This is a genomic window from Vibrio nereis NBRC 15637, from assembly GCF_001591105.1.
Lineage (GTDB): Bacteria > Pseudomonadota > Gammaproteobacteria > Enterobacterales > Vibrionaceae > Vibrio > Vibrio nereis.
The window spans coordinates 1-57,671 of sequence record NZ_BCUD01000012.1 but is presented as its reverse complement, the minus strand read 5'-3'; the positions used below and the strand labels follow the sequence as shown (position 1 = coordinate 57,671).

The following is a 57,671-nucleotide window of genomic DNA, read 5'->3' as shown; positions in this document are numbered from 1 at the left end:
GAACGGCGCACGACCGAAGCTTTACGACAAAAAGCAGAGCTCCACGCGATTCAAGATGTCGCTTTTTATGCCATGGTATCGCTGGCTGAAACTCGCGATAACGAAACCGGTAACCATATTCGACGCACTCAAGCTTACATCAAACGTTTAGCAGAGCAGTTACGCGAAAATCCGCGTTACACATCAGCACTCAATAATGACTTCATCGATCTGTTATACAAGTCGGCCCCTTTGCATGACATAGGGAAAATCGGTATTCCAGATACAATCTTGCTGAAGAAAGGGCCGCTGACAAGTGATGAATTTGAAGTGATGAAAACCCACACCACCATCGGTTACGAGGCGATTAAAAACGCAGAACAAGTAAGCGACCAATCGATGAACTTCCTCGATGTCGCCAAAGAAATTGCCTACTCGCACCATGAACGTTGGGATGGTAATGGTTATCCATTAGGGCTTACTGGCGAAGAGATTCCGTTGTCAGCCAGACTCATGGCGATAGCGGATGTTTATGATGCACTCATCAGTAAACGAGTTTACAAGCCTGCATTTACTCATCTAGACGCGGTACAAATCATTACTTCTGGTAAAGGTACCCAATTTGACCCAGATGTCACGAATGCTTTTTCGGATATCGCCGATGACCTATATGCCATCGCACAAGAATACACCAATTAATAACAAGACTGCTTTTAGAAGCCGCTGGTACAAGCATGAAAGATAAGAAAATCACCACACAGTCGTGGGTGTGGCGTTCAATGGTCAAAACCGGAATCATTCCCCTCATTCTGGTGGAATCGGTTCTGATTGCCGTTTACTTGTTAAGTAACCATTTTATCAGTACCGATAACATGGAATATATTTACACACAGGTTAACGATGAGCTAAGAATATCCTCTGATAGAGAAGCCGCTATCATTCGAGAAAAACTGCTCTCCATAGAAAATTTAACCACACTATACCGAAACGAAACTGCGCGTGTGTTATCAGAGCCAGACATTATTGACCGTTCTGAAAAACCTAACCTCGCGGTCAGTGAAGATGGTGTCTTGTATTCCAAACAAGATTTAGGTGGCTCGGCTTCTTTCTACTCTGGCCTGACTGCCGAAAAGGATTGGGAGAAAGTCTATAAGCTAGCTCACCTCGATCCGCTCATGAAACAAATCGAAAAAAACAACGATTTAGTCGCCTCTATCTACTTTAATACCTGGGACTCATACAACCGGATCTACCCTTGGTTTTATACCATCGATCAGTACCCGACCAAAATGGACATCCCGGAATACAATTTTTACTACCTAGCCAATGAGACAAACAACCCAAGCCAAAAAACGGTTTGGACTGATGTTTATATTGATCCCGCAGGTCATGGTTGGATGGCATCAGCCATTGCTCCGGTGTATAACAAAGAGTTTCTCGAAGGCGTTGTTGGGCTGGATATCAAAGTCAGCGCCATCATTGACAGCATTCAGAACCTAACCATTCCTTGGAATGGATATGCCGTTTTAGCAAGCAGCAACGGGACAATTATGGCCCTGCCCCCACAAGGCGAGCACGACTTTGGCTTAAAAGAACTCACGGAACATAGTTACCAACAAGCCATCACACAAGAAGTGTTTAAGCCTGACGCTTTTAACTTGTACAAGCGTGACGATACCGCTGATCTCAGCATGCATTTGCTAAAGGAAAGCAATGGACTCATGCAGTTGACGCTTAACGGTGAAAATAAACTGCTCTCTTGGTCGACCATACCGGAAACCCAGTGGCGTTTACTGATGATTGTTGATGAGAATGAAATGTATGCAACTTCTCATGCGCTAGAGGAAAAGTATCAAAACATCGGCTACATTCTTATCTTCGGTTTAGTGGCGTTTTATACCCTGTTCTTGATCTTTATCTGGCGGTCCTCAAAGCAGATGAGTGAATTTATTGCCGAGCCACTAACGCAAATCCAAAGCATGGTGAACAGAGCGGGTTCGGGTGACTTTGATCTGGCTCATGATGGTTTCCGTTTAAAAGAGCTCAACGAAACAGCGAACGCCATCATCAGCATGGGTGGAAAGTTAGATAGGCTGACCAGCGAGCTTACAGACGCAAAACTTTCTGCTGAAGATGCAAACATCGCTAAAAGCCAGTTTATATCTAATGTCAGCCATGAGATCAGAACACCCATGAACTCGATTCTAGGGCTATCTCATATTCTCTTACAGTCAGACCTGACTACAGAGCAGAAAAGTAACCTAGTAAAAATTGATAAGTCAGGCAAGCACTTGCTAACACTGATTAACGACATTCTGGATCTCTCTAAGCTTGAAGCCAATAAGATAGATATTGAGAAGGCCCCATTCAACGTTCGAGCGACTATCCAAGATGTTCAAGATATTTTTGAGCATAAAGCCGAACAGAACGATATTCATCTTGTTACCAAAGTCGATAACTCCATTCCTCAGCTAATAGGCGATCAGTTCCGTATTAAGCAAATCCTCTTTAATTATGTCAGTAACGCCATCAAGTTTACTGAAGGAGGTGAAGTGACGATTGTAGTCGGTGTCGTGCAGAGAACTGAAAATAGTGTTCATTTACATTTTAGTGTCATGGACAATGGCATTGGATTATCACAACTCGACCAAGCTGCGGTGTTTGACAGCTACCAACAGGCAGATGCATCAACAACCAGAAAGTACGGGGGTACTGGCCTTGGCTTAACTATTTCTAAGCGGATTGCAGAGTTAATGGGCGGTAGTGTTGGTGTTGAAAGCGAGCTAGATAAAGGAAGCAACTTCTGGTTTACCATTGAGCTCGACATCGATCACTCAGGTGTTTCTGTGATACCTAAGCATAAAGAGATCCCACAAGCAGATATGGTTGAAGCGGCTCCAACGCCATTAGAGTGTGATATTAAGTCTGTTGAAGAATTTGAGGCTAAAGTGAATCACCTGGTCTCTTTACTTGAAGAGTGCGACTTAGAATCTGAGTTTTATTACTCGAAGCACCAGTCCTGTTTTGAAAAGCTCGACCCCGAACTCAGCTACGCCCTTGCTGAAGCCGTGTCAGCCTACAATTTTGATACTGCTCTAGATGTAATGGCTAAAATAAAAGCGGAGTTGAACCAATATAAAGAGACCATGGCTCCAAGCGAGTAAGAAATGTTTACGAGCAAATGAAAAAAAACAGGCACTACGTTAAATGTAGTGCCTGTTTTTATAGATAGACGTCTAACTATGACATGCCGTTCTAATTGCTATAAGTCTACATCGAGCACGTCAACCGATTTTCTGGCTCATTGACAGGTATGCTCAAAGTAAATCGGCTCCCTTCACCGACCTTGCTCTCAACATAAATGTCGCCCTGATGTTCCTGTGCGATTCCATAGGCTATCGCTAACCCCAGTCCCGCACCTTTGCCGACGGCCTTGGTGGTAAAGAATGGATCAAACAGTTTTCCTTTATCTTCTTCAGTGATCCCTTTTCCTGTATCAGTTACGCTGAGCTCTAACCTGTCGCCATTCTGTTTGGAACAAATAGTAATCGTGCCCTGATCTTCAATCGCGTGGCCCGCGTTTAGCAGAAGATTAAGCAGCACTTGATTGATTTGTCCGGCACAGCAATAAGTGAGCGGCAACTCACCTAATTCTAATTTGATATCACAGTGATATTTAAGCTCGTTGCTGGCCATTTTAAGCGTAGATTTGATGCACTCATTGAGATCACACAGCGAGTAATTTTCGCTGGTATCAACGTGTGAAAACTCTTTTAACCCTTTGACGATATCCCTCATTCGTTCTGTGCCTTCAATGGTGTCTTGGAGCAGAGGTTCAAGGTCTTCATTCATAAAGTCTACATCGTATTCTTCATACAGATGTGCAATTTTCTGTTGCTGCTTGAGTATGTCTTCAGGCTCTGTCAGTTGAGATAGCACCTTATATTCATCCAGCATTTGTCGGTAGTTTCTTCCGTAAACATCTAGCGAATGTAAGTTGCTCATAATAAAGGCAAGTGGGTTGTTAATCTCATGGGCGACACCCGCAGAAAGCACCCCGATAGAGGCCATTTTTTCGGAATGAAGAAGTTTCGCCTGGGTGGCTTTGAGTTCTTGGTTTGCATGCTCAAGCTGTCTGTTTTTATTCTCGATTTGGAGGGTTCGCTGTTCCACGCGATTTTCTAAAAACCGGTTCAGCTCTTTAAGTTCAAGCTCGAATTGATCACGCCGCTCACTCGCTTCTCTCAGGTGGTTAGCCATCGAGTTAAACGCTTTTGCTACGTACGCGATGTCATCTTTACCTTTCACTTGAAGTTCAACATCCAGTTTCCCATCCGAGATAGATTGAGCTGCGGAGCTAAGAACTCGCAACTGACTCGTCAAATAGGTCCCTAATAAAAATGAAAAGAAGGCCACCAGCCCCATCTCTAAAATGGCAACCCCGGTACTAAGGCGTTTTGCTTCCGCGATAGTGGATTGAATACTGCTGATATCAAGCCCTATCTCCACTCGACCATATACCTCGCCGCCCTCGGCTATTTCAGCAAAGGTATCAAACACACCATCTGCAGCATTTTCTACGCTGCTATCCGCCACAAACTTTTTCTGCAAGAATTCGCTGCTACCGCCTTGTGCAAACACTTTATCGCCTTGTCCTACCACACGGGCGTAGACAAGATCTTGGTTTTCTAGAACTTCCTTAACGAATGCGTCAAGCGAGGCTAAATCATAAGAGAGAACCGCATCTTTGGTTGTGGTCGCAAACAGCGAAGCAGTCGTAGATGCGCGTGTCTTCAGAGCATCGTAGTTCGTCGTACGAAGGTAGTTCAGCGTCATTGAAACCAAGATCAACAACAGCACGGCTTCAATCAAAGCAGTGCCTATAATAGTTTTGAGCCTAAACGACACGAATGCCCTCCCCTGGATTTTCGAACATGGACTGACTACTTAATGACCTCGTCGAGTAGTTTGATATTCAATGCTCTGACATCATCCCAATCCGCGTTCTCTGCCAATTCAATGCCTTTAAAATTGATATCTTTTAGCAGCGCCTTCCCCTTCGGATCTTGGTTCATCTCAAGCAATGCGGCTTTGATTTTTGCAACCGTGTCTGCGTTGACTCTAGGGTGAATCGCAATCGCATGTGGCGTATAAGTTGGCGTGGTCCAAAGTACCTTAAGCTGATCACGGATCTCTGGTGCAGAATTATTAAATGTACGCATAACACCACCACCAGCAGGAAAGAAACCGCGGGCAACGTTCATGTATACAGAATCGTGTGAAGAAACATAACTTGGGATTATTTCAATCCCTTGCTGCTCCATTTTTGCTCGCGGAATAATACTTGCGGCAAATGCAGCTGGAGATGGAAAGGCCATTTTCTGCTTATCTAACTCGGCGATATCTTGAATAGGGCTATCTTTATGGACAACAACAATACCTTTAATACGTTTGTCTTTTTGTCGCGCTATTGCCTGATATCCAGGTACTTGGTGGAAAACCGTGTAGTGATAGGGATTCATGTACGCAATGTCGTACTCGCCTCTCGCTAGACGCTTTTCAAACGTTGGAATATCACGCGCGGTACTAAATCGGATATCTTCACCTGTTTTTTCACTAAGGTATTGAAAAATAGGTGTCCAGAGTTTTGCCATTTTATTGGCTGATTGCTGCGGGACCACACCAAAATAAAGACTGCTCGCATTCGCCGACGATACCGCCAGCAGCGACATTAATATACCCAGATAAATTGTTCGCAAAGTTCTTTTCCTTCTTATTTTTAGCAAATTACACACTCAGTAAAGCCTATGAAGTGGCACTTCGGCACTATATGGCGTGCTGCTGCCCATTAACCCAGGCTGACTATTTTTATGACAAGTTAAATATTCTCAGCTTGCAGCTCTAAAGACGTTTCGTTTTCTTGGTTCTGGTCGTCACGCATAAACTGCCTTATTGGCAAATAAACATAGAACGATGTCCCTTCCCCAACCTTACTGACCACGTCGATTCTGCCACCATGTTTTTCTATAATGCCGTAAGAAATCGACAGCCCTAAACCAGTGCCTTCGCCCAAAGGCTTGGTGGTAAAAAATGGATCAAATAGATTAGGTATGTTCTCTGGCGCGATTCCGCAGCCTGTATCTTTCACCTGAATCCAAACTTCGTTCTGCGTAAAGCCTGTACGAATGGTAATGGTCCCGTAACCCTTTATCGCATGTGACGCATTCACCAATAAGTTCAAAAACACTTGTCCTAATTGCGAAGGGATACATTCGATTTCAGGAAGTTCACTGAATTCTTTTATTAAGTCGGCTTTGTATTTGAGCTCATTAGTCACGACCTTTATGGTACTTTCCAACACATGACTTAAATCACTAAGATGCCACTCGTCAGAACTGTCGCGAGAAAACTCTTTAAGCGCAGCGATGATTTGTTTCACTCTATCTACACCTTCAGTCGTCTCATGTAGCAGCTCTTGGATATCCTTTTTTAAGAATTCGTAATCAACCTGGGACTTATATGCGCGAATTTCTTCCGTATCGCTTGAGTTATTCTCAACATATTGTTCATACAATTCGAGCAGACGCATCAGGTTTTCCGTGTATTGGCTTAAGGAATTAATGTTTGAATTGATATAGCCAACGGGATTGTTGATCTCATGCGCGACCCCAGCCGCAAGTTGCCCAATAGACGCCATTTTTTCAGATTGCAGCAACTTTTTGTGCGCAACGCTAAGCTCATGGATTATTTTTTTCTGCTCAATGCTAGTAAAACGCAATGACTGTTCGAGTTCTTTTTGAGCAGTAATATCAGTAGCAATAAACAGACTGCTAGATATATTTCCCGTTGCGTCTTTGATGGGGGTCAGTTGAACAGATAACCAAGAGTTAGCACCATTTGGGCTAGTGAGTTGGAACTCCTTTCGCCATCCACGCCCGACACTTTCCGCTAAAATAATCTTCTCGACTTCTTCCATTATCAGCTGATTGTCATACAGTGGGCTGTCTATCTCATTTGTACTGTCGGCTGAAATCGATAAACAGGAGTTGTGGTACACGATCTCACATTGCGCGTTAAATATGATCACCGCTGCCGGACTTTGCTCTATGGCTTGCTGCAAAATACTATTGTTTTCACTCAAATTCTGGTTATCCGCGCGCAAACTGCCCAATGTATTGTTGAGTTTCTTCGTTAACTCTTCGAGTGCCAACTCTACGAGCTCAATTTCATTCTTTTTCACTAATGATGGCTTCAACGCGTCAGAACAGAGTGACAGAGGTAGTGAATTGATATCATTGACCAGCTTATTTAACGGACGGCTAAGCAGTTTTTTACCAAAATAGAGAAACAGCACCCAAAGCGAAAACGTTTTGATGAACGCAACCAGTAGAATGACGATGAAGGTATGGCCTGTTTCTGCAATCACCATGTCACGGCTGGTGTAGAAACGAGCATAACCGATAGGTAGATTCTGCGTTCCACTAGGAGCAAATAAAGGCGCTTTGTGCTCAAACATACTCAATGCAAAGGTTGGCTTGGCGATACTCAATGAGGCTGATTCTAGCGTGGCTTGAGGCCAGGCACGTTCGCTATCAGCAACTATGCCCTTTTGTAGGACAACCTCTCCCGAAGCGGTTGTAATACTGACCCCTGTAATCACATGATTAGCCATGACATCTGTTAGTATTTTGTCCAGATATGCGATGTCATAGCGCCATAGCGCATTTTCTAAACGATGGGAAAAAATATTCTCAGATGTTTCTATTTCATAGTGAACGTGTTCTTTTGAATCTTTATATTCCATCACTACTTGTAAAACTGTCGCAATAAGCGCGACAAGACAATAAGCGCCAAACACATTTTTGAGCAGTTTTGCACTGATGGATTCAAAAACATTAAACGTCAATGATTCCTTTAGAGACTGGCTTGCGAGAGAGCGGCTGGTGGCTACTTGCTTGGTCTGTTTAAAAGTAATTTTAGGAATTCTTATACTCATACTTTCGAACCTTGTTGCATTAAAGCAAACATTCATTATGCGCACGCATGAAATGCGTAAGTTACTCGCTTAGTTTCGACGTTTCGTCGTCTAACACATGGATCTCAAAGTACGTTTCGTTATTTTTTTCAAAGGCAAGTAATCGATTGATCAGCCCTTCTGTAAGCTGTCGACCTTTTGGTAACAGCAAACGTTCATGACTGTGTAAATCACGCGCTAAGGTCATCCCAGATAACAAATGACGAGCACTAAGAACAATTTCTGTCGGTTCTTCACTGTCGCTTAGTTGCGGGGTCACAATATCACTCAGTACTTTTGTCAACGTGGGATCGTATAAGTTGCCGCTCTGAGCTTGTATACGCTTCAAAGAGGCTTTCGCACTTTGTGGAATACTTAAGTGTTTTGTCCCTTGGTACGCATAGAAGTCCTTGGCAACCGATAAGATACGAGCCCCAAGCGGAATATCGTGTGTACTAAGCCCGATGGGAAACCCAGAACCGTTGTAATACTCCTCATGGGATCGAATAATAATGGCTGCTTTTTTTAACCCATCAACACAAGCCAGTACGTCATGCCCAACGGTTGGATGACCATGATATTGCGCTTGTTCACTCAGCTCATACGTGCTGGTTGGGCGATTAAGTAAGTGGCAAGGTAAGCTCACTTTACCCAATTCGTGAAGCATACTGGCAGCAAAAATATCTTGAATATCACTCTCATTCAGTTTGAGAACCTGAGCCATTTTCTTGCTCAATTCAGCCACTTTACTCGCGTAACGATATGACAAGCCGTCACGCGTATTGATCAGGCTCATAAACGCTTTAATGGTATCTAAATACGTTTTATTCAGCTTGCGGTTAGCTAAACGAAACTTGCCAACAGCCATCTCTATGTCTTTTGTTCTTGCGTCGATCGTTTTTTCTAGATGGTCGTTGAGTTCTTCAAGCTGAAGGTTTTTCTGCTGGGCTAAGAACGCGTTTTGCTGTTTTTCTTGCTCAAGTTGACGGCTGCGCAACGCTTCTTCTACCAACTCAACAATCGCGTCATCATCCCATGGCTTGCTTATGTAACGGTAAATACTGCCTTCATTGATCGCATTTACTGTCGAGCCAAGATCGGCATGACCCGTCAAAAGAATACGTATTGCATCTTTATTTATCTTGACGGCTTCAGCAAGAAACTGGTCGCCTTTCATTCCTGGCATCTGCATGTCAGAAATAACAACGTCAATAGAGTTTTCACGTAAAACCTCTATACCTGTTTCACCATCACTCGCCATAAAGGTAGTAAAGCCGTGTCGTTTAAATAGCCGATGTAGTGCCGACAATATATTGCGCTCATCATCAACAAACAGGATATTTTTCACTCCTGCTAATCTATCTTCTGACAATTGGTCACCTAGCTCTAACCGATCATTATTGTTACTTTTCATCGTTATTATCTTCTAGATTAAAGAGAACGTTTGTCGCAGATCTTTCTCTAGAGCCCTCGTAAATAAAGAGGCACTCCGCCCTACAAACAAACCATCGCTTTCTCTATCTATTGGTCACAATATTATGTACCACTTTATCAATAGCAATAAAAACATGACATTGGTTCCAAAAATGACGCACTTATGTGATGCAAATCTTAATTATTTGCAAGGAAAAACCTCAATCACTTTAAATACGTGTAAAAATCACACAAATAACTCCTAACTGATTCAGCTTACATTCGTGCAAATTTCGCTCAGAACGTTGCAATATCACTTGTATTTGTGATGTAAGAATAGAGAAAAGAACCTTCTCTTCAAGGAACGAGAATTATCAAAAATTCCGTAAATGCCACCAGAATTTTTTGCTTGTTAAGCTCACCATCAGCAACGCCAAAGGTGAATTAATGATTTGCTTGACCATTTTATGAAAAGCTTGAGTGTCTCGTGGATTTTTGATTGCTGTAGTAATAAGCGGCGCAGGAAATCATCAAGTTGGATTATCGCATTAAAGTAATACTGGTAAGTAAAATTACTTATGGAAATACCCCACTCAGAGATACGGCTAAATAACAAAATAGCAGCGACTTATCTTCCGTAACGCTGCTTTACCATCTTAATCTATGGTAGAGGATAGATTGAACAATTACCTTTTGACCAAAAACACAACATAATCAATTGAAATCAATTGGTATTATCATTTTTAGGCCATAATTCTTTGGAATTTTCTTCGAATGCTCGGCACTAAAGACTACGTTTTAGGCCAGTGTGACGATGATGATGTTGCTTAAACATTGGTTGATGTCGCTGACTTCGGATTATATTAGGTTGTTAATGTGAGCCTTGCGGGTACAGAAGCAGATACATCTATGGCAGCACCACATATTGCAGGGTTAGCGGCTTAACTGCGCGCTAACCCTATTGCTTTGCCTTACATCCGCATTCCGCCATCGACTTCCAACACTCTTCCGGTGACGAATTCATTAGTTAATACATATTTGATCGTTGAAGAGATTTCGTCCGCCAATCCTAAACGACCGACAGGAATCATCTTGACCAAACGTTCCATCGCGTCTGGTTTAATTTGATCTGTCATTGCCGTTTTGATCACTCCAGGAGCAATCGCGACTGAGCGAATGCCAAAGCGCCCCAACTCTTTAGCCCACACAGCCGACATTGTTGCAACCGCCGCTTTGGATGCGGAGTAATTGGTTTGGCCGATGTTGCCAGCACGCGCCACACTAGAAATGTTGATCAACACGCCTTTACTGTCGGTGTTGAGCATCACTTTGCTCGCTTCACGTCCACAAAGGAAAGTCCCTGTTACATTCACATCCATAACCGACTGGAACTGCTCCAGTGACATTGTATTGACTTGCCCATCTTTCACTTTAATGAACATACCGTCACGCATAATGCCCGCGTTATTGACCACACCATTAAGCTGCTTGAAGTCACTTTCAATCTGTTCAAATGCGGAACACACCTGTTCTTCGTCCGTGACATTGGCGACATAACAGCGTGCAGTGACTCCTCGCGCTTCACACTCAGCTTTCGTTTCAGCCAGTTGATCTGGGGTTAAGTCAATCAGTGCCAGATTAACGTGACTTTCCGCCAGCGATACTGCCATCTGTTTCCCCAATCCTTGCCCTGCGCCTGTAATGGCAATGACTTTATTTGCTAATTCCATAGTCTTTCCTTATGCCTGTTGCTGTTTTTGGTAGAACTCAAACAAGCTAGAAAAGTCTTTCTGTCCGTTGCCCTGACCATTATGAAAATTGAAAAGATTTCTCGCGAGACTGCCCATTGGCGTCGAGCTTTGGCTGGCAGTTGCTGCTTCCATGGCAAGGCCGAGATCTTTCGCCATAAGCTGACTCATGAAACCGCCCTGATAACCGTTACTCGCAGGGGTGGTTTCCATCACGCCTGGGCACGGGTTGTACAGCTCTAACGCCCAGTTGCGGCCAGAGCTTTGCAACATGATGTCGGACAACACTTTTGGGTCTAGCCCGTTTTCTATGCCCAAATTCAGTGCTTCGCAAGTGCCACTCATTAGAATGCCCAGCATCATGTTATTGCAGATTTTCGCCACCTGACCTGCACCAGCATCACCCGCATGGAAAATGTTTTTACCCATGTGGCTAAGCACGGCTTTCGCTTGGATAAAGTCCTCTTGAGAGCCACCAACAATAAAAGTCAGTGTACCTGCAGCGGCACCAGCTACACCGCCAGAAACAGGCGCATCAACAAAACTGATGCCTCGCTGTGCGGCTTTTTCTCCAACGCTTCTTGCTGTCGCAGGATCAATGGTCGAAGAGTCGATGAGCAGCGTGCCAGAATCTACGCTATCTAAGATGCCATCTTGACCAAGATAAACACTTTGAACGTGTTGACTCGCTGGTAGCATCGTGACGACAACGCTCGCGCCTTGAACCGCTTGCTGAACCGAATCGGCGCTCGAAGCACCAAGTCCTGTGAGCTCCTCAACCGCGCTTGGGTTTAGATCGAACACTTCAACATTAAGTTCCGCTCTGAGTAGGTTCTTAGCCATGGGCGCACCCATGTTACCAAGTCCGATAAATGCTATTTTGTCCATGTGATATTCCTTCTGTATTCCTTGAAGCTGAATTGCTGGAGGCTATATTCCTTGCAACTGTTGTGGTTCCGGAGCCATTTGAGTCGCGGTCAGTGGATACTCGGTTGAGTCAATCGGGGCAAAAAAACGCTCCAAAACCTGTGGCGTCACATCAGAAACACAGCTGTGTTGCCAATTTGGTTGGTTCGTTTTGTCAATAATTAACGCGCGAACCCCTTCTCTGAAATCACCTTCTAAACCACAACGCAATGTCAGGTTAAACTCCATATCAAAGCACGCTTTTAATGGCAGCTTTTGGTACTGAGTGAGCTGCTGGTAGGTAATATTGAGAGAAAGTGGACTACCATAGTTCAGTGCTTTCTGCGCATTAATGAACCATTTATCCTCTACTTCGATACTGCTAATTGCTTCCACAATATCTGCTAATTCTCCGGTGCAAAGCTGTTCTATCAGCGTCTCATGGGGCATTAGCATTCCAGTGCCCAACTCATCGACTTCTATAGAATTGAGAACCGAAGAAAGTTTGTCGTGAATGTTTGATTGACGGCTCCAATTCACGCTCGCTAACGAATCTAATAAACGGGTTTTACTTTCCGGAGAGGCAACCCACCTACTCAGGCCGAGAGCTTTCATGTCTGTCGCATTGATTTGGCAAGCAGTTAAGCCAAGAAACAGCGCAAAATGCTTAGGGAGCTGATTTAAGAAATAAGTTGCGCCAACGTCAGGGTACAAACCTATCTTGATTTCAGGCATCGCAAATCGCGTGGTCGTTTCCGCTACGCGATGACTCGCGCCCATAAACAGGCCCACGCCACCGCCCATCAGATAACCATGCCCCCACGCGATGATTGGTTTGGGATAGGTGTGGATGAGATGATCACAACGGTATTCAAGATCGAAAAAGGTTTCCATCGCAGAAAACGCCGAGTCAAAGTCTTGTTCTTTGTTCTCTAACGCGCGGTAGATCGCTTGGATATCACCACCGGCACAAAACGCTTTATCGCCCTTCGCATGCAAAAAGACCGCGACGATGCTGTCGTCCATTTGCCATTCAAGCAGTTGGTTGTAGAGTTGCTCTATCATCACATAGCTAAGCGCATTGAGGGCGCTTGGGTTGTCTAACTCCAACACACCAATGGCCGAGCCGTCGGCACACTCAATTTGTGACACATTTACTTTGCTGGCCATGACGCCTCCGTTAACTGTTGGTCCAGTTAGGTTTACGTTTCTGCAAAAATGCATTCACCCCTTCTGCCTGATCTTGGGTATTGAACAGCTGCAAGAACAGCTCTCGTTCTAATACCAAACCAGCAGCATGAGTTTGCGTGCGTCGGTTTTGGATTAACGCCTTACATGCAGAAACGGATTGCGGTGATTGACCTGCGACACGCTGTGCGAGTTCCATCGCCGCATCTAGCGCCTGACCTTTATCAACCACTTCTTCGACTAAACCGATTTTCTCGCCTTGCTTTGCTGTCACACGTTCGCCACACAGGATCATGCGCTTCGCCCAGCCTTCACCAACCAAGGCAGTCAGGTTTTGCGTCCCGCCCGCGCAAGGCAGTAAACCGACTGACGCTTCCGGCAGTGCCATTTGAACTTGTTCTTCTGCGATACGAATATCACACGCCATCGCCACCTCGAGACCACCGCCCATTGCATAACCATTAATCGCCGCAATAGAAACACCATCGAACGCTGACAGCGCTTCAAACGCTTCACCAAATGCGAACGCCATATCTGCCGCTTGTGATTTATCCCCCGAGGCAAAGTTGTTCAGGTCTGCCCCCGCAGAGAAGAATTTCTCCCCCTCACCCGTGAGCACCAACGCGTAAACAGAGCGATCATTACTCAGTTCTATCGCCAGCTCTTTAAGTTGATTGAGAGATTCAAGCGTCCAAGTATTGGCAGGTGGATTACTAATCGTCAGCTTAGCAATGTGCGCTTCGCGCTCTAATTTGATTTGTGCCGTCATAATCTTTTAGTCCTTTTTAGTTCCGTTCTAGACCAGCTCAACGCCTTCCGTGAGTAAGCGTCTTGCGACAATCAGACGCATAATTTCATTAGTCCCTTCAAGGATTTGATGAACACGAACGTCTCTGAAATGACGCTCGACTGGATATTCTTTGATGTAGCCATAGCCGCCATGGATTTGCAGCGCCTGATCACACACCTTAAAACCCACATCGGTGGCAAAGCGTTTCGCCATTGCACAATAGGCGCTTTTTTCTGCGTGTTTCGCGTCCAGTTTTGCGGCGGCGAGTCGCACCATTTGGCGCGCTGCCACCAGCTCTGTCGCCATATCAGCCAGTTTGAACTGTAATGCTTGGAATTGTGCCAGTGAACGTCCGAACTGCTTACGCTCGGTCATGTATTGCTTGGCTTCATTGAGTGCTTGTTGCGCGGTGCCGACCGAGCAAGTAGCAATATTGATTCGACCACCATCTAAACCAAGCATGGCGAATTTAAAGCCTTCGCCCTCTTCTCCTAATAGGTATTCTGCGGGGATACGCACATTTTCGAAGGTGATCATTCGTGTTGACTGGCAGTTCCAACCCATTTTGGCTTCTTTCTTTCCATAGCTAATGCCTTCACTATCAGCAGGAACGATAAAGGCAGACACACCACCCGCGCCTTCACCGCATGAGCGTGCCATCACGACCAACACGTCTGTATCGCCCGCGCCTGAAATAAAGACTTTTGCCCCATTCAAAACGAATTCGTCACCATCTCGTACCGCACTGGTTTTAAGGGAGGCCGCATCAGACCCTGCATTGGGCTCGGTTAAGCAATATGAGGCGAGCTTCTCGCCTGACACTAAATCCGCACTAAATTGCTCTGCCACTTCTGGTGTGGCGAAGCTAGTGATCATCCACGTCGCCATATTGTGGATGGTCATAAAGGCTGTGGTTGCGGTACAACCCATGGCTAACTGCTCAAAAATAATGGCGGCATCGAGGCGAGAAAGCCCTAAACCACCGTGCTCTGGAGGCGTGTAGATACTTAAGAAACCCAGTTCACCCGCCTGACGAAGCACATCTTTAGGGAAGTGGTGAGTTTCATCCCATTCCGCCGCATGTGGCGCGAGCATTTGATCTGAAAACTGTTTGGCGGCGTCTGCAAACGCTAGCTGATCTTCATTTAATTCAAAATCCATCTCGAAATCCTAAGCTATGAATTGTGTCAATCGAACGGAGCCAAGCCGATGTCACAACTTGGCTACCAATGTCGCTAAATAGAGTGATTATTTCAGTTGAATGGTCATATTGGGACCACTTGGGATATCATCTTCAAACCAGCGAGAAGTCACGGTTTTTGTCTCCGTGTAGAAGCGTACTGCTTGCTTACCGTACGCATGCAGATCGCCATAGAAGCTGCCTTTCCAACCGGTAAACGAGAAGAACGGCAATGGCACCGGAATTGGCACGTTAATACCCACGTTACCCACTTCAATGTTGTGCTGATACTTTCTCGCTGCGGCGCCATTGGCCGTAAATATTGATGTGCCGTTACCAAAACGATTATTGTTGATTAGTTCAATGGCCTCATCTAAGTTGTCGACTTCCATTGTCAGCAGCACTGGGCCAAAAATCTCTTCCTGATAAATCGACATATCTGTTGTTACGTTAGTGAACAGCGTTGGTCCAACCCAGTTGCCGTTAGGCAGACCGTCTACGGTGCAGTCCGTACCATCCAGCACACAGTTCGCGCCCGCCGCTTTGCCTTCGCTAATCAGATTCACGACACGTTGCTTCGCTTGAGGACTGATCAGTGGGCCGTAACCCGCGCTTTCGTCATCCCACGCGCCAGGTTGAACCTGAGATAACGCCTCTTTAAGCTCTGGAATCCACTCTTTGGTATCGCCAACAAACACCGCGACCGAAATCGCCATACAGCGCTGCCCTGCCGCACCAACCGATGCGCCAACAAGGTTATTAATCACTTGCTGTTTATTCGCGTCTGGCATTATCACCGTATGGTTCTTCGCACCCGCAAATGATTGAACGCGCTTCAAGTTATCAGTACCCGTTTTGTAGATATACTCGCCGACTGGCACTGAACCCACGAAAGAGATCGCGCGAACCACTGGGTCGGTTAGAATGCGGTCAACTTGCTCTTTCGTACCATGCACAACTTGCAAGACGCCTTTTGGTGCACCTGCTTGTTCAAACAGCTCTGCCAGTTTCATCGCGGTAAGCGGCACTTGTTCTGACGGCTTCAAAATGAAGGTGTTACCGCAAGCCACTGCCATTGGGAACATCCACAGCGGGATCATCGCTGGAAAGTTAAACGGCGTAATACCAGCACAAACACCAAGCGGTTGAACATAAGAGTATCCATCAATGTTCGTTGCGACGTTTTCAACCGTTTCACCCATCATTGAACTACAAATATTCGCGGCTTGTTCCACCACTTCAATACCACGCCAAACGTCACCTTTTGCATCCGCAAGGGTTTTACCTGTCTCGCTGGAAAGCAGTATTGCCAACTCGTCATGCTGCTCTTTTAGTAGATGTTGGTAGCGCAGCATGAGTCGCGCACGCTCTGGCGCTGCCACTTCTTTCCAACGCTTAAACGTTTCCGTCGCGCTGGCGATTGCCGCGTCCATTTCCGATTCCGTGGCACAAGGTACTTGCGCTATCACTTCGTTGGTTGCCGGGTTGGTTACATCTAGCCATTGCTTTGAGTCGGAAGCGGCGAATTCACCACCGATATACTGCTTTACTTGTTCTGTCATGATGACATCCTTGTATTTTCAGCTTTTAGTAAGGTCTGTTGTGTAGTTGAAACTTTGTTGAAAATGATTTAGCAGAGTTCAATCGCGATTGCGGTTGCCTCGCCACCACCAATACAAAGCGATGCAACGCCGCGTTTACCGCCTGTCTGTTTCAGAGCATGAATCAGAGTGACCAGGATTCGGTTACCACTTGCACCAATTGGGTGGCCTAAAGCACATGCGCCGCCGCGTGGATTCACTTTGCTTTCGTCCAGTTCGAACGCTTTTACTGCGTATTGAGTCACAACGGCAAAAGCCTCATTGATTTCCCAAAGGTCAACATCTGATTTGTCCCAACCTGTTTTTTCCAACAGGGTTTCAATGGCAAATACCGGCGCGATGGTGAACTCTTCTGGCTGTCTTGCATGCGTACTGTACGCCACGATTTTGGCAAGAGGTTGCAGGTTTTCCTGACGACCAAATTCACTGTCAACTAAGACCATTGCCGATGCACCATCAGAAATTGAGCTTGAGTTTGCTGCCGTTACGCCACCATCTTTAGCGAATGCAGGGCGCAAGGTTGGAATTTTCTCTACATCCAGTTTGCTCGGCTGTTCGTCGTCGGCCACAACTATTTCGCTGCGTCTGCTTTTTACGTTAACGGGAACAATCTCTTCTTTAAACAGGCCTTGTTCAATCGCTTGCTGAGCACGAGTGACAGATTGCTGCGCCCAAGTGTCCATACTTTCACGGCTAAATTGATACTTTTGCGCGGTTTGTTCAGCAAAGACGCCCATCAACTCTCCTTGATAAGCATCCTGCAAACCGTCATAAAACATGTGGTCGAGCACTTGCTCGTGACCCAAGCGAAAACCCTCTCGCGCTTTCTTTAATAGATAAGGAGAGGAAGACATGTTCTCCATACCACCCGCGATAACCGCATTCGCGTTGCCAGACTGGATAAGGTCATGAGCCAGCATCACAGTCTTCATACCAGATCCGCAAACTTTGTTCAGCGTCGTACAACCAATCGATTGTGGCATTTCCGCTTTTAAACTGGCCTGTCTTGCGGGCGCTTGACCCGCACCGGCTGGGAGTACGCAGCCCATCAAGACCTCATCAATCTTTTCTGCATCTAGCTGGCTTTCGGCTAGCGCACCTTGAATTGCTTTCGCGCCTAATTGAGTGACATCGGTTGAAGCTAGTGCCCCTTGAAAAGAGCCGATAGGCGTTCGTTTAGCGGCAACAATCCATGTTTCATTTTTCATTTCGTTAACCTTCTGTTGACGTTTACGTCATAACTATACTAACATTTACGTTAACGTCAAGTTTGAGGTTATTGTTTGTTCGAGTGGCTCGTTTGTTTTGTTTAAATGCGAGTGATATCAACGCTCCAGGGGTGCTAGTGTATATTTACTTTAACGTTAACGAACTGTATATTCGTATGAATGTTATACGAAAGTCGTAAGGTTAGTGAATGAATACATTTAAGATCAGCGAACTCGCGAAAGAGTTCGACATTACAACCCGAAGTATCCGCTTTTACGAGGACTTAGGGCTGTTAACACCAGAGCGTAAAGGCAACACACGAATCTACAATGGTCGCGATCGAATTCGACTAAAACTGATTTTGCGAGGTAAGCGATTGGGCTTTTCTCTTGCAGATATCAAAGAGTTATTTGAACTCTACGATACCGATCAAAGTACTGAGCAGTTGAACTACATGATTCGGTTGATCGAAGAGAAGAAGGCGACATTGCAACAGCAAGCGAATGACATCCAAGCGGTAATGATGGAGTTAAATGCAGCCAAGTTGCGATGTGAAAATACACTGAGCTCCATGAAAGGCGAAAAAGTCACCTGATCCCCCTTATTATTAATCACAGTACGGGGATGTAGGTGACGTAAAGGCAAGGACACGCAATGAAATCTACCTACTCTTCCCTGAACTTTGTTTATGATGAAAATACCGATTTGCTACGCGAGCAAATCAATAGTTTTGCTGCAAGAGAAATTGCGCCTTTAGCGCAATCTATCGACCAATCTAACGACTTTCCTAACCAACTTTGGTCCAAACTGGGTGACATGGGTCTTTTAGGTGTGACCACCAGCGAGGAGTTTGGTGGCGCAAACATGGGCTATCTCGCCCACGTGATTGCTATGGAAGAAATCAGCCGAGCATCCGCTTCGGTTGCATTAAGTTACGGCGCTCACTCCAACCTTTGTGTCAACCAAATCCACCGCAATGGCACACAAGCGCAAAAAGAGAAATACCTACCTAAGCTCATCTCCGGTGAACATATTGGCGCGCTAGCAATGAGCGAGCCCGGAGCAGGTTCCGATGTAGTCTCTATGCAACTTAAAGCGGAACGTAAAGGCGACATTTTCCTGCTCAACGGCAACAAAATGTGGATCACTAATGGCCCAGATGCTCACACTTATGTTGTGTACGCCAAGACTGAGCCAAGCCTAAATGCGAAAGGCATTACCGCGTTTATTATAGAGCGCGGATTCCCTGGATTTACTCAGGCACAGAAGCTCGACAAGTTGGGAATGCGCGGCTCGAATACGTGTGAACTAGTATTCCAAAACTGCGAAGTCCCTGCGGAAAACATTCTCGGCGAAGAAAACCAAGGCGTGAAAGTATTGATGAGCGGTTTGGACTACGAACGTGTGGTACTTGCCGGTGGTCCGCTTGGCATCATGCAGGCGTGTATGGATATCGTTGTGCCTTACATTCACGACCGCAAACAGTTCGGCAAATCCATCGGTGAATTCCAGCTTGTGCAAGCAAAAATCGCTGATATGTACACACAGATGAATGCAGCTAAAGCCTATGTTTACGCAGTCGCAGCCGCTTGTGATCGCGGTGAAACCACACGTAAAGATTCTGCTGGTGCGATCCTCTACAGCGCAGAACTCGCAACAAAAATGGCTTTGGATGCGATTCAACTACTTGGCGGTAACGGCTATATCAACGAGTTTGATACCGGCCGTTTGCTACGAGATGCCAAGCTGTATGAAATCGGGGCCGGCACTTCAGAAATTCGACGCATGCTTATTGGTCGCGAATTGTTTAATGAAAGCGCCTAATAGTCAGCCCAGGCGTCCCGACTCAAAAACACTTTCGTAATCAACCTAAATCTTACTCAACCTAAATAAAGACGGGTGTTCTCACCCGTCTACCGAATGGAGATCGGCTATTTATGGCTTGTTTGACGACCAATATTAATACCCATTCAGAGCAGTATCAGGAAAACTACCGCTCTATGGCGTCTCTTGTGGATCAACTCTATACCGTGACTGCCCAAATCGAAGATGGTGGCGGTGAGAAAGCCCGCGAGCATCAGCAGAAGAAAGGCAAACTTCCGGTTCGTGAGCGTATTCTTTCCCTGCTCGACCCTGGTTCATCCTTTTTAGAAGTCGGTCAGTTTGCTGGCTGGGATGTGTATCCAGATTACGTGCCATGCGCTGGCGTGGTTGCTGGCGTGGGTGTAATAGACGGCACCGAGTGTATGATCGTCGCCAACGACGTGACGGTAAAAGGCGGTAGTTACTACCCACTTACGGTGAAAAAGCACTTACGCGCACAGGAAATTGCAGAAAAATGCCAACTGCCGTGCGTTTACTTAGTCGACTCTGGCGGTGCAAACCTCCCCCGCCAAGATGAAGTCTTCCCAGACAAAGACCACTTCGGTCGTATTTTCTATAACCAAGCCCGTATGTCGGCCAAAGGTATCCCGCAAATTGCGGTGGTAATGGGGCTATGTACCGCTGGCGGCGCGTACGTGCCTGCGATGTGTGACGTTTCCATCATCGTAAAAGAGCAAGGCACAATCTTCTTAGCGGGTCCGCCTCTGGTAAAAGCAGCCACTGGCGAAGAAGTCAGCGCGGAAGATCTTGGTGGCGCAGACGTTCACTGCCGTACCTCTGGTGTGGCCGATTATTACGCAGAAAACGATCACCATGCATTAGAGCTGGCAAGGCAAGCTGTATCTCAAATCAACCACTTGAAATCCGTCCAACTCAAGCAAAAAGCGCCACAAGAACCGCGTTTTCCGCCACAAGAATTGTACGGCATCGTAGGTACCGATCTGAAAAAGCCGTTTGATGTAAAAGAAGTGATTGCTCGAATTGTTGATGATTCCCAGTTCGATGAATTTAAAGCGCTCTTTGGTGAAACCTTAGTCTGTGGCTTTGCTCATATTCACGGCATGCCGATTGGCATTGTCGCTAACAACGGCATTCTATTCTCAGAGTCTGCACAGAAAGGCGCACATTTTATTGAGCTGTGCGCACAGCGCAAAATTCCTCTGCTTTTCTTGCAAAACATCACGGGCTTTATGGTCGGTCAGAAGTACGAAGCCGAAGGCATCGCCAAGCATGGCGCGAAAATGGTAACTGCTGTTGCGTGTGCAGACGTGCCGAAGTTTACCGTGGTTATTGGTGGATCGTATGGCGCAGGCAACTACGGCATGTGTGGACGCGCTTATGATCCAACCATGATGTGGATGTGGCCAAACGCGCGCATCTCCGTAATGGGTGGAGAGCAAGCGGCTGGCGTGATGGCGCAAGTGACTCGCGATATCAAAACGCGCAGAGGTGAAAGCTGGAGCGCAGAGGAAGAAGAAGCGTTTAAGCGTCCTATCGCTGAGCAGTACCAGACTCAAAGCCATGCGTACTACGCCAGTGCGCGACTGTGGGACGACGGCATTATTGACCCTGCGAAAACACGTGATGTTGTGGGTATTGCTCTGTCTGCTGCGCTTAATGCACCAATACCAGACAGTAAATTTGGCATCTTCCGCATGTAGCCGGATGCAAGGCAAACCTTAACTTCTCGCTATCCACCGATGTTTATCCGAGTACTGGTTAGCGAGTATTGGAATATCAGACTGAAATGTCAGACAAAGGAAGTCACATGACCGGACTACTGCTTGAAAAAGACAGCAATGGCGTTGCCTGGTTGAGCCTGAATCGACCAGAGAAACACAACGCGTTTAATGATGAATTGATTGCTTCACTTATCGAAACCTTGGAACAACTTGAGCGAGACGACTCTCTACGCGCGTTAGTATTAACGGCGCAAGGGAAACACTTTTCAGCGGGTGCAGACCTTAGCTGGATGCAGTCAATGGCCACCAAAACCGAGAGTGAAAACCTTCAAGATGCACAGCAACTAGCAAAACTTTTGCATACGCTGGATACCTTTAGCAAACCAACCATTGCTAAGGTGCATGGCGCTGCATTTGGCGGCGCACTTGGGCTTATCTGCTGCTGCGATATCGCTATCGGTACACCTGAAAGTCGCTTCTGTTTGAGTGAAGTGAAACTCGGCTTATTGCCCGCGACCATCGGTCCCTACGTAATCCGAGCAATTGGACAACGACAAAGCCGACGCTATTTTTTAACCGCGGAACTGATTGATGCCGAGACTGCGCTTTCGATGAACATTCTTCATCTAATCGCTCCCCAGACAAAAGAGGCGGTCAACCGTATGGTTGAGCACCTGCTTAATAATGGCCCACAAGCCATGCAGGCGGCAAAAGCACTTTGTTTACGTTGTGATAACCAACCTATCGATCACTCATTAATTGAATACACTAGCCAAGCTATAGCAACCGCCCGCGTGTCCAGCGAAGGACAAGAAGGGCTGACTGCGTTTTTTGAAAAGCGCGCCGCCAATTGGAGGAATCATGTTTAAAAGAATACTGATCGCAAACCGCGGTGAAATTGCCTGCCGAATCATTAAAACCGCAAAAAGCATGGCTATAGAGACGGTTGCCGTCTATTCCGAAGCGGATCGCAGCAGTTTACATGTTAAACAAGCGGATTTTGCTGAATTTATCGGCCCTGCTCCGGCAGGTGAATCGTATCTCGATATCGATGCGATTATCAGCGCAGCGAAAAAATGGCAAGCTGATGCTATCCACCCTGGGTATGGTTTTCTCTCTGAGAACCCGAAACTAGCCAAAGCGTGCAGCGAAAATGGCATCGTTTTTATTGGCCCACCCACCAGCGCCATCGAAGCGATGGGCTCGAAGTCGCAAGCCAAAGCAATTATGTCAGAGGCGAACGTGCCTTTGGTTCCGGGCTATCACGGCACAGACAACAGCGTTGAGCATTTATTGGCTGAAGCGGAAAAAATCGGTTATCCAGTGATGCTTAAAGCGACACAAGGAGGCGGCGGTAAAGGCATGCGAGTGGTCAACAGTGCCGCTGAAATGCCGTTAGCCATTGATGGCGCGCAGCGTGAAGCACTTTCTAGTTTTGGCGATAAGCAGCTTCTGATTGAAAAATGCATATTGCAGCCTCGCCACGTTGAAGTTCAGGTATTCGCCGATCAACATGGCAACTGCGTCTATCTTTCTGATCGCGATTGTTCCATTCAGCGTCGTCACCAAAAGGTGGTCGAAGAAGCACCAGCACCCGGTCTGAGTGATGAACTGCGTAAACAAATGGGTGAAGCCGCGGTTCAGGCCGCCCAAGCAATCGACTATGTTGGCGCCGGTACGGTTGAATTCTTGCTCGATAGCCGAGGTCAGTTCTATTTCATGGAGATGAATACCCGTCTGCAAGTAGAGCACCCTGTCACTGAATTAATCACCGACGTTGATTTGGTTGAATGGCAATTCAAAGTTGCGGCTGGTGAGCATTTACCGATCTCGCAATCTGAAATCACCCACAACGGTCATTCAATCGAGCTGCGAATTTACGCCGAAGATGCTGACAACGACTTTATGCCATCGACTGGCCGAATTGATTACTTGCATGAGCCCGTTTCAGACAACGATGTGCGCTTAGCTTGTGTGCGTGTTGATAGCGGTGTTACTCAAGGCGATACCATCAGCGAATACTACGACCCAATGATCAGCAAACTGATCGTCTGGGGGCAAACACGTGATATCGCCCTAAAGCAGCTTAAACAGGCGTTAACTCAGTATCACGTGCGTGGAGTAACGACAAACATTGGTTATCTGCACAGCATTATTTCGCAGCCAGCCTTTGCCAATATCGCACTTGATACCGACTTCTTGGTTAAACATCAGCAAGGCATCAGCGCGCAACAAAATGTGTCGGACTCTATCTGGCCAACGTTGGCTGCCGTTGCTCGCTGGAATGATCTCATTTCAAAATCAGACAGCTCAACGTTACCCGCGCCAACCAAACAAGGTTTTAGACTGTCGGTTGACAACGTTTATCGATTTAACTTCACGGATGCCAATGCCAATCATCAGGTACGCTTGCAGCAATCCTCTCAGGAAACAGGACCTCAGCATTTGAACCAATTCACTATCCGATGTGGTGAGGATTCACATCAGGTCATCCTGCTTGAAAGTGGCAATCAGTTTATCGTCGATATCGATAATGTGCGTTACACCTTTAACGCGCTCAACGACGAACAAAAGACAACGCTGTTTTATCTTGGTCAGCAACGTACCTTTACTCACCAACCAAGTTTTGAATCCGCAAAAGGTCAAGACGATGAACTTAGCCCAACCGCGCCACTGAACGGTGTGATCTCGGCGGTCATGGTGAATAAGGGAGACAAAGTAGCGGCTGGTGATCCGTTGTTAGTGCTCGAAGCGATGAAGATGGAATACACCATTACCGCTCCGGTAGCAGCGACCGTTGATGAAGTGTTTTATCAACATGGAGACCAAGTACAGCACGGTTCAATATTGCTGCATTTGGCTTCTGCGCCAGAAAGTGATTGTGTCGATAAGGAGCGAGAATATGCTACCAGCGAAGGTTAATATCATCGAAGTTGGCGCGCGTGATGGCCTACAAAATGAAACTGCTGTAACGCTGGTTGATAAAATCCGTTTAATCAATCAGTTAAGCAGCAGTGGCTTAAAACACATTGAAGCGGGCTCTTTCGTCTCGCCGAAATGGGTGCCACAAATGGCAGACTCTGATCAGGTGTTTGCTGGTATCTCGCAAAAACCTGATGTGGTTTACAGTGCGCTTACTCCCAACCTAGCAGGGTTAGAGCGTGCGCTCGAAAGTGGTGTAAAGCGAATTGCGGTATTCGGCTCCGCTTCAGAGGCGTTCAGCCAGAAAAACATCAACTGCAGTATTGCCGAAAGCCTTTCTCGCTTTGAACCGGTTATCGAGCTTGCAAAGCAACATAACATTCCAGTGCGCGGGTATTTGTCTTGCACCATGGTTTGCCCCTACGAGGGAAACATCAAGCCAGAGCAAACCACCGCGGTAGCGAATACGCTGTTTGATATGGGATGTTACGAGATTTCGCTCGGTGACACCGTTGGCAAAGCGACGCCTAATCGCGTTATCGCCATGCTAGAATCATTGTTAACGCAGCTACCCAAAGATGCGTTAGCCGTGCACTTCCACGACACGTACGGGCAAGCACTAGCCAATATCTACCAAGCCTTGCTGATGGGGATCAATACCATTGATAGTGCGGTAGCTGGTTTGGGCGGCTGCCCTTACGCAAAAGGGGCCAGTGGCAATGTCGCAACGGAAGATGTGCTTTATCTTTGCGAACAGCTCGGCATTGAAACAGGCGTTGACCTCAACATCATCAATGAAGCAGGTTGGCAAATTTGCCAGGCATTAGGAAAGCGACCTTCGTCAAAAGTCGCGCTAGCTCTGGGTGATCCGCACAGCTTGTAAAAAACTATTGCGTGATTAAATAAGAAAACTACCGCCTGATGAAAAAGGCGGTAGTGTCAAACTCGTAGAAAAATGCCATGCCTTTGCGCTAACTAGTCTTTTTATCGACTGGTTTGTTCAAGCCATGGCATTATCATTTACTTGAATTGATATGCTGGAAGCTCTTGGGGTTCTACTACACTCTCTTGCTGCTCTGACGTTACCTCTCCCGATAATTGCATCATCAGTTGTCGTATCAATATCGCGTATATGAACATCATTGGCAGGCCTGCAACAACACATAAAGATTTGATAGTTTCAATGCCTCCTCCACTTAAAAAGACACTAAAACTGATAAGAGAAATCGCTCCAGCCCAAAGTAACTTCACTTTATTATCTGGATCTCCGCTCAACGTAAGCTGGTTAGTGGTGAGCATAGATGTCGCAACACTAGCGCTCGACATAGTGGTCAACATCAAGAAAAACTGAATAACTAAGAATATTGCCAAGACCATATTCTTTTCAGGCAAGGTGTTGATTAGAGAGACCACCGCGAAAGTCAGCCCACCGTCGCTCATCCAGTCTTGGATTGGATAGCCGCCAAAAAGTTGCGCCCAAATCGCGTATCCACCAAAGATGGAGATAAAGAAAGCGCAACCAAGCGAGCCCATAGAAATAGCGTATAGGATCAACTCTCGAATGGTGCGACCACGAGATATCCGAGTGATAAACAGCCCCATCATGATCAAATATGCGTAGTACCAAAACCAATAGTATTGAGTCCACCCTTGTGGGAAACCACTTTGTTGAACTGGGTCCGTCCACAATGACATACGGAAATAGCTGTCTAGCATCACGCCAATAGCATCAGTAAAATTATTTAAAATGAACTGTGCATTTGCAGAAAACAGGACAAAGACAGCAAAAGCAATGGCGGCAATAACTGTGTAATCAGAGACTTTGCTGATCCCTTTGTTAAAACCCACCAGCATCACAGCCAATAGCGCTGCAACAAATAAAACAATGATACTGCCTTGTAGTAGCAAGCTATTTTCAATTTCAAATAGCTCTGAAACACCCGTACTCAAAAGCGTTACGGTCAGGGCAAGTGAACTTGCGAAAGCTGCAAGGGTGCCGAAAATCGCTAATAGATCGATACATTTAGCGACGGTACGGTTTTTACCAACAACAGGCTCACACAGAGTAGATAGCTTTAACGTGCGCTTTTTCTGCACATAAAACGCGTAAGCAAATGGGATGGCTGGAAAACAGTAGATTGCCCAACCTGTAATTCCCCAGTGGAAAATAGAGTACGTTACTGCCCAAGCGGCGGCCTGATAGCTGTTGGGCTCTGCAAACATAGGAGGCGACTGTAAATAATACATGGGCTCTCCTATTCCCCAATAGATAAGAGATGCCCCTACACCAGCAGTAAAAATCATACCGCCATAAGAAAAGTTAGAGTATTCGGGCTTTTCGTCTCCTAAACGAATCAATCCATATTTAGAGAAAGCCAACCAGAACAGAAAAACAACTAATGCCAAGCTAGCCAGTTCTACTAACCAACCAAACCAGCTCGTGACAAACTTCATGGCATTCCCAGCGACAGCCTGAGACTGCTGCGGGAACAATGTGGACACGGACAGAACCACTAGAACTAATACAATGGCAGGAATAGCCAAGCCGAAATTAAGATTTTTCAAGAGAGTCTCTCCATTTCGTTAGTGCTTGAATATGACTTGGCTCGATACCGCAGCACCCACCAATGATCTCAGCGCCAAGACGGTGCCACACTTTGCAAAACTCTAGGTATTCGTCTGGAGAGAAATGGCGTAGCTCTTGAATTGTGTCATTTGCTTTATGTTCAGATTTAATCGGCGCAAAACTATTAGCAAAAACACCAATGGTGAGTGCTTTACCCGTGCGATGTAGAACAGTGTTTACGTCCTTAATCGCTTGCTCAATCACTTCAGGTATGGAGCAGTTAAAAAAGATCCCTTGAACATCCGTCTCTAATAGCGCTTCAACGGCATCCGAAACCAGCTCCCCAGAGCGCAAACGTGCTGACTGATGCGCTTCATCTTGTAAAGTGTAAGCAAAGTAGCAAGGCTTATCGCTACGAGCGAAAACCTGAGCGGCTACCTGCGCTTCCGCAATACTGGATAGTGTTTCAGCTAACCAGATGTCTACGTACTCATCTTGAGCAGTGAACAACTCGTTACTTACCTCGTATGCCTTATGCGCTTGAAACAAATCAGGTCGGTAAGAGCCGAAAACTGGCGGGAGAGATCCAGCCACCAGCACTTTGTTTGGTGAATTGTTGGCGACCTCATGGGCAATAACAGCCGCTTTTTCAGCGAGTGCCTTCCCTTGTTCTGCGTAACCTTGTTCACCCAGATGAAAAGGAACACACGCGTAGCTGTTAACGGTGATAATTTGAGCACCAGCATCAACAAAGCTACGGTGCACTTGTTGTACATGCTGCGGAGATTCGATTAGCGCCTGCGCGCTCCAAAGGGGCTGGGAGAAAGGTGCGCCAATGCGTTTTAGTTCGCGCCCCATTCCCCCATCTAGAATAGTTAACCTTGCCAAAATAGACTTCCATACTGCTAAATGGATAAAGTCCTATTCAACCATAATGCGACGCACTTCATGTTGATATTCACTCAATATCAACATGATAAAAATTCATGTTGATACTCAAGGTACTTTTGTTGGTCGCAATGCCCTACTGCTAAACATAGTTGCTAGGCATAGTATTTACGTTTCATTCTTAGAGCGACATTCACCAAAGCAATCAACACAGGTACCTCTACCAGTGGGCCTATCACACCCGCAAAAGCCTGATCGGAATTAATACCAAACACCGCGATAGAGACCGCAATCGCGAGTTCAAAGTTATTGCCTGATGATGTAAACGCAATAGAAGCATTCTGATCATACGGTAGCCCCATTCGCTTACCGATGTAGAAGCTGACGAAAAACATCACCATAAAATAGATCACAAGAGGAATCGCCACTCGAAACACGTCCATTGGCAATTCAATGATCATTTCACCTTTAAGGCTAAACATCAGAACAATCGTCGCGAGCAACGCAATCAGTGTGATCGGCGATATGCGCGGAATAAACACATCGTTGTACCACTGCTCACCTTTGGCCGACACTAACCATTTACGGCTTAAAAAACCTGCCAAAAAAGGCACACCAAGGTAAATAAGTACACTTTTCGCAATATCTAAAATGGTGATATCGACAACGAAGCTTTCTAGGCCGAAGTAAGGTGGAAGCACCGTAATAAACAGCCATGCCATAAAGCTGTATGTGACTATTTGGAACGCACTGTTTAACGCGACCAAGGTAGCCCCGTATTCTTTGTTCCCGCCGCTAATATCGTTCCAAACAAGCACCATAGCAATACAGCGAGCGAGACCAATTAATATTAATCCCACCATATAACCCGGTTGATCGCGTAAGAAAGTGATCGCCAATAGGAACATAAGGATAGGACCGACTATCCAGTTCATGACAAGTGATAACGTTATCGCTCTTTTATCACGAGTGACTTCACCAAGCAGGCTATAGTTAACCTTCGCCAATGGCGGATACATCATCAGGATCAAACCAATCGCCAACGGTATGTTCGTTGAACCCACAGACATACTTTCATTCCACTGTGCAACCTGTGGGAATAGCACGCCAATACCAACTCCGACCGCCATTGCTAACAGAATCCACACCGTGAGGTAGCGGTCTAGAAAATTCATCCTTTGCGAGGCACTCGCCTGCGCGCAACTTTCAATATTACTCATATAAGCCTCAATCACTTTTGTACTTTAGGGCAACTTATTGTGGTACTAATGTCGATTAATCGTCATTCGAACACGACATACTATTTATCGCGCTCACTTCTTTCTTGATGACGGAAAAATTATGCTCAAGGGTGATCTTAAGTATCTGTTGAACCCACCCTTCCAAATGCGGGTTAATTCGGTAGTAAACCCATTTTCCGCGTCGATCATCCAGCACCAACCCATGTTTTCTTAATTCAGCAAGGTGTCTAGACACTTTAGGCTGGCTAAGATTTAACGCGTTCATAAGATCACACACACACAACTCGCCCTGCTGCTGCATTAAAAGCAATGACTTAAGACGAGTTTCTTCAGAAAGGGCTTTATAAAGTAAGAGAGGATCAGACACCATTTTCAACTCAAATCACACAATACATATGAATAATCATATATGTGAAATATCGAATGTCAAACCAGTCCGATATAAATAGCAAACCTATTGATCACGCTCTCACTGACTTGAGTGATTGAGATTCAAGTAAAACGTCATTCCATATGGCCGGTAAGCCTCTGCGCGCCAGAACCTTGTTCATGCAGTTCATCACTAGGATTAAAGAGAGCACACTGTTCCATACTCAAACAACCGCAGCCGATACACCCCGTCAAGTTATCTTTTAAAGACTGAATTTTAGCCATTTTTCTATCGAGATCGTGTTGCCATTTTTTTGCAAAACGCTCCCAGTCTCGTTTTGTGGCTGACTTGTGCATGGGTAGATCATTCAGCTCTTGAATGATCTCTTCAAGGGTAAAACCTACCGACTGAGCAACTTGAACAAGCGCCACACGACGCAACATAGAGGGCAAATACCGACGTTGATTGCCATTGGTTCGAATAGAAGTAATGAGCCCTTTTGTTTCATAAAAACGAAGAGCCGAGGCCGCCACGCCGCTGCGCTCAGCCAACTGGCCTACGGTTAAATAGTGATTATTTATCATTGAATTAGCCTACAGTTGGCGTGCTAATCGGTGTCATGATTTCAGGCGATACAGTGAAAAACACCACCTGGCTCGCCTTAGCGGTTATCCTATTAGCGTTGTTATTCAATCAAGTACTCGAAAAAAAGAGCGACCGAATTAACCCACAACCTGATGAAACATGAAGAGACCAAATGACGCTTAGTATGCTCGTTAATTATCTCGCCAGATGATGACGAATAATATTAGCGAGCAGATTGAGAGCATGGACGTATTTGTCGTTAAGCTCAAAAGAAGCGTTAAGCCGAATACAGTGATCAATACCGCGACTCACTACGTAATAGCGTAACAAAACGTCAATTTATCGATTGAAGCACATTTTCAACACCCTAATAAGATGATAATGAGAACCATTGGATCCGTTGGTCCAGTAAGCCCAAAACAAAAATGGAGAAAGTGATATGTCTTTACGTTTATTAGCAGCAACGTTTGCTCTGGTTGGAGTGAGTTTCGGCGCACAAGCAAATGCAGAGTGTGAAGTGTCGATTGATGCCAACGACATGATGCAGTTTTCTAAACAAACGTTAAGCGTGCCAGCAACCTGTAAAGAAGTAACTCTGACGCTTAACCACACTGGTAAGTTGCCTGCACAATCGATGGGGCACAATGTTGTCGTCGTGGATACCGCAAACCTGCAAGCAGTCGGCACTGAAGGGATGTCTGCTGGTGTAGAAAACAACTATATAAAACCGGGTGACGAGCGAGTTTACGCGCACACTAAAGTGATCGGCGGTGGCGAGAGTACCAGCGTGACTTTCAGCACTGAAAATATGACGGCTGGCGGGGATTACTCATTCTTCTGTTCATTCCCAGGTCACTGGGCAGTGATGAAAGGCAAATTTGAATTTATGTAATTGCATTGACTTAGATTGACGAAAAAGAGCCGCTAGTGCGGCTCTTTTTATACTGAATTAGACTACTGAATATATGCTCCACCACAGACTGGGTTGTATGTCCCTGTAATATGCGAGCTTGCTTCACTTGCAAGGTAGCGCACTGTGTTCGCTACATCTTCAGGTGTCGCCACACGCTGTGTTGGCGTGAATGATCTGATCATCTCTTTGAATTCAGATGGTGCATCTTTCGTTGCATCAGTTTCAACTAAACCCGGCGCTACAATGTTGGAGGTGATACCCAATGGACCAAGCTCTTGCGCTAGGTATTTATTAAAGCTATCTAGTGCGCCTTTCGCCGTACCATGCGCAATAAAGTTCGGAGCAGGAACCTCTGACAATGTACTAGAAATAAAGATTAAACGACCAAATTGCTTTTCTTTCATACTTTTAGCAGCTAGCTGAGCAGTCTGGTAGGCCGCATGCATTTCATCATTCAGTTTTTGTGCAAACTCATCCCAGGTCTGCTCGATAAACGCCTTGGCGGTAAAGTTCATATTGGCATTAGATACCAACACATCAACACCACCAAGCTCGTCCACTGCTGCAAACATCGCTTCGATCTGCTCATCATCGCGCACGTCAGCTTGAATCGCGAAAGCCTCACCACCTTTACTACGGATCTCTTCTGCTAATTGCTCTGCAATCGTGGCGCTGTTCACATAGTTGATGAATACACGATAGCCATCTTCAGCCAACGCTTTTGCCGTTGCAGCGCCAATACCACGCGCGCCACCAGTCACTAATGCATTACGTTTAGTCATGTTACTTCCTTATGAATTTTTAATGTTAGATAACGACAGCATGTTATGGCTGTCTCACGTTACTCTTATCGATTCAGTTGTCTTAAATTGGTGATCACTTTCGATAAATTTTGTTTACTTGTCTGTAGTTCTATTTCGTTGGTGTCCTGCTGCGCATCATGCAAAACGCTCGTTGCAATCGCTTCACACTGTTCAACGACACAGCGAGACTTCTCTGTAAGAAGAACTATTTTACTGCGGCTATCATGAGGAGAACGCTGGCGCTCTATCCAACCACGTTTCTCCAAGCCGTCAATCGAACGACTGACACTGGATTTCTCCAAATACAACAGTTCACCAATCTGGCTTTGCGTCATTGGCTCACTGTTTTTCAAAACCACAATGACCCCCCACTGCTCAGCAGTCATATCAATACCCGCGTCTTTAAAGCGTATTGTGAGTAATCGGTTGAAGAGCCGACTGGCTAAGCCAGTTAAATGCCCAAGCGATTGTTGGTGACTGTAGTTCTTCATTTCTTTTCTCAATTGTCTTCACTATATAGTTGTATACACAACCATATGGTAACTTGTCAATAATTGTCATTAACTAGTGAGTGACTGAAAACACGTCTCAAGGATGACAGCGCGTTACCCGACAGTCCTTTAACTGGCTTTTTAGTTATCCGAAACTTTGTCGCTATCTAACAATTTGGAGAAGGAGTAGAGCAGGAATGAGAAAAGGCATAGGTGGTGACCACCTATGCCTTTAGAGCGAGATTCGATTAACCGATCAGAGCAGGAATGCCCGGAAGCTGACCAACGACAGCAAGGGAACCAGCACAAACGATAAATGCAGCACCAGGAATCAGGTATTTATCTTTGCGCGATAGCTCGTTGGCACGCTCATGGTCGCCGATAAGTCCGAGGTTATCCAGCAGCATCGTTATTGCCCAACCAAAGACCGGGTTAACGAATGCACAGGCAAAAATACAGATACCGGCACTGAGCGAATCTTTATGCTTGTGGATCATCTGCATACCCGCTTCAAGAAGTGGCAAGAATACACCGACAATCAAAGCAACACGCAGAACAGGTTCCCACATCGCTAGATCCATAGGGTAACCAATGACTGCCGCAGCAATACACATGAAACCCGTTAGCAGCGCACCGCCTGGAATCGGACGTTTGGCAATGGCGGCAGGAATCATGTACGTGCCCCAAGAAGAAGCCAGGTTACCGCCACCCAATAGTGAACCAACCCCCTGACGAACAGACGCTCCGACCATAGTGTCGTCGACATCCATTAGTACGCCTTTCGCCTCTTTTGGATAGTTAAGTTCTTGAAACACACGATGGCCTAGGTAGTCAGGAGACCACATAGCGACTGCCAGTAGAGCAAATGGAGTCACGGCAATAAAGTGCTCCAGGGTTGGCCAGCCTAGTTGCCAGCCAGTATTTTCACCCCACCAATAGAATGGACTGAAATTAGGCAGGCCCGGCTCTGTGGTAAAAGCAAACTCAGCGCCCATCAAATAAGCAACAATACCCGCGAGTGCAGAACACAGTGGGATTGCCAACCAACGCTTGTTGATCTTAGCTAGGTAGGCATAAACCATAACCGTTAGACCAATAACCACAAACGAGATGTAACCTTGGTCTGTACTCGCAGCCCACGCCTCAGTCTTATTGATCTGTCCGAGCAACCCAACGGCGCCTAGGTAGATCAGTAACCCTCCTCTAACCCCAATGCCAGTCAGGGTCATGAGTTTAGAACCACCTTTAGTCAAAGCGAGAATTAAACCAAAAGCACATACCATCAAACCTAGCGCCAGAGGATGCCCTCCTGCGGCAGCAATCATAGGAATCAGCGGTATCATTGGGCCATGAGTACCGGCTAAGTTTGCATTCGGGTTTAGGATGGCAGAAAACAGAATAACGAACAGAGCACCCGCGATAAGCAGTTCGTAACGCACGTTTTCTGCAACGAACTCCGGAGATAAGCCGAACTGAGCAGCAAAGGCAGCAACCATGGCGGTGACCATCACCACTTTACCAATGGTTGCGGCTAATGCAGGCACCCAGTCTTCGATTTCAATACTGTAATCACGTGATGGCAAATGAATACCCCAGCGACGAAAACTCATGATGGTTAAATCATGGTTTAGAAAGTCTTCTCGACTTTCAAATTCATGCGGTTTTTTGCGCACATCCCTGTAAAAGGTCTTACTTGAGTCAGACATTGAGCTATCCTTTGTTATATTTCAACGTTGAACTATGCCAACTAGAGTTTCGCTTGGTATAAAGACCAATACGAGACAACACCCACATCAAACATCGAGGCCACACTCAGAAAGCGGTATGGCTAATTTTGATTTGAGCCTATTAAGCATGTGTTGCTATCGGTAGGAATATTAGACATTAGTAAAAGGGCAACAAAAATCTCACTTATTGCACAAATATTTAACATGACATTAGAGTACGCTGATATTTAGTGAGAGTTTTTTGAACAGCAATTCAAGAAGAAGCGAAGTGGCTAACTTTGCTCATGCAAATACGTACTAATAAAATCAAATGGATTTTATATTCTAAATAATTTCGGGCAGGAATGAGTCAGCCGTGAGTGCTCTGACTCAAGGACGAACATTGTGAGTAACAGAATTTGCTTATTTAGCTACTGTTGAATAACGTCTCATCCCCCAAAACAAACCGCCGTACCATCATTCTCGAACCTCTAAAGTCTTACCAACAATTGTCTTTAAAATATTCTTGCAAATAATCGATTAATGCCCTGACGGTAGGAGATTGATACTTTCTGGAGGAGTAAAGAGCATAAATAGTGAGATTGGCGGGTTTCCAGTCAGAAAGAATTGGCTGTAATGTGCCGCTCTCGATGTATTTGTTCGCGAGATAGGTTGGTTGAATCGCAACACCACCTCCCAGAAGTGCAGCATGGAGTAATGTCGTTGCCTCGTTGGCGGTCAATTTACAGTCAACATTAACTGATTTTTGTTGAGTCCCTTTTGTGAGGTGCCATACGTGTTGCTGAAAGTTTTTATAGCCTAAGCAGCTATGCCCGCTCAGTTCCTCTGGCTCTGAAATATCCCCTCTGTTCGCTAAATATTCTGGCGACGCGACCAATACCGATTCGCACACCGCGATCGGTTTACCAATCAAAGATGGATCCGGGTTAGAAGCAATGCGAATGGCAAGGTCAATTTGTCTTTCTGTTAGGTCAGCGACCGAATCCTGTAAATCGATATCGATATGCACTTTAGGGTGGATAGACATAAAATTCAGTAGCGCAGGAACAAATTGGGCAAATCCAAATGACGTACTTGTCGCCACTCTTACCATTCCAGATAGCTCTTCACTATTATCACTCAAGGCCACTAGATTTTCTGCTTGCTCTAGCCAAACCTCTGTTTCTTTTAAGCATCGCTCTCCGGCAGTCGTGAGCGACACCTTTCGGGTCGTCCGGTGAAGCAAACGCACGTTTAGCCACTTTTCCATGGCTTCAATATAACGAGTCACCATAGGGCGGGACATGTCTAGTCTGTCAGCCGTCGCGGTAAAACTGCCTGACTGAGCAACATCAACAAATACTTTTGCTGCGGTTAATTTATCCATCCATCTGCTCGAATTAAGAAACAATGTTACTCGATTTTGTGTGCTTTTCAGAACATGTCAATCTTTTAAGATTCAGTCCATCAGAACAAGCCAACCAATCTATGGAAAAAGTCATGAAAAAAATCAGCCTATTAGCAGCATCTATCCTTGTCGCAGGTAGTGCGTTCGCCACAGAGCAAGCCCCACTTACCTTTGATACTTATAATGCAGACCAAAACAGCTTCTATGTAAACTCAACCCTGATCATTGGGGAAAATGAAGTGATGCTAATCGATACTGGGTTTACCAAAGCGGATGCGCTGCGCATTGCAGCAAAAATACTGGACACAGGTAAAGAGCTAAAAACCATCTTTATTAGCCAGGCTGACCCTGATTACTATTTTGGTGCTGAAGTGCTTCACTCTCTGTTTCCCGAAGCCGACATTGTTACGACTCAAGCGGTACAAAAAGTAATAGAAAAGAAATTGCCCTCCAAGCTCAAGGTCTGGGGACCTAGAATGGGACAAAATGCCCCCGCAACTCCCTATATTCCTCAAGCAATTGAGGCGGCCAGCCTTACTTTGGAAGGACACACAATTGAGATCAAAGGCACAAGTGGCCTATTAGCGCACCGCCCATATTTGTGGGTCCCTTCAAGTAAAACACTCCTGGGTAACGTCGCAATATACGGTGATTTGCATCTTTGGATGGCAGATTCGCAAACCGAACAAAGTCAAAAGGCTTGGAGCGCACAACTGAAGGAGATGCAAGCTTTACAGCCCGAAGTGGTTATTCCGGGGCACATGAAATCGGGAACCGCGCTAAATGTTGAAACCATTCGTTATTCTCAGCAGTACCTTGAAGATTTCAGCGAAGCGAAAAGTAGCAGTAAAAACAGCAAGCAACTTATCGAAAAAATGTCAGAGAAATACGAAGGTTCTGCGCTACCAGTCGCGTTAAGCATTGGTGCTAAAGTTCATATGGGAGAGATGGAATGGTAACGATTCACTACTTTTATGATCCTATGTGCGGGTGGTGCTATGGCGCTACTCCACTAATAGAATCCGTTGTAAGCAGCGATAAGTTTAAGGTTGTCTTTCACCCCGGCGGTATGCTCCCTGCAAAAACAATTGAGCCAGCTTTTCGCCAACATATCTTAGACAGTGACCAACGAATTAGTAAACTGACTGGTGTTCAGTTCGGTCAACACTACCTAGAACGCGTAACGGGTAATGAGGAACTTGTTCTGGATTCTTATCTTCCTATTCGAGCGGTTTTGGTTGGAGAGGCTTTAGGGCTAAATCCATTTACAATGTTAAAAGCAATACAGAAAGCTCATTATATGGATGGGAAAACCGTCAATAAGCTAACAACGTTGGAAGAGATCGCTGTTCAGCTAGGGCTAGACCAAAAGTTATGGCAAGAAAAAATGCAAACAGGGCAAACCTTAGAAATTGACGCGATCGATGACAGCCATCGACTAATGGCTCGATTAGGTGTGCAAGGCTACCCGACTCTTTTCCTAGAGGACAAAGGACAACTGAAGAGGCTACCTCATACAGAATATTACGGCCAAGCAGAACAGTGGCACGATTTTTTGGACAGTCTAATTTAACGTTTACCTTGCATTCACTTTAAAGCTGGTGACGCAGTTCATCTGCGTTACCAGCTTCCGAAAGGATCTAAACGGCAACACCTTACGCTTGTTGTTAGGCTGACTCCTCTCCCTTCAAAGATCTTGTATTTAAGATAGAAATAAAATCCACAAAGCTATAGCTCAATAAATAGTGTCAAGGTTATCAATAGTTGTCTAAAGTTAGTGATGTACAACCCTTTGGGTACGTAAATTTGTAGCAATCGGTGATACGAACTACAGAACAGAAATGACGTAGCAGTTCTTGGGCGTGTGCCGACAAAGGAACGCATCATGAGTGAGAACGAGAAAAACAAACCGCAAGGTATCTACAAGTATTATGAAAACAACCCCGACTCTGCGGATGAGAAAGTCTTTGGACGAGTCAGTTATCCCGACAGGCGCGGTTTTTTAAAAGGTGCAGGTTTAGCGACAATGGCCGCGGTGCTGGGTGGCGCTATTCCCTTCCATCGGAACATGCCTGCAGGGATTGTTCCCGCCGCTTTTGCGGAAGGCCTTGATGATGTGATGATTGAAGGTAAAGACGGCTTGTCGGTGCTGAACGATAGGCCGATGAATGCCGAAACCCCACCCCATTTGTTGAATGACGATGTGACCCCAACAAAACGCCACTTCATTCGTAATAATGGTATTCCACCTATAGATGTAAATCCTGAGACTTGGACAATCACCATTGACGGCTTAGTCGATAAACCGATGACACTTTCGATTGCTGAGCTGAAAAAGAACTTCGAGGTTGTCGAACAGCAACTTGTCGTGGAATGCGGCGGTAATGGTCGCGCGTTCTTCGAGCCAAAAGCATCTGGTAATCAGTGGACTTACGGTGCAGTGGCTTGCTCTCGTTGGACTGGGGTACGCCTTGCAGACGTGCTCAAAGCCGCAGGCGTTAAAGACAGTGCCGTTTATACCGCGCACTATGGCGCCGACAAACACCTTTCAGGCAAAGAAGGCAAACTACCGATTTCTCGCGGTGTACCCATCGCCAAAGCCATGGGGAGTGAAAACCTGATCGCATTTGCACAAAACGGAGAAGCGCTTCATCCAATGAATGGCGCACCACTGCGCTTAGTGGTACCTGGCTGGCCGGGTTCTTGTTCGCAAAAATGGCTGACGCGTATTCAGATCCGCGATCAGGTACATGATGGCGCGAAAATGACGGGCACATCGTATCGCGTACCTAACCGCCCTGTCGCACCTGGAGAAAAGGTTGCGAAAGAGGATTTCGATATTATCGAACGCATGCCAGTGAAATCGCTGATCACCTCTCCACAAACCAATACCGAAGTGGCAGGCAACCAAGTGGCCGTTCGCGGACACGCCTGGTCGGGCGACCGTAAAGTGACAAAAGTGCAAATCTCGATTGATTTTGGTGCGACATGGATGGATGCCGAACTCGCAGCCCCAGCCAATGACGGCGCTTGGCAGACGTTCAACGCCAAAGTGACATTCCCCCAAGCGGGCTACTACGAAGTTTGGGCAAAAGCGACTGATGACCAAGAGGTGAGCCAACCTTTTGCTATCGCATGGAACCCGAAAGGTTACCTCAACAACACCTTCCACCGCATCGCGCTGATTGTTAAGGGATAAACATGAAGGGGGAATCACAGTGAAAGCAACATTCTTAAATGAGCGGGGTTTCCCGCTCTCGTTTACTTTTCTCGTGCTGTTAAGTTACTCTGCCTTAGCAAACAATGACGAGTTAATAGCCGCAGGCGAACAGCAAGCGATGGTGTGTAAAGCTTGTCACCAGTTTGAACCCAATGGAGTAAGTGTTGTGGGGCCGCCTCTTTGGGGGTTAGCAGAGCGTAATATTGCCAGCTTTGCAGGCTTCAATTACAGCGAAGCCATCAAACAGCATCAAGGTCAATGGGACGCAGAAAAACTGGATGCTTTTTTGGCGTCACCATCGGAGTTTGCTCCGGGCACAAACATGGTCTTTCCCGGCGTAAAAGACCCGGGTGCTCGAGCCGCGATCATTGCATGGCTAGCGACCAAAAACCCTACGCCACCAGATTGGAATACTGCTTCATCTGAAATGGAGGTCAAATCAGCTGGTGATGGGATATTAGCGCCAGGAGAGAATATGGAACTCGTCGCAGCAGTATGCTCGGCCTGCCACTCTTTACACATGGTCACGCAGCAAGGATTAAGCCGACAAAGATGGGATGAAACCTTAGACTGGATGATTGAAGAGCAAGGGATGGATGAACTGCCGGGTGATGATCGCGAAGCCATTCTGAAATACCTTTCGACCTATTATGGGGGTAACTCCCGCCTTTAAAACTAACGCTTATTGATATTTTACATACGTATTCTTTCTATGTGAGCATCCCCTCTACAGGAATAGAGTGAAATAACCTCTGTTATTTCACAGTACGTATCGATGAGGTTTAAGAGATTGAAGGCAGAAGAGTTTTTTGACAACCATTACCTTTCTATTTGGGTTTTTCTTGTTGGCGTGGCAGTCATTACCTTGATTATGATGGGAGGCGGCATGGCAGTAACGTTGCTGGCAATATTGATTGACCAGTCGTCTGAGCACTTAACAACTGATGCTTTCTTGGCTCTAAACTTTTCTTTTGCTGGGATCATGACTCTACTGCTTGTTATCCCAAACATGATGATTGTTAGAGGCAAACCTAAAGCGGCAGAAATCAACTTAATCAATATTTACTTTCAGTTCCTTGTTTACGCTCTTGGCCTATTCCTTCTTGAAGATGAACATAAACTTTTTTTTGTTAGTTTTGTACTTTTTCCTATTATCGCCCTCTGGCTCATGGCATCGACCAAATATCATACATTTGTGACTTACTTTTCAGCGATTAAAAAAGAGCCAGAAAGTTTCCGTGAATACTTCTTAAAAAAGATTAAAAGCGACTAACACTTCTGCCACACCATCCAATACTCCTTCCCTTTAAATACATCCACACTATTTGTAACTGGTGAAGATTCAATAAGTGTAAACGTTGGTTCAAAATGTTGCGCCAACTCCCCACTTCGCAAACAAAATGGTGGGAAACGAGAACAGTAGTCATCATCAATAACGAAATAACCAATTAAAAAACCGCCGCTTAGCAGTAATTTATCCACCATCGCAAAGTATGCTGGCCACTGGTCTCTCGGCAGGGCAGCGAGAAAGGCACGCTCGTAAATCACATCAAATGAGTGCGTAAAGACGGCGTTAAATACATCCCCCAGCACGACTTTATCTTTGTGCTTACCTAATGTCGATTGCGCCATTTTCACCGCTTGTTCACTGTAATCCATCGCGATCACGTCATGCCCATATTGAATAAAAGAGCTAAGTTCATAAGCAGCGCCACAGCCAGGGATAAATACAGCCTGGCCGTTACTAAGCGCGTTTTCAAGATACGTTTTGAGCTCTTGAGGCGTGGTGCTCGCATCCCACGGCATGGTGCCTTGGATAAACAAATCATCCCAGAATTGTTGATTGATGGTTGGTGCCTGTTTCATTTATCGCTCCCTGATCGTACTGGCACAAAAAGAAAGGGATACGCAGCACAATGTGGTATCCCCTCTCCTAGCCTTTGACTTTTACGTTGTTAGCTTTTTATAGCTGCGGTTTACAATGACGGATTAACTGCGCAAGTCATTGATTAACGGCTGTTCGGTCTGATTGGGCACGAACTGGACATTGCCTTTCAGTTTGGTGACAGACTGAAGTGTCGCTTGAATATCCTCTGCCGATACGTGAGCATCATGACAGCAGAACGTAATAGTATCGTTGAAGCCATCGCGCTCAATTTTTAAGGAGCCTTTAATATCGTGGCGACGACAGACTTCTTGGATCTGATGCGGATAAACAAACAGGCCTTTCACTTTCACCGCTGAGTCCGCACGCCCCATCCAGCCTTTAATTCGTGCATTCGTGCGTGGCGAATCCGAGCCCGTTTCTAGGTATGCCGATAAATCTCCCGTTGCGTAGCGAATCAGCGGAAACTTCTCATCGAGCGATGTCACGACTACTTCACCGACTTCTCCCGGTTGTACAGGAATGCCATCAGGATTAACGATTTCAACGATAATATCTTCGGCAATCACCAAGCCTTGCTCGCCTGTGACTTGATAAGCAATCAAACCAAGCTCAGCACTTGCGTAGGCTTGAGAGACTGCAATGCCTTTGTCCTCAAACATCTGTTGCATGTCTGCGGTGACCGCTTCACCAGAGACCAGCGCTTTGGTAAAACTCGGCGACTCATCGTATTGTTCTTGGTACTTTTGTAGCAACGTCAGCAAGTAAGAAGGCGTGCCCGTATAACCCGTTGGCTGCAGCTGTTTAATCGCTTCAATTTGTGCTTCGGTATTCCCGACACCCGCCGGAAATACCGCGCAGCCACAAGCTCTTGCGCCACCATCCATAATAAATCCACCAGGCGAGAAATGATAAGAGAGCGTGTTATGCACTAAATCGCCCGCACTAAATCCAGCCGCGTGAAACGCGCGCCCCATACGCCAGAAATCCATCTCATCCGTTTGTGCCTCATACAACGGCCCCGGTGATTGGAATACACGCGCCATCTGACCAATCGCAACACTATTTAAACCACCAAACGGCGGTTTAAGTTGCTGCTGGTTTGGCATATTGAATTTGCGCGTAATTGGAAACTGGGTAAGCCCTTCACGATTATTCGCCAATGTAGGATCTAACTCAGCAAAATGCGCCGCATAATGTTCGCTGTTGGCTTTTGCATTTTCAATCAACGTTGGCAAACGTTGAAACAGCGATTCTTCTCGTGCCTGCGGAGACAACGATTCTTTCGCATCAAATAGTTCGTTCATCTTTGCTCCTTATAACCAACGCTTACGACGTTTGTAAGATTTCAGATTCTTGAAGCTCTTGCGATCTTCATCGCCGCCGCCAAGGTAGAACTCTTTCACATCTTCATTGTTTAGCAGTTCGTGCTTGCTGCCATCCAGTACGATTTTGCCTGATTCCATGATGTAACCGTAATCGGCCGCTTGAAGGGCAAAGTTGGCATTCTGCTCAACCAACAGCATGGTAATGCCTTGATCTTTATTGATCTTGTTAATAATGCTGAACACCTCTTTCACCAGCAGTGGTGAAAGCCCCATCGATGGTTCATCCAACAAGATCATTTTTGGACGAGCCATTAACGCTCGACCAATCGCCAGCATTTGCTGCTCACCACCTGACAAATAACCCGCCAGACCAGTGCGCTCTTTAAGGCGAGGGAAATAATCAAACACCATTTCGATATCTTGCTCGACTTCGTTGTCCGTACGCGTGTAAGCACCCAAGCGCAGGTTCTCTATCACCGTCATATCTTCAACGATTCGGCGCCCTTCCATCACTTGGAAGATGCCCGAACGGACAATCTCTTCCGGGCTTTTGTTATCAATACGCTCGCCCATGAAGTTGATTTCGCCACGGGTCACTTCGCCATCTTCAGTCTTCAATAGGCCGGAAATTGCTTTTAACGTTGTTGATTTACCCGCGCCATTTGCCCCAAGTAAGGTCACAATCTGCCCTTTTGGTACCTCTAAACTCACGCCGCGCAACACCAGAATTACTTCGTCGTACACCACTTCAATATTGTTCACCGAAAGTAATATTTCTTCAGGTTCGATATTCGTTGCTAATTCAGTCATCAAGCCACTCCTTGCTAGGGTGAGAGTGTCCTCTCACCCTTCCTTATTTTTAGTAAGCTTTGTTATTAATAAGTCGTAGATTAATAACCTAACCAATCATCGCGACGTGACAACGTCACCTGAGACACTTTCTTAATGTCGACTGCGCCGCCGTTGTTGTTACCCATAAATACGTTTACAGTTGTTGTGCCACGGTGATCTTCTGGCTGCCAGTTAGCAGGAACACACACGCCCTCTAAGCCTTTTGGTACCCAGTTATCATGGACATACATACCTTTCTTGATGTTGTCACCTGTGATACCACCATTGTCTTTCGCCCACTCCATCGCTTCTTTCATGTAGAACGCAGAACAAATGCCGCGAATGTAGTGGTGAGTTCTAAACTCGCCAGGCTCTGATTCAGACTGCTTAGAAATCTCACGAACCAGTTTCATGCCTTCGTTATCGTCTCCCCAAAACGCCGTCATGCCAGGGAAAACATAATCTTTAAGGCCGTCACCCGCCGCTTCAAGTACTGGTTTGTCACCGCCCCAAATGTTCGCCATGTACTGGAACTCTGTACCAACCGTGTTACAAGACTTCACTAGTGAGATAACCGAGCTACCGATATTGGCAATATAACCGTAGTTGGTGCCTGACTCTTTGAGTGACAGACATTGTGCTTTGAAGTCCCCCGGTTTGAGTGACACAACGACTGGGTTTTGCACCTCAAAACCAAGCTCTTCAGCATATTCTGCACACGCTTCTTTTGGCGCATTCGGGAATGGGTGGTTATCACCAATGTGGGTAAATTTCGGCGCACCTTGATTACCCTTAGATTCCCAATCTTCTTTCGCCCATTTCACCAGTGCACGACACGCATCCGAATAGGACGCGCCATAGAAGAAGTTATAAGGTGCTGGTTTCGCAGTTTTTGGGTTCTTGCCGGTTGGGTCGGTTAAGTGACCTGAATAAGAGGCAGAGAACACTGGCACTTTGTCTTTGGTCACAAACGAGATGAGTGCTTCTGTATCTGCCGTGCCCCAGCCTTGCAGCGCAACCATGTCTTTACGCGCCACCCAACGTTTGTAGTTGGAAATGGCTACTGGCACTTTATACGCCATGTCTACCGTTTCAAATTCGAGCTCAGTACCGTTAATGCCACCGTTTTGGTTAATCCAGCGTAATGCGTCTCGCACGCCGGAACCATAAGGCTTACTCACGTAGGCTGTTGGTCCAGAAAAGTCGACCAATTGCCCGACAAATACAGAGTCTTTTGCCCAAGTGGCGGTAGTAAACAGTGCCGAAGATAGCACCAACGTTGTCGCTAAATGTCCTTTGTTCATAACTCGTTGTCCTTGTTATTGAGGTATATTCCACTTAAGTACACGTTAATAAGAAAACGGATAGTGTTTCCAATATGCTCGAATCTGTTGCCAGCGATGCGACAACCCTTGAGGTTCGAAAATAAGAAACAGCATGATGACCAAGCCGATCGCCATTTCTTTGAAGTAAGCGAGGCCGTCGGTAAATGCGGTGTTATCACCAAACGCTGAAAGTCCTGTTACGCCAAACTCTAAAACCTCAGGCAGCAATACGATAAATATCGTACCCATCAGCGTACCTTTGACTGAGCCCAAACCGCCAATGATGATCATTGCCAGGAACTGGATTGACATCATGATGGTGAAGCCTTCTGCTGAAACGAATCCTAAGTAATGTCCGTATAGTGCACCCCCGATGCCTGCGTAGAACGCACACACACCAAATGAGAGCAAACGATACTTGGTTAGGTTGATACCCATGATTTCTGCCGACAGGTAGTGATCTCGCACCGAGACAAACGCGCGACCATCACGAGAACGGATCAAGTTCGATGCCCACATGTACATAAAGATCAACGCAAACAGAGCAATGTAGAAGAAGCTTTCATCGGTCGTAAACTCAAAGCCAAACAGATTGATAGGGTTTGCACCAGCACCATATGAGCCGCCACTGAACCAGTCTGCACGAGCAAAGAAGTCCTCTAAAATAAACTGCGCAGCCAAAGTCGCAATCGCGAGGTATAAACCTTTAATTCGCGCAGCTGGCAAACCAAACAGCATCCCGACAATCATGGTTAAGTAACCCGCAAGCGGAATCGCAAACACGACTGGAATGTTGTACTGGTTATTCAGCCAAGCCGATGCAAAGGCACCAAAGCCAAAAAACGCGCCATGACCTAGGGAAATTTGTCCGGTAAAGCCAACTAGGATGTTTAAACCCAGCGCCGCGATACCGAGATACGCAATCTGAATAAACAGGTTAAGAAAATAGATATCCAATACCAAAGGCGCAGCCAACATGGCGATCACACCCGCAATCGCTAGGCTTCTAATGGTTTTGGTTTCAAAAATTGGCGTATCACTTTTGTATGTGGTTCGAAAATCCCCACATGGGCGCATGCTAAGTTGAGCCATGTTATTTCTCCTTAAATACGCTCGATATCTTTGGTACCAAACAGGCCATATGGCTTGAAGGCAAGAATGATTAACAGCACATAGAACGGTGCGATGTTATAAAGGTTACCCACTTGCAGGTATTGACTATCAAAGAACTCAGCTAAGTTCTCTAGCACTCCGATGGTGATGCCACCGACAATCGCGCCGACCACCGAATCCAAACCACCCAAAATAACAGCTGGGAAGACTTTGATACCGATGATGGATAGCGCATCTGATACGCCGTTTACGATCCCGATAACAATCCCTGCTGTCGCGGATACCATTGCCGAAATAGCCCAACTGATGGCGAACACTTTCTTGATGGAAATGCCAAGACTCTGCGCGACTTGCTGGTTAAACGCCGTTGCGCGCATCGCCAAGCCCATTTTGCTGAATTTGAAGAACCAGTAGAACGCGCCCATGATGAACATTGAGAAGATCAAACTCAGAATGTAAGCAAACTCAACATTCAAACCACCGATATTCACCACGTTTGTTTCGAACACTTGCGGATAAGACACAGCCGAGACACCAAATATCCACTTCATCAGCGCTTGGAAGAACATGGATAGACCGATGGTCACCATAATCACCGAGATGATCGGCTCACCAATTAACGGCCTGAGCACAATGGTTTGCACGGCAATACCGAACACCATCATGAACGCGAGCGTGAGTAAAAAGCCGATAAAAAATGGCAGTTGCAGATGAACAAGCGCCGCCCAGCATACCCATGCGCCAATCAGCAAGAACTCACCCTGAGCGAAGTTGACCACCTGAGTCGATTTGTATATCAGTACAAAGCACATGGCGACCACGCCATACAACATGCCAACGATCACGCCATTAATGACGAGTTGCAGTAATAAATCCGTATTCACTATGCGATCCTCCGTTGTTCGCTATCCACCAGTGTTGGCTCATGTTCAATAAGCGTTTCAATCACTAGCGACGTTTGAATGCGTGTTTTGGTGCCATCCTGATAAGTGATTACCGTATCCACATCGACTTTTGGATCGTCGCTGTAGATGGTTTCGATGATGTCTCCGTATTTCTCCGCAACCACACCACGACGCACTTTACGCGTACGAGTTAGCTCGCCATCGTCGGCATCCAGCTCTTTGTAAAGTAGAATGAATTTGCTGATCTTCTGTGCATCCGGTAGGGATTCATTCACTTTCAGAACTTCTTCACGAATGGCTTGATACACTTCTGGTTGAGCGGATAAGTTGGTGTAGTTAGTAAATGCCAAACCGCGCTGCTCTGCCCACTTCGCGACGATCGCGTAGCGAATACAGATGATGGCAGACAGCCAAGGTCGACCTTTGCCCACCACTACGGCTTCTGCAATAAACGGCGAGAACTTGAGTTTGTTTTCAATGAACTGCGGAGAGTAGCGGTCGCCATGGCTGGTTTCCGACATATCTTTCAGACGATCAATCACCACCAAGTGACCAGAGTCTTTAAAGTAGCCCGCATCGCCGGTGTGCATCCATCCGTCTTGTACGTCTTCGTCATACGCTTCCTGGTTGTTCAGGTAGCCAGTAAACATGCCCGTACTTTTCGCGATGATCTCCCCCACGCCATTGCTGTCTGGGTTGATGACTTTCACTTCGGCATTGTCAAACGCGACACCGACCGAATCGTAATCCACGTCATCGGCTTGGTGGACGGTGTACGCACCACACATTTCGGTTTGACCGTAAAGCTGCTTGAGTGGCACGCCGATCGCTTGCAGATAGCGGAAAGTATCCGGTCCCATCGCCGCACCACCCGTCGCCGCAGATGCTAGATTCGAGAAACCTAAGCGGTCACGCAGAGCACGTAGCAAAATCCATTCAGCGAGTTTTGAACGTTTGCCCTGCTCCAGTGCTTTGTTGGCTAAGCTCATGCCCAGTTTGTACATCTTCTGCTTAAACGGTGTGGAATCCATCATTCGCGCAGACACGTCTGCCACAATGTTTTCCCACACTCGCGGCGCAAGCAGCACGAAGTTTGGACCGATTTCGCGCAAGTCAGACATCATGGTTTCTTGTTCTTCCACGAAGTTAACGATTTGACGAGAAATCAACGCCTGACCAACCACATACACCTGCTCCATAATCCAAGGCAAAGGCAGAACAGAAACGTAGTTGTCGCCTGGAGAGCGCGGGTCGGCACGCAGATAAGCCGCACAGTGATCTAAGAAAGTGCCGCTGTGTAGCTGAGCCAATTTTGGTTTGGAAGTCGTACCCGACGTGGTACAAAGAATCGAAAGATCGCTGCCTTTGGTTGCCGCAACCATATTGAGATATTTATCCGGATCCGCTTTGTCGATCTGTTGACCTTTTTTATAGACCTGCTCAACATCAATCAGTCGTGGGTCGTCGTACTTGCGCATTCCACGCGGGTCACAATAGATAATGAATTCTACGCTTGGGATCTCATCACCGAGCTCAAGTAGCTTATCGCATTGCTCCTCATCTTCCGCAACCACGACTTTTGCTTTGGCATAATTGATGAGGTACGCCACCTCTTCGTGCATAGAATCTTGATAGATGCCCAGCGAGAAACCTTTGATCGCGTGTGCGGCCAATTCGCCCCATACCCATTCCGGACGGTTATCACCCAGCAAACCAACAACGTCTTGCTCACCAACACCTAAATCTTGCAATGCCAGAGCCATCCACTTGACTCGGTTTTCATAATCTTGCCAAGTGAACTCTCGCCAAATACCAAACTCCTTTTCACGCATTGCGACTTGCTCGGGCCAGTGCTTGGCGTTGTGCTGCAACACTTTTGGAAAAGTATCTAAGCGGGTTATATCTGCCCAATCATTATGTTGCTGTGCCATTATGCACTCTCCTCTAATGTCGGTAACTCTTCGCCTAAGTACGCTTGTTTCACATGTGGGTTGGCCATCACTTCTTCTGGCTCGCCCATCGCAATGTGTTTACCAAAATCCAACACCAATACGCGGTTAGAGATATCCATGACCACGCCCATATCGTGCTCGATCATGATGATGGTGATATCTAACTCTTCATTCAGATCCATGATGTAACGCGCCATGTCTTCCTTTTCTTCCAAGTTCATGCCTGCCATCGGTTCATCAAGCAGCAACAACTTAGGTTTTAGAGCAATGGCACGAGCAAGTTCTACACGTTTACGTAAACCGTAAGATAGCGTGCCTGCGGTTGCTTTGCGGATGTGCTGGATTTCTAGAAAATCGATCACGTCTTCCACGTACTTGCGGTGCGCCATCTCTTCTTTCTGCGCGTTAGAGAACCAATACAGTGGCCCCGTGACGAAGTTGTTTTTCAGTAGGTGATGTCGACCAACCATAATGTTGTCGAGTACCGACATATGAGAAAAGAGTGCTAAGTTCTGGAAGGTTCTTCCCAGCCCTAACTCAGCTCGTTGGCTAGGCGTTCGTTTGGTTACGTCATCTCCAGCGAAGATTACAGAGCCTTTGTTTGGTGTGTATCGACCAGAGATGCAGTTAAGCATCGAGGTTTTCCCTGCACCGTTTGGACCAATGATTGAAAAGATTTCCTTTTCGTTCACATGGAAGCTCACGTCAGTCAGAGCTTTCACCCCACCAAAAGCCAATGAAATATCGTTTACCTGCAACAGAGGCGTTTCCGATACCATAGTTGATCTCCCTTTCATTATTTTTAAGTGCATTCCATTGAGCACTATCTGAAATCAAACTTAACTTGATACTGGTAACCGCTTTTACACCTGCGCATCAATTTTTATTCAGTTTACGTAAACGTCAACTTGTAATCAGAATAGTGCTTGAAAGATTAAGTTGCAATCGAGTTCGTCGTTAAAGATTTGAGCTAACGCAAAGTTTGCGTAAATAAATTGTTAAACAAATTAACTGTTTGACAATTACATGTTCGGGTAGTTAGGTCCACCACCACCTTCCGGCGGTGTCCAGGTAATATTCTGACTTGGATCTTTGATGTCACAGGTCTTGCAGTGGATACAGTTCGCCGCATTTATTTGCAGCTCTGGCTGTTGCTCTCCCTGCACGATTTCATATACGCCTGCCGGACAATACCGTTGCGCTGGCTCTGCATACAATTCAAGATTCTGTTCAATAGGTATGCGCTGGCTAGCCAAACGTAAATGGCATGGCTGATCCTCTTCATGATAGATATTAGATAGATAGACAGAAGAGAGACGATCGAAACTTAACACGCCATCAGGCTTCGGATAGACAATTTCATTGCTGTTTTCCGCCAATAACAGAGACTGATGATCAGGCTTGTCACAGCGGATATGCCACTTAGCTTTACCTTTTAATACGTTATGTTCCAGCAGCGCTAAAGCACCGCCCAGCCACGATCCAAAGCGGTGAATGCCACTTGAGAAGTTACGTGCTTGATAAAGCTCTTCATACAGCCAAGACTGTTTGAAGTGTTTTCGATAGTCAGCGGTAATCTCCTGATTATCAAGGGCTTCACATACTGCTTCAGCGGCAAGCATGCCAGATTTCATTGCGGTGTGCGTGCCTTTGATTTTAGCGCCGTTAAGCGTTCCTGCATCACAGCCAATCAACAAGCCACCAGCAAACTGTTGCGTGGGAAGCGAATGGAAACCGCCCTTGGTGATCGCTCTTGCGCCATAACTAATTCGTTTACCATTTTTGAGGTATTGCTCAATCATCGGGTGATGTTTAAAACGCTGAAATTCATCGAATGGACTCAAGTGCGGATTCTTATAGTTCAAGTCAACAATCAACCCGACGGCAACTTGGTTCCCCTCCAAGTGATAGAGATAGCTGCCTCCTGTGGCTTCGTTCACTAACGGCCAGCCTAAGCCGTGAACCACTAACCCTTGTTGATGCTGCTCTGGTGGTATTTCCCACAGCTCTTTAAAGCCGATAGCGTAATGTTGAGGCGTTTTCTCTTCAGCGAGATTAAATCGATTAATCAATTGCTTACCAATATGGCCACGCGCGCCTTCCGCAAACAGGGTAAACTTCGCACGCAGTTCAATACCGGGTTCGAAATTGGCTTTTTGTTCGCCATTTTTGTCTAACCCCATATCGCCAGTGATAACGCCACAAACACGGTTGTCTTCATCAATGATGGCTTGACTGGCAGTAAAACCTGGGTAGATCTCTACGCCCAAACCCTCGGCCTGCGCAGCCATCCAACGGCATAGGCTGCCCAAGCTGATAATGTAGTTCCCATCATTGTGCAACGTGCTAGGCACTGCCCAAGAAGGCAGTTCATGACCATTGATTTCATTGCCCAGATAGTAGGTTTTATCTTGGTTTACTTTGGTATTGAGTGGCGCGCCTTTCTCCTGCCAATCTGGAAACAGTTCATCCAAACTTCGCGTTTCAAACACCGCACCCGATAAAATATGTGCCCCAACTTCAGAGCCTTTTTCTACCACGCAAACTGATAGATCTTGTTCTTTCTCTGCGGCTAACTGTTTAATTCGGCATGCCGCAGACAAGCCTGCGGGGCCCGCGCCTACAATGAGAACATCAAATTCCATGCAGTCTCTTTCCATGATTGCATTCCTTTTTCTTTGCATGTTGCCAACTTGTTAATCAACAATATATTTAAAGTTGACGCAAACGTAAAGGTAAATTAACATCATTTTAAAGACGTCATCACATCGTCTTCCCAGTAAACACATAGTCTTCACTGTAAAAAGGAATCTAACGTGAAAATACTAGTGCCAATAAAAAGGGTCATTGATCCCTACATTAAAGTTCGCGTGAAAGCGGACCATAGCGATGTTGAAACCAATAACGTCAAGATGACGATTAACCCATTTTGCGAAATAGCCGTTGAAGAAGCCGTACGACTAAAAGAGCAAGGTATTGCAGATGAAGTCATCGTTGTCAGTGCTGGCGGTAGCCAATGTCAAGAGCAGTTGCGTACCGCGCTTGCTTTAGGTGCCGATCGCGCCATTCATGTCGATACCGAAGATAAAATTGAGCCATTGGTCGTCGCTAAGCTGCTTAAAGCTCTGGTCGAGCAAGAACAAGCACAACTCGTGATTACGGGTAAACAGTCGATTGATACCGACAACAACCAAGTGGCTCAGATGTTGGCAGCCCTACTTGACTGGCCTCAAGCGACTTTCGCTTCCGACGTTAAGATTGAAGATCAAAAAGTGCAGGTTGTCAGAGAAGTCGATGGTGGCTTGCTGACGGTTGCGATGAATTTGCCTGCAGTAATCAGCACTGACTTACGTCTGAATGAGCCGCGTTTTGCCTCTTTGCCTAATATCATGAAAGCTAAGCGCAAGCCGTTAGATACAATCACACCTGACAGTCTGGGTGTTGAAGTGGTATTTAGCCAAACCATTCAAGAAGTCACACCACCAGCGCAAAGAAAAGGTGGCATCAAGGTTGAATCTGTCTCAGAGCTTCTCGATAAGCTGCGTAACGAAGCGAAGGTGATTTCATGAAAAACTTAATCATAGCAGAACATGACAATAACCAATTGCATGCAGACACACTCAAAGTGGTTAATGCAGCAAAACAAGTCAGCCAAGACAATGTTTTGATCGTAGTGGGCCACCAGTGTGAAGAAGTCGCTCTGCAAGCTTGTCGCGTTGATGGTATATCAAACGTCATTTGTATCGATGACGAGCAACTCAAGCACCAATTTGCCGAGAGTATCGCACCTATTGTGGTGAGTATTGCCGAAGGTTTTGATGCTATCTGGGCAAGTTCTTCTTCAAAAGGGAAAGATCTGGCGCCACGAATTGCAGCAAAATTCGGGGTTGGGCAAATATCCGATATTGTCCAAGTTATCGATGAAAACACCTTTATTCGCCCTATTTACGCAGGTAACGCATTTGCCAAAGTGACCACCAGCGACAAGGTTCGCGTCGTCACAGTGCGCGCGTCTGCGTTTGAGCCGGTTACTTGTCACAACCAAGCTGATATCGAACATCAACAAGTCACCATCTTAACTCCAATGGTCGAATTGGTTTCTGTCGATAAAACCGTGTCAGAGCGTCCTGAATTAAGCGCGGCAGAGGTGGTTGTATCTGGCGGACGCGGGGTTGGTAGCAAAGAGAACTTCGCGTTGATCGAACAAGTCGCCGATAAACTGGGGGCCGCCATTGGCGCTTCTCGCGCGGCGGTTGATGCAGGGTTTGTTGCCAACGATTTACAAGTGGGTCAAACCGGTAAAATCGTTGCGCCTAAGCTTTATATTGCGGTCGGGATCTCCGGAGCCATCCAACACCTTGCAGGAATGAAAGAGTCCAAAGTGATTGTCGCGATCAACAAGGATCCTGAATCTCCTATCTTCGAAGTTGCCGACTATGGATTGGTTGGTGACTTGTTTGAGGTATTACCTCAGCTTACCGAGCAACTTTAAGCAATCGAAATGAGGGGCGAGCATTACGATGTTCGCCCTTTTATTTTGTTTTTAGCCATATTCAAACGGATTGAAATTAGAGGGACCTATGCCAAATTCTGCACCTATTTGGTCACCATCTGCTGAGCGCATCAGCAATAGCAAATTGCTACAATTTATCGAGACGGTTAATGCGCACCAAACCGAAGATATCTCAATCAATGATTACGCGTCTTTGCACCAGTGGTCCGTTGATCACAATGATGACTTTTGGCGACATACATGGCAGTTTTGCAACGTAATCGGCGATATGGGTTCGCAAGTAAAAAGCCTTGGCAGTCCCAAATGGACACAACCAAGTTCTACTTATAACCATGTAAATAGAGACACAGTATGGTTTGCTGACGCCACGCTTAACTACGCAGAGAATCTCCTCTCTCAGGCCGAACAAACACCTGAGCGTGAGTTTATCGTTTTTACTAATGAAAGCGGTGAACACAGGCAGCTCACTGGTAAACAGTTACTGGAACAAGTGTCTGTCGTTCAGCAATGGCTACTCACTTGTGATGTTGGTAAAGGCGATGTCGTTGCAGGCTACTTGCCCTATCTCCCAGAGACCGTTATAGGTATGTTAGCAACTACAAGCCTTGGTGCCATTTGGACTTCAACTTCGCCTGATTTTGGTATCGATAGCGTTGTAGAGCGTTTTGGTCAGGTCAAACCGAAAGTACTTTTTTGCTGTGACGGCTACCAATTCGGAGGCAAAACTTTCGATATGACGGACAAAAACACCACTCTTAGCAGCAAGTTAAGCAACGTACCAGAAAGCCCTTCAATTAGCGTATGCCAAATCGAATATATACAAAACGCTAAGAGTGCTAGCACTTCTGACTTTGTGTATTGGTCTGATATTACTCACCACTTTTCTCCACAACCAATTCAATATCAACCAACACTGTTTAATGACCCGTTATTCATTTTGTATTCTTCTGGCACAACGGGGCAACCAAAGTGTATTGTCCATTCCGTGGGCGGCACCCTGCTCAATAACCTCAAAGAGCATCAACTACATTGCGATATCAAACCACAAGACAAGGTTTTCTACTACACAACATGTGGCTGGATGATGTGGAACTGGCATGTTTCAGCACTTGCGAGTGGTGCTACCTTAGTGATTTACGATGGTAGTCCGGTTTACCCTGATCACTCCGTCTTATGGCGATTAGCGGAAGAACATAACGTGTCACTGTTTGGTACGTCAGCGAAATACTTAGAGGCACTGGAGCATGCGAGCTACTCTCCCAAGTCAGAACATGACCTGAAATCACTCACAACCCTGTGTTCGACTGGCTCGGTGCTTTACCCAGAACAATTTAATTATGTCTATCAGCACATCAAGCAGGACTTGCATATCGCTTCTATCGCTGGCGGCACGGATATTTGCGGGTGCTTTGTACTTGGAAACCCTATCTCACCAGTTTACAAAGGTGAATGCCAAGGCGCAGGGCTGGGAATCGACGTGCGTGTTTTGGACGACGAGGGAAAAACCATTACACAGCAACGCGGCGAACTGACTTGCAATAACTCACTACCTAACTTCCCTATTGGGTTTTGGCACGACAACGGCGAACGCTATCACAACGCTTATTGGAGCAAGTTTACTGATATCTGGCACCACGGCGACGATGTGATGCAAACCGAACATGGCGGCTTTATTTTTTATGGCCGTAGCGATGCGACATTGAATCCAGGCGGCGTACGAATCGGCACCGCTGAGATCTATCAGCAAGTGAACGCGTTACCCGAGGTCGAGGACTCCATCGCCGTCGGCAAGTTAAACCAGCAGTCTGAAGAAATCTGGTTAATAGTAAAACTCGCTCACGAGGTCGAGTTAACCCAACAACTCACCGATTCAATTCGCCAAACACTAAAATCAAAATGTTCACCGCGCCATGTACCACGCCAAATTTTTGCTATTAGTGATATTCCTAAAACGCGCTCGGGAAAACTGGTTGAACTAGCAGTGAAACAATTGGTTAATGGACAACCTGTAAAAAACATTGGCGCCATTGCCAACCCAGAAGTGCTGGATGAAATTGCGCACTTATCCAAGAGTGGCTAAAAAGTCATCCGATATATTGATGAAAGTGGTTCAAGCCTAAAAACAAACTACACTTGTAACACGCCAGCCAACAAGGAAGATAAAATGATTCAACCAGGCCAAACTATACCTGCTGCTACGCTCAGCGAACTGACAAAAGACGGGATGGTAAATCATACAACCAGCGAATTGTTTGCCAACAAAAAGGTGGTCCTTTTTGCAGTACCGGGTGCTTTTACCCCAACATGCTCAGAAGCACATTTACCTGGTTTCGTTACCCTTGCTGACCAAATTAAAGCGAAGGGTGTGGATATGATTGCTTGCATAGCGGTTAATGACGCATTTGTTATGCAGGCATGGGGCGAAGCACAAAATGCATCCGAAATCTCTATGCTCGCGGATGGTAACGCCAGCTTTACCAAAGCACTCGGGCTGGAGATGGATACCGGCGAATTTGGCGGCATTCGTTCTCAGAGGTATTCGATGGTTATTGATAACGGCGTAGTAACACAGCTTAACGTAGAACCACCTAATCAGTTTGAAGCCAGCAGTGCTGGAACCCTACTGGCGAGCTTGTAATATTCGAATCAATAAAGAAGCGGAAGAGACGACTTCCGCTTCTTTATTCTTTGAACCTGCATCTTGCTAACATCGAGAGCATTACTGTCAAAGCAGGCTTAGGAGTGAATACAGCTCAGAATAGTAGATTGAACCACACGCTATATACCCATCATCGCTGGCCACAACATGACACAAGCAGCAATCGCTATAGCGACATGTATAAATGAAAACATAAGGTAAATTGACGTTTGTAATTCGAACCTTTTACGCGTAGCTTCTCTACACCATAGCAAAAATGAGAACGGAGAGAATACAAAAGACAGAAACACTACTATCCCGATTAATGCGACGACAGGCTCTGGCAATATTCCCTCATACGATAAACCGACACTTAAAAGTATTAGGAAGACAAAACTCAATAAAACATACGACTTCAATCTTCAGTGCTCCCTTCGTTGCGCCGCTTAGTGACAATAAGCGTAGCGGATCACTCTGGTTTTATGGCTTCGAGGTACAAAGAATGAAGCTCTTCAGAGTTCAAAAAATCTATACAATAAGCCAGTTCTATTACCTGACCATCTTTTGCAATGTAGCTTGTTTCAACTTCACTTTCTAGCAATGTACTTACGTCAAAGAATACGTCTAAGTGCAAGTCGGAGAACTCTCTATAGCCCTGCATCGCCGCTAGTGCATCATCTGCGATATCAGAACCTTTATAATATTTAGCAAGGCAAGACGAAAGCGCAAAGCTCTTAAAGAGCTGTTCGTCGTTCTGATTAATTAACGGACTGGCATTTGCGCCCATACTGAAAATTAGCCCACATATAAAGCTAACTAATCTTCTAATTTTCATCAATAAACCTACCCGTTACTGAGTAATAAACACATAATACTATGGTTACCGAGGAAGAATGACAACATGCTCTTAAGCGCTTTATTGGCAGGCTTTCTCATTCGCACTTATGCCACTGAATGGAACCAGAAATAAACTACTACAGAGTGCATAAAATAACGGCAATATAGCAACCCCCAATCCTGCCAAGAACACCGCAGTCTCAAACGGATATTGCCCTAAAACTAAAACAAGCCCATAAACCGTCGTTAGGGTAGCGCTGACCCAAACCACCTTCAATAATCGACTAATCTTGTGAGTAAGGTTACTGCGGCCAGGTATCAAAAGAGATAGCAACGCAGGTAAGAAAGTACAAATAAGAGAAAAACTGTCATAAAACAATTGCCAATCATTCATTAGCAATAAGTAACTAAGAATATAAGTACAACCAGCTAAATAAACGACCAATCCAAATTTTTTCAATTTTACTCCTAAAATCATGTAAGAAAATTCAGTAACTATCATATGAGGGAAAAGCACACTAACGAAGATTTTCTAGCTGCACTCCAAAAATATCAAGAGTGCACACAATGTATATTTTCTTGTTCAGCGTACTGTCACTTAAATTATGACTTATTACATTCGACGCTCATTTCAAAACAAACGCCGCCTTTGTCATTACATTTTTCTAAAACTTTCCCTTTAGCCTCTGCCTGTGTATTACCTGTTCCGTAAACACCTCCCGCTGTAACATAATCCAAATAGCACCCCCACTTTTTGGTGCTTGAAGGTCGCGATTTACCCTCCAACTCAGACACTCTTTGTTTTAGATAGTAAATTTCTCTTTTTAGTTCTCTTATTTCTTCACGAACCTCGGCGTTACTCATTAAAAAATCCGTTTCATTAGCAAAAACAGATGTAGATAGTATCGTCATAACCAATATTGATTTAAACTTCATTTATTTTTAATCCACGTTAATTTTAAACTTATCACATTGCATTCTGGGCTAATAAACAGATTGGACTTACCCCGTATTGAATTACGTTTTTCATACTATCCAAACTTGTTATTTTTCCTTTAGATAAAACAGTACCAACCTTTATACATTTTTACTATTTTTTATGGTTTTTTAAGTAGCGAGTTAGATATCACGCCTTTCACATAAAAACCAGTGGCGCTTTATAGTCAATTAAGTAACAAACGACGTTCTTCCATTTATCACAATGTTTTATAGCATAAAGCCTAGAGTTTTATTGATGCTTATAATCCCCAATTAAGGCTCTACTCACACTGGACGCAGCCTAGACGAATTTGAAATTTAACGCTGTCCATCACGGTCCAAATAGATGATGATACCTTTAGGTGACTTACGTGACTCAAACGCCATTTTTAGCGCATTGATGATGAGCTCAACGGTCATCGTTGTCCCTAGCGACCAACCCACGATGCGCCTTGAATGCAAGTCCATCACTGTCGACAAGAAGAGCCAACGGCTCTTCACCCAGACATACTTGATGTCCGCTACCCACTTCTGATTTGGCGTCTCAGATTCGAAGCCTCGACGCAGTAAATTGTCAGCAACATTCGTCATAGCAGCCACTTCCTTGCAGTACTTAAACCCCTTGCCATTGCGTGCCCTGATACCTTTTCCCTTAATGA

51 protein-coding genes (1 of these 51 running past the window's edge) are annotated in these 57,671 nt (G+C 45.9%); 18 read left to right on the top strand and 33 right to left on the bottom strand.

Features of this window, described 5'->3' with window-relative positions; translation table 11 throughout:
• Together VNE01S_RS13275 and VNE01S_RS13270 are read left to right on the top strand one after the other, a co-directional pair.
• A protein-coding gene (locus VNE01S_RS13275; RefSeq protein WP_053394565.1) for a response regulator crosses the window boundary here: on the top strand, window positions 1-678 show its 3' portion. Its footprint begins 435 nt before the window's first position; the window shows 678 of its 1,113 coding nt (coding positions 436-1,113); the start codon falls outside the window, past its left edge; its stop codon occupies window positions 676-678.
• A 35-nt stretch (window positions 679-713) separates the two neighbouring features.
• Complete coding sequence (locus VNE01S_RS13270; RefSeq protein ID WP_053394564.1) at window positions 714-3,143, top strand: ATP-binding protein; 2,430 nt, start codon at window positions 714-716, stop codon at window positions 3,141-3,143.
• Window positions 3,144-3,249: 106 nt separating this feature from the next.
• Here the strand turns inward: VNE01S_RS13270 and VNE01S_RS13265 are convergent, their stop codons facing one another.
• The 11 genes from VNE01S_RS13265 to VNE01S_RS13215 form a co-directional block, all read right to left on the bottom strand.
• A complete protein-coding gene (locus tag VNE01S_RS13265) occupies window positions 3,250-4,887 on the bottom strand; it encodes a HAMP domain-containing sensor histidine kinase (RefSeq protein WP_082331646.1) in 1,638 nt (545 codons plus the stop codon).
• A gap of 35 nt (window positions 4,888-4,922) precedes the next feature.
• Complete coding sequence (locus tag VNE01S_RS13260; protein ID WP_373278565.1) at window positions 4,923-5,729, bottom strand: phosphate/phosphite/phosphonate ABC transporter substrate-binding protein; 807 nt, start codon at window positions 5,727-5,729, stop codon at window positions 4,923-4,925.
• A gap of 128 nt (window positions 5,730-5,857) precedes the next feature.
• Complete coding sequence (locus VNE01S_RS13255) at window positions 5,858-7,975, bottom strand: PAS domain-containing sensor histidine kinase (protein ID WP_053394561.1); 2,118 nt, start codon at window positions 7,973-7,975, stop codon at window positions 5,858-5,860.
• 61 nt (window positions 7,976-8,036) lie between these two features.
• On the bottom strand, window positions 8,037-9,407 hold the full coding sequence (nosR, locus tag VNE01S_RS13250; protein WP_053394560.1) for a response regulator c-di-GMP phosphodiesterase, NosR family: 1,371 nt from the start codon (window positions 9,405-9,407) through the stop codon (window positions 8,037-8,039).
• Window positions 9,408-10,377: 970 nt separating this feature from the next.
• On the bottom strand, window positions 10,378-11,136 hold the full coding sequence (locus VNE01S_RS13245; protein WP_053394559.1) for an SDR family oxidoreductase: 759 nt from the start codon (window positions 11,134-11,136) through the stop codon (window positions 10,378-10,380).
• A 9-nt stretch (window positions 11,137-11,145) separates the two neighbouring features.
• The gene (gene mmsB / locus VNE01S_RS13240; RefSeq protein ID WP_053394558.1) at window positions 11,146-12,042 is read right to left on the bottom strand and encodes a 3-hydroxyisobutyrate dehydrogenase; all 897 of its coding nucleotides are present in this window, start codon (window positions 12,040-12,042) and stop codon (window positions 11,146-11,148) included.
• Window positions 12,043-12,084: 42 nt separating this feature from the next.
• Entirely contained in the window at window positions 12,085-13,230 is a 1,146-nt protein-coding gene (locus tag VNE01S_RS13235) for an enoyl-CoA hydratase/isomerase family protein (protein ID WP_053394557.1), read from the bottom strand.
• A gap of 10 nt (window positions 13,231-13,240) precedes the next feature.
• A complete protein-coding gene (locus VNE01S_RS13230; protein ID WP_053394556.1) occupies window positions 13,241-14,017 on the bottom strand; it encodes an enoyl-CoA hydratase in 777 nt (258 codons plus the stop codon).
• 27 nt (window positions 14,018-14,044) lie between these two features.
• Window positions 14,045-15,199: an acyl-CoA dehydrogenase family protein gene (locus tag VNE01S_RS13225; RefSeq protein WP_053394555.1), complete on the bottom strand. Its 1,155-nt coding sequence runs from the start codon at window positions 15,197-15,199 to the stop codon at window positions 14,045-14,047.
• An 87-nt stretch (window positions 15,200-15,286) separates the two neighbouring features.
• A complete protein-coding gene (locus VNE01S_RS13220; RefSeq protein ID WP_053394554.1) occupies window positions 15,287-16,780 on the bottom strand; it encodes a CoA-acylating methylmalonate-semialdehyde dehydrogenase in 1,494 nt (497 codons plus the stop codon).
• A gap of 68 nt (window positions 16,781-16,848) precedes the next feature.
• Window positions 16,849-18,027, bottom strand: coding sequence for a thiolase family protein (locus tag VNE01S_RS13215; protein WP_053394553.1), 1,179 nt, complete (start codon window positions 18,025-18,027; stop codon window positions 16,849-16,851).
• 209 nt (window positions 18,028-18,236) lie between these two features.
• Here VNE01S_RS13215 and VNE01S_RS13210 point away from each other — a divergent pair, with 209 nt between their 5' ends.
• From VNE01S_RS13210 to VNE01S_RS13185, 6 genes are all read left to right on the top strand, one after another.
• The gene (locus tag VNE01S_RS13210) at window positions 18,237-18,623 is read left to right on the top strand and encodes a MerR family transcriptional regulator (RefSeq protein WP_053394552.1); all 387 of its coding nucleotides are present in this window, start codon (window positions 18,237-18,239) and stop codon (window positions 18,621-18,623) included.
• 59 nt (window positions 18,624-18,682) lie between these two features.
• Window positions 18,683-19,852, top strand: coding sequence for an isovaleryl-CoA dehydrogenase (locus VNE01S_RS13205; RefSeq protein WP_053394551.1), 1,170 nt, complete (start codon window positions 18,683-18,685; stop codon window positions 19,850-19,852).
• A 176-nt stretch (window positions 19,853-20,028) separates the two neighbouring features.
• Window positions 20,029-21,573 carry a carboxyl transferase domain-containing protein gene (locus VNE01S_RS13200; protein WP_373278564.1) on the top strand — a complete coding sequence of 515 codons (1,545 nt, stop codon included), beginning with the start codon at window positions 20,029-20,031 and terminating at the stop codon, window positions 21,571-21,573.
• A gap of 107 nt (window positions 21,574-21,680) precedes the next feature.
• Window positions 21,681-22,463 (top strand): enoyl-CoA hydratase/isomerase family protein, encoded by a 783-nt coding sequence (locus VNE01S_RS13195; protein ID WP_053394549.1) that lies wholly within the window; start codon window positions 21,681-21,683, stop codon window positions 22,461-22,463.
• The gene (locus VNE01S_RS13190; protein WP_053394548.1) at window positions 22,456-24,516 is read left to right on the top strand and encodes an acetyl/propionyl/methylcrotonyl-CoA carboxylase subunit alpha; all 2,061 of its coding nucleotides are present in this window, start codon (window positions 22,456-22,458) and stop codon (window positions 24,514-24,516) included. Before VNE01S_RS13195 ends, VNE01S_RS13190 begins: the two co-directional genes overlap by 8 nt.
• A complete protein-coding gene (locus tag VNE01S_RS13185; RefSeq protein ID WP_053394547.1) occupies window positions 24,497-25,399 on the top strand; it encodes a hydroxymethylglutaryl-CoA lyase in 903 nt (300 codons plus the stop codon). Before VNE01S_RS13190 ends, VNE01S_RS13185 begins: the two co-directional genes overlap by 20 nt.
• Window positions 25,400-25,536: 137 nt before the next feature.
• On the opposite strand, the gene VNE01S_RS13180 is transcribed toward VNE01S_RS13185, so the two are convergent.
• The 5 genes from VNE01S_RS13180 to soxR all read right to left on the bottom strand — a co-directional run bounded on the left by VNE01S_RS13180 (window position 25,537) and on the right by soxR (window position 30,165).
• Entirely contained in the window at window positions 25,537-27,081 is a 1,545-nt protein-coding gene (locus tag VNE01S_RS13180; RefSeq protein ID WP_053394546.1) for a BCCT family transporter, read from the bottom strand.
• Window positions 27,068-27,970, bottom strand: coding sequence for a homocysteine S-methyltransferase family protein (locus VNE01S_RS13175; protein WP_053394545.1), 903 nt, complete (start codon window positions 27,968-27,970; stop codon window positions 27,068-27,070). The genes VNE01S_RS13180 and VNE01S_RS13175 overlap by 14 nt, the downstream gene beginning before the upstream one ends.
• Window positions 27,971-28,125: 155 nt before the next feature.
• Window positions 28,126-29,190, bottom strand: coding sequence for an ACR3 family arsenite efflux transporter (gene arsB / locus VNE01S_RS13170; protein ID WP_053394544.1), 1,065 nt, complete (start codon window positions 29,188-29,190; stop codon window positions 28,126-28,128).
• A gap of 55 nt (window positions 29,191-29,245) precedes the next feature.
• Window positions 29,246-29,581: a metalloregulator ArsR/SmtB family transcription factor gene (locus tag VNE01S_RS13165; protein WP_053394543.1), complete on the bottom strand. Its 336-nt coding sequence runs from the start codon at window positions 29,579-29,581 to the stop codon at window positions 29,246-29,248.
• Window positions 29,582-29,715: 134 nt separating this feature from the next.
• Window positions 29,716-30,165, bottom strand: a complete 450-nt coding sequence (gene soxR, locus VNE01S_RS13160; RefSeq protein ID WP_053394542.1) for a redox-sensitive transcriptional activator SoxR — start codon at window positions 30,163-30,165, stop codon at window positions 29,716-29,718.
• A 440-nt stretch (window positions 30,166-30,605) separates the two neighbouring features.
• Between soxR and azu the strand changes: the two genes are divergently transcribed.
• Entirely contained in the window at window positions 30,606-31,058 is a 453-nt protein-coding gene (gene azu / locus VNE01S_RS13155) for an azurin (RefSeq protein WP_053394541.1), read from the top strand.
• A 62-nt stretch (window positions 31,059-31,120) separates the two neighbouring features.
• On the opposite strand, the gene VNE01S_RS13150 is transcribed toward azu, so the two are convergent.
• The 4 genes from VNE01S_RS13150 to VNE01S_RS13135 all read right to left on the bottom strand — a co-directional run bounded on the left by VNE01S_RS13150 (window position 31,121) and on the right by VNE01S_RS13135 (window position 35,466).
• Window positions 31,121-31,861, bottom strand: coding sequence for an SDR family NAD(P)-dependent oxidoreductase (locus VNE01S_RS13150; protein ID WP_053394540.1), 741 nt, complete (start codon window positions 31,859-31,861; stop codon window positions 31,121-31,123).
• 65 nt (window positions 31,862-31,926) lie between these two features.
• Window positions 31,927-32,373, bottom strand: a complete 447-nt coding sequence (locus tag VNE01S_RS13145) for a MarR family winged helix-turn-helix transcriptional regulator (RefSeq protein WP_053394539.1) — start codon at window positions 32,371-32,373, stop codon at window positions 31,927-31,929.
• A 248-nt stretch (window positions 32,374-32,621) separates the two neighbouring features.
• On the bottom strand, window positions 32,622-34,079 hold the full coding sequence (locus tag VNE01S_RS13140) for a DUF3360 domain-containing protein (RefSeq protein WP_053394538.1): 1,458 nt from the start codon (window positions 34,077-34,079) through the stop codon (window positions 32,622-32,624).
• A gap of 499 nt (window positions 34,080-34,578) precedes the next feature.
• Window positions 34,579-35,466 (bottom strand): LysR family transcriptional regulator, encoded by an 888-nt coding sequence (locus tag VNE01S_RS13135; RefSeq protein WP_053394537.1) that lies wholly within the window; start codon window positions 35,464-35,466, stop codon window positions 34,579-34,581.
• 113 nt (window positions 35,467-35,579) lie between these two features.
• Between VNE01S_RS13135 and VNE01S_RS13130 the strand changes: the two genes are divergently transcribed.
• The 5 genes from VNE01S_RS13130 (at window position 35,580) to VNE01S_RS13110 (ending at window position 39,980) form a co-directional block, all read left to right on the top strand.
• The gene (locus VNE01S_RS13130; RefSeq protein ID WP_053394536.1) at window positions 35,580-36,446 is read left to right on the top strand and encodes an MBL fold metallo-hydrolase; all 867 of its coding nucleotides are present in this window, start codon (window positions 35,580-35,582) and stop codon (window positions 36,444-36,446) included.
• Window positions 36,440-37,060 (top strand): DsbA family protein, encoded by a 621-nt coding sequence (locus tag VNE01S_RS13125; protein ID WP_053394535.1) that lies wholly within the window; start codon window positions 36,440-36,442, stop codon window positions 37,058-37,060. Before VNE01S_RS13130 ends, VNE01S_RS13125 begins: the two co-directional genes overlap by 7 nt.
• 312 nt (window positions 37,061-37,372) lie before the next feature.
• Window positions 37,373-38,686, top strand: a complete 1,314-nt coding sequence (locus tag VNE01S_RS13120; protein WP_053394534.1) for a molybdopterin-dependent oxidoreductase — start codon at window positions 37,373-37,375, stop codon at window positions 38,684-38,686.
• A 19-nt stretch (window positions 38,687-38,705) separates the two neighbouring features.
• Window positions 38,706-39,380, top strand: coding sequence for a c-type cytochrome (locus VNE01S_RS13115; protein ID WP_082331644.1), 675 nt, complete (start codon window positions 38,706-38,708; stop codon window positions 39,378-39,380).
• Between the two features lie 117 nt (window positions 39,381-39,497).
• Window positions 39,498-39,980, top strand: coding sequence for a hypothetical protein (locus VNE01S_RS13110; protein ID WP_061781647.1), 483 nt, complete (start codon window positions 39,498-39,500; stop codon window positions 39,978-39,980).
• On the opposite strand, the gene VNE01S_RS13105 is transcribed toward VNE01S_RS13110, so the two are convergent.
• The 9 genes from VNE01S_RS13105 to VNE01S_RS13065 all read right to left on the bottom strand — a co-directional run bounded on the left by VNE01S_RS13105 (window position 39,977) and on the right by VNE01S_RS13065 (window position 50,706).
• Window positions 39,977-40,573, bottom strand: coding sequence for a methyltransferase domain-containing protein (locus VNE01S_RS13105; RefSeq protein ID WP_053394532.1), 597 nt, complete (start codon window positions 40,571-40,573; stop codon window positions 39,977-39,979). The two genes, VNE01S_RS13110 and VNE01S_RS13105, sit on opposite strands and share 4 nt — an antisense overlap.
• Window positions 40,574-40,696: 123 nt before the next feature.
• Window positions 40,697-41,899 (bottom strand): phenylacetate--CoA ligase family protein, encoded by a 1,203-nt coding sequence (locus VNE01S_RS13100; RefSeq protein ID WP_053394531.1) that lies wholly within the window; start codon window positions 41,897-41,899, stop codon window positions 40,697-40,699.
• Between the two features lie 9 nt (window positions 41,900-41,908).
• Window positions 41,909-42,730 carry an ABC transporter ATP-binding protein gene (locus tag VNE01S_RS13095; protein ID WP_053394530.1) on the bottom strand — a complete coding sequence of 274 codons (822 nt, stop codon included), beginning with the start codon at window positions 42,728-42,730 and terminating at the stop codon, window positions 41,909-41,911.
• Between the two features lie 80 nt (window positions 42,731-42,810).
• Window positions 42,811-44,055 carry an ABC transporter substrate-binding protein gene (locus VNE01S_RS13090; protein ID WP_053394529.1) on the bottom strand — a complete coding sequence of 415 codons (1,245 nt, stop codon included), beginning with the start codon at window positions 44,053-44,055 and terminating at the stop codon, window positions 42,811-42,813.
• A gap of 45 nt (window positions 44,056-44,100) precedes the next feature.
• Window positions 44,101-45,168, bottom strand: coding sequence for a branched-chain amino acid ABC transporter permease (locus VNE01S_RS13085; RefSeq protein WP_053394528.1), 1,068 nt, complete (start codon window positions 45,166-45,168; stop codon window positions 44,101-44,103).
• 11 nt (window positions 45,169-45,179) lie between these two features.
• Window positions 45,180-46,073 carry a branched-chain amino acid ABC transporter permease gene (locus tag VNE01S_RS13080; RefSeq protein ID WP_006741061.1) on the bottom strand — a complete coding sequence of 298 codons (894 nt, stop codon included), beginning with the start codon at window positions 46,071-46,073 and terminating at the stop codon, window positions 45,180-45,182.
• Window positions 46,073-48,025: a long-chain fatty acid--CoA ligase gene (locus tag VNE01S_RS13075; RefSeq protein WP_053394527.1), complete on the bottom strand. Its 1,953-nt coding sequence runs from the start codon at window positions 48,023-48,025 to the stop codon at window positions 46,073-46,075. The genes VNE01S_RS13080 and VNE01S_RS13075 overlap by 1 nt, the downstream gene beginning before the upstream one ends.
• Window positions 48,025-48,825, bottom strand: a complete 801-nt coding sequence (locus VNE01S_RS13070) for an ABC transporter ATP-binding protein (RefSeq protein WP_046875934.1) — start codon at window positions 48,823-48,825, stop codon at window positions 48,025-48,027. Before VNE01S_RS13070 ends, VNE01S_RS13075 begins: the two co-directional genes overlap by 1 nt.
• Before the next feature lie 243 nt (window positions 48,826-49,068).
• The gene (locus tag VNE01S_RS13065) at window positions 49,069-50,706 is read right to left on the bottom strand and encodes an electron transfer flavoprotein-ubiquinone oxidoreductase (protein ID WP_053394526.1); all 1,638 of its coding nucleotides are present in this window, start codon (window positions 50,704-50,706) and stop codon (window positions 49,069-49,071) included.
• Window positions 50,707-50,862: 156 nt separating this feature from the next.
• Here VNE01S_RS13065 and VNE01S_RS13060 point away from each other — a divergent pair, with 156 nt between their 5' ends.
• The 4 genes from VNE01S_RS13060 (at window position 50,863) to VNE01S_RS13045 (ending at window position 55,197) form a co-directional block, all read left to right on the top strand.
• Window positions 50,863-51,615 carry an electron transfer flavoprotein subunit beta/FixA family protein gene (locus VNE01S_RS13060; protein ID WP_053394525.1) on the top strand — a complete coding sequence of 251 codons (753 nt, stop codon included), beginning with the start codon at window positions 50,863-50,865 and terminating at the stop codon, window positions 51,613-51,615.
• Window positions 51,612-52,538, top strand: coding sequence for an electron transfer flavoprotein subunit alpha/FixB family protein (locus VNE01S_RS13055; protein ID WP_053394524.1), 927 nt, complete (start codon window positions 51,612-51,614; stop codon window positions 52,536-52,538). Before VNE01S_RS13060 ends, VNE01S_RS13055 begins: the two co-directional genes overlap by 4 nt.
• 88 nt (window positions 52,539-52,626) lie before the next feature.
• Window positions 52,627-54,639, top strand: coding sequence for an acetoacetate--CoA ligase (locus VNE01S_RS13050; protein ID WP_053394523.1), 2,013 nt, complete (start codon window positions 52,627-52,629; stop codon window positions 54,637-54,639).
• A gap of 84 nt (window positions 54,640-54,723) precedes the next feature.
• Entirely contained in the window at window positions 54,724-55,197 is a 474-nt protein-coding gene (locus tag VNE01S_RS13045; RefSeq protein ID WP_053394522.1) for a peroxiredoxin, read from the top strand.
• A gap of 469 nt (window positions 55,198-55,666) precedes the next feature.
• Here VNE01S_RS13045 and VNE01S_RS13040 read toward each other — a convergent pair whose 3' ends face one another.
• The 4 genes from VNE01S_RS13040 to VNE01S_RS13025 form a co-directional block, all read right to left on the bottom strand.
• Window positions 55,667-56,032, bottom strand: a complete 366-nt coding sequence (locus tag VNE01S_RS13040; RefSeq protein WP_053394521.1) for a T6SS amidase immunity protein Tai4 family protein — start codon at window positions 56,030-56,032, stop codon at window positions 55,667-55,669.
• A gap of 81 nt (window positions 56,033-56,113) precedes the next feature.
• Window positions 56,114-56,494, bottom strand: a complete 381-nt coding sequence (locus VNE01S_RS13035; RefSeq protein WP_156309792.1) for a hypothetical protein — start codon at window positions 56,492-56,494, stop codon at window positions 56,114-56,116.
• A 143-nt stretch (window positions 56,495-56,637) separates the two neighbouring features.
• Window positions 56,638-56,970, bottom strand: a complete 333-nt coding sequence (locus VNE01S_RS13030) for a hypothetical protein (RefSeq protein ID WP_053394519.1) — start codon at window positions 56,968-56,970, stop codon at window positions 56,638-56,640.
• Between the two features lie 360 nt (window positions 56,971-57,330).
• The coding region (locus tag VNE01S_RS13025; RefSeq protein WP_217998401.1) for a DDE-type integrase/transposase/recombinase at window positions 57,331-57,671 on the bottom strand (341 nt) is incomplete at its 5' end.

Excerpts from the sequence above, each read along its gene's own strand:
- VNE01S_RS13270 (WP_053394564.1), top strand. The coding sequence starts at position 714 with ATGAAAGATAAGAAAATCACCACACAGTCGTGGGTGTGGCGTTCAATG.
- VNE01S_RS13255 (WP_053394561.1), bottom strand. The coding sequence starts at position 7,975 with ATGAGTATAAGAATTCCTAAAATTACTTTTAAACAGACCAAGCAAGTA.
- nosR (WP_053394560.1), bottom strand. The coding sequence starts at position 9,407 with ATGAAAAGTAACAATAATGATCGGTTAGAGCTAGGTGACCAATTGTCA.
- VNE01S_RS13245 (WP_053394559.1), bottom strand. The coding sequence starts at position 11,136 with ATGGAATTAGCAAATAAAGTCATTGCCATTACAGGCGCAGGGCAAGGA.
- mmsB (WP_053394558.1), bottom strand. The coding sequence starts at position 12,042 with ATGGACAAAATAGCATTTATCGGACTTGGTAACATGGGTGCGCCCATG.
- VNE01S_RS13235 (WP_053394557.1), bottom strand. The coding sequence starts at position 13,230 with ATGGCCAGCAAAGTAAATGTGTCACAAATTGAGTGTGCCGACGGCTCG.
- VNE01S_RS13230 (WP_053394556.1), bottom strand. The coding sequence starts at position 14,017 with ATGACGGCACAAATCAAATTAGAGCGCGAAGCGCACATTGCTAAGCTG.
- VNE01S_RS13225 (WP_053394555.1), bottom strand. The coding sequence starts at position 15,199 with ATGGATTTTGAATTAAATGAAGATCAGCTAGCGTTTGCAGACGCCGCC.
- VNE01S_RS13220 (WP_053394554.1), bottom strand. The coding sequence starts at position 16,780 with ATGACAGAACAAGTAAAGCAGTATATCGGTGGTGAATTCGCCGCTTCC.
- VNE01S_RS13215 (WP_053394553.1), bottom strand. The coding sequence starts at position 18,027 with ATGAAAAATGAAACATGGATTGTTGCCGCTAAACGAACGCCTATCGGC.
- VNE01S_RS13210 (WP_053394552.1), top strand. The coding sequence starts at position 18,237 with ATGAATACATTTAAGATCAGCGAACTCGCGAAAGAGTTCGACATTACA.
- VNE01S_RS13205 (WP_053394551.1), top strand. The coding sequence starts at position 18,683 with ATGAAATCTACCTACTCTTCCCTGAACTTTGTTTATGATGAAAATACC.
- VNE01S_RS13200 (WP_373278564.1), top strand. The coding sequence starts at position 20,029 with ATGGCGTCTCTTGTGGATCAACTCTATACCGTGACTGCCCAAATCGAA.
- VNE01S_RS13195 (WP_053394549.1), top strand. The coding sequence starts at position 21,681 with ATGACCGGACTACTGCTTGAAAAAGACAGCAATGGCGTTGCCTGGTTG.
- VNE01S_RS13190 (WP_053394548.1), top strand. The coding sequence starts at position 22,456 with ATGTTTAAAAGAATACTGATCGCAAACCGCGGTGAAATTGCCTGCCGA.
- VNE01S_RS13185 (WP_053394547.1), top strand. The coding sequence starts at position 24,497 with ATGCTACCAGCGAAGGTTAATATCATCGAAGTTGGCGCGCGTGATGGC.
- arsB (WP_053394544.1), bottom strand. The coding sequence starts at position 29,190 with ATGAGTAATATTGAAAGTTGCGCGCAGGCGAGTGCCTCGCAAAGGATG.
- VNE01S_RS13165 (WP_053394543.1), bottom strand. The coding sequence starts at position 29,581 with ATGGTGTCTGATCCTCTCTTACTTTATAAAGCCCTTTCTGAAGAAACT.
- soxR (WP_053394542.1), bottom strand. The coding sequence starts at position 30,165 with ATGATAAATAATCACTATTTAACCGTAGGCCAGTTGGCTGAGCGCAGC.
- azu (WP_053394541.1), top strand. The coding sequence starts at position 30,606 with ATGTCTTTACGTTTATTAGCAGCAACGTTTGCTCTGGTTGGAGTGAGT.
- VNE01S_RS13150 (WP_053394540.1), bottom strand. The coding sequence starts at position 31,861 with ATGACTAAACGTAATGCATTAGTGACTGGTGGCGCGCGTGGTATTGGC.
- VNE01S_RS13145 (WP_053394539.1), bottom strand. The coding sequence starts at position 32,373 with ATGAAGAACTACAGTCACCAACAATCGCTTGGGCATTTAACTGGCTTA.
- VNE01S_RS13140 (WP_053394538.1), bottom strand. The coding sequence starts at position 34,079 with ATGTCTGACTCAAGTAAGACCTTTTACAGGGATGTGCGCAAAAAACCG.
- VNE01S_RS13135 (WP_053394537.1), bottom strand. The coding sequence starts at position 35,466 with ATGGATAAATTAACCGCAGCAAAAGTATTTGTTGATGTTGCTCAGTCA.
- VNE01S_RS13130 (WP_053394536.1), top strand. The coding sequence starts at position 35,580 with ATGAAAAAAATCAGCCTATTAGCAGCATCTATCCTTGTCGCAGGTAGT.
- VNE01S_RS13125 (WP_053394535.1), top strand. The coding sequence starts at position 36,440 with ATGGTAACGATTCACTACTTTTATGATCCTATGTGCGGGTGGTGCTAT.
- VNE01S_RS13120 (WP_053394534.1), top strand. The coding sequence starts at position 37,373 with ATGAGTGAGAACGAGAAAAACAAACCGCAAGGTATCTACAAGTATTAT.
- VNE01S_RS13105 (WP_053394532.1), bottom strand. The coding sequence starts at position 40,573 with ATGAAACAGGCACCAACCATCAATCAACAATTCTGGGATGATTTGTTT.
- VNE01S_RS13100 (WP_053394531.1), bottom strand. The coding sequence starts at position 41,899 with ATGAACGAACTATTTGATGCGAAAGAATCGTTGTCTCCGCAGGCACGA.
- VNE01S_RS13095 (WP_053394530.1), bottom strand. The coding sequence starts at position 42,730 with ATGACTGAATTAGCAACGAATATCGAACCTGAAGAAATATTACTTTCG.
- VNE01S_RS13090 (WP_053394529.1), bottom strand. The coding sequence starts at position 44,055 with ATGAACAAAGGACATTTAGCGACAACGTTGGTGCTATCTTCGGCACTG.
- VNE01S_RS13085 (WP_053394528.1), bottom strand. The coding sequence starts at position 45,168 with ATGGCTCAACTTAGCATGCGCCCATGTGGGGATTTTCGAACCACATAC.
- VNE01S_RS13075 (WP_053394527.1), bottom strand. The coding sequence starts at position 48,025 with ATGGCACAGCAACATAATGATTGGGCAGATATAACCCGCTTAGATACT.
- VNE01S_RS13070 (WP_046875934.1), bottom strand. The coding sequence starts at position 48,825 with ATGGTATCGGAAACGCCTCTGTTGCAGGTAAACGATATTTCATTGGCT.
- VNE01S_RS13065 (WP_053394526.1), bottom strand. The coding sequence starts at position 50,706 with ATGGAAAGAGACTGCATGGAATTTGATGTTCTCATTGTAGGCGCGGGC.
- VNE01S_RS13055 (WP_053394524.1), top strand. The coding sequence starts at position 51,612 with ATGAAAAACTTAATCATAGCAGAACATGACAATAACCAATTGCATGCA.
- VNE01S_RS13050 (WP_053394523.1), top strand. The coding sequence starts at position 52,627 with ATGCCAAATTCTGCACCTATTTGGTCACCATCTGCTGAGCGCATCAGC.
- VNE01S_RS13045 (WP_053394522.1), top strand. The coding sequence starts at position 54,724 with ATGATTCAACCAGGCCAAACTATACCTGCTGCTACGCTCAGCGAACTG.
- VNE01S_RS13040 (WP_053394521.1), bottom strand. The coding sequence starts at position 56,032 with ATGAAAATTAGAAGATTAGTTAGCTTTATATGTGGGCTAATTTTCAGT.
- VNE01S_RS13030 (WP_053394519.1), bottom strand. The coding sequence starts at position 56,970 with ATGAAGTTTAAATCAATATTGGTTATGACGATACTATCTACATCTGTT.